Genomic DNA, 55,296 nt, shown 5'->3' on the forward strand with positions numbered 1-55,296 from the left:
GGTGCGGGGGCGGGTGCCGTTGCGCTGGGTGGTGCGGTCCGGGGTGCGTTCGAACGGGGCGGCACCGATGAACGCGGCCGCTTCCGCATCGATCAGCTCCTGATAGAGCGTTTCGGTCGCCAGCCGGATTCGGTCGGTGACGTCGGTGAGTTTCAGTTCCCCGAGGAGCTCGAGGAGGGCAGACTGGTCTAGAGCCATCGTGCGTTGTGTCTTTCTGTGAGTAGCTTTGATCGGTTCTCACTGACCATCGCACGATGGCTCACCACGTCAACGACGTGACACTCAGCACCGAGAACTACACCACCCCAGGGGACGCCACCCCAGCAGAGAGGAAACATCCTCGAACAACAAGGCCTAATAGCCCCCTCACCAGGCTCGTTCGCCGTGCGCGAACGACTGGCACTCTCTGTGGCCGAGTGCTAATCTGGGCTTAGTTGAGTCGATGTGACTCAACTCTTGGGACCAGAAGACACAAGGAGAGAACAATGGCCACGTACGACCCGTTCCGTGACCTCGACCGCCTCGCGTCGAGCCTCTTCGACACCCGCCGCGGCCCGCGTCGCATGCCGATGGACCTCTACCGCGACGGCGACCACTACGTCCTGTCCGCCGACCTGCCGGGCATCGACCCGGGTTCGGTCGACATCGACGTCGACGGCCAGCTGCTCACCATCCGCGCGGAGCGCACCCTCACCCAGGGCGAGGGCGTCAAGTGGATCACGCGCGAGCGTGAGGCCGCGAGCTTCCTGCGCCAGCTGAACCTCGGCCAGGGCATCGACACGGAGAGCATCGCCGCGAACTACAGCAACGGCGTGCTCACGGTGACGATCCCGGTGAGCGAGAAGGCCAAGCCCCGCAAGGTCGAGGTCGTCGCCGGCAACGAGGCGCCCACCATCCAGGCGCACGAGAGCTCGGAGGAGCCGCAGCCGATCGAGCAGTGATCGACGCGCACCCCGATACACCGCAGAACCGCCCCGTGTCCACAGGACCGGGGCGGTTCTGCGTGTCGCCCTAGAATCAGGGCACCCGCACACCGGACCTTCAGCAAGGACGCCGATGCCCGATCTCCGCCCTGTTCCCGAGCGCGAGCTCACCGCCGCCGTACCCCTCACCACGCCGGACGGTCGACGGCTCAATCCGGATGCCGTCGGCTGGGCGCGCAGCCCGCTCGTGGACACCTCGGGCATCGACGGCCGCCGTCGCTGGGGCCGGAACAAGCGCTGGGAGTACTGGAACGTCATGACCCCCACGCACATCGTGGGGCTGACGCTCTCCTCACTCGACTACGCGGCCGTGCACGAGATCTGGGTGTTCGAGCGGGGCACCGGCCGCGAATGGGGAAAGAGCGCGACCGTCATCCCGGCGAAGGAGGTCCAACTGCCGGCGAACCTCGGCGGCGGGCTCTCCCTCGCCGGCGCCCGCGACCTCGCGATCACCGCGACTCCGACGGGGGACGGGCAGACCTGGCGGCTGCACGGCGCCATCCCGGGCGTCACGTTCGACATCACGGTGACCCGCCCGGAACGCCACGACTGCCTCGCCGTCGTCGTGCCCTGGTCACCGCGACTGTTCCAGTACACGGTGAAGGATGTCGCGCTGCGCGCCGCCGGCACGATCACCGTCGACGGGGTCGCGCACCCGGTGCCCGCGGACTCCTGGGCCGTGCTCGACCACGGCCGCGGGCGATGGCCCTACGACATCCGGTGGAACTGGGGCGCCGGCGGCGGCATCTCCCACGGCCGGACGATCGGCATCCAGGTCGGCGGAAAGTGGACCGCCGGGACCGGATCGACCGAGAACGCCGTCGTGATCGACGGGGTCCTCCACAAGATCTCCCAGGAGCTCGAGTGGACATATGACCTCGCCGAGCCGCTGCGCCCGTGGCGCGTACGCGGCGGGGGACTCGAGGCGACGCTCACGCCCTTCCACGACAAGCGCTCGGCGACGAACCTCGGCGTCCTGTCCTCGCGCACGGACCAGTGCTTCGGGGTCTGGTCGGGGACGTTCGAGGGCATCCCGTTCGACGGCATCGAGGGCTTCGCCGAGGACGTCCACAACCGATGGTGAGGCCCCTAAGCTGACGGCATGGGCATCCGTCCGAGGTCAGGCGAGGAAGCCGTCGTCGTCCGAGACCTACGGGTGCGCCGCGGCGGCACACCGGTGTTCGAGGGTCTCGACGTCGCGATCCCGCGCGGACGCATCACCGGCCTGCTCGGGCCCTCGGGTTGCGGCAAGACGACGCTCATGCGCGCGATCGTCGGCGTTCAGAAGATCGACGGCGGCTCGGTCACGGTGTTCGGGGAGCCCGCCGGCGGCGTGAGCCTCCGCCGCCGCGTCGCGTATGACACGCAGGCCGCCTCGGTGTACGGCGACCTGACCGTGCGCCAGAACCTCTCCTATTTCGCGCGCCTGATCGGCGCCCCGCGAGGCGACGTCGATCGCGTCATCGAGCAGGTCGGGCTGCGGCCGCAGGCCGGGCAGACGGTGGCCTCCCTCAGCGGCGGCCAGGAGAACCGCGTCTCGCTCGCCGTGGCGATGCTCGGCTCGCCCGAGCTCATCGTGCTGGACGAGCCGACCGTCGGGCTCGATCCCGTGCTGCGCGCCGAGCTGTGGGCGGTGTTCCGCGCCCTCGCGGCCACCGGCGTCACGCTGGTCATCTCCAGCCACGTCATGGACGAGGCGCTGCGCTGCGACCGGCTGCTGCTCATGCGGGCCGGACGGCTCGTCGCCGACACGACGCCGGCGGCGCTCCTGGCCGACACGGGCGAGTCCGATCCCGACGCGGCCTTCCTCGCGCTCATCGAACGGGGCACCGCGGGATGAACGGCATCCGCACGTTCGCGACCGCGGGCCGGGTGCTGCGCCAGCTCAGCCACGACCCGCGGTCCATCGCGCTCATGCTCGTGGCCCCGAGCATGCTCGTGGGGCTGTTCGCCTGGCTCTTCAGCGACCAGGACGGGGTATTCGACACATTCGGCGGCCCGATCCTCGCGCTGTTCCCGTTCGTCGTGATGTTCCTGATCACCTCCATCACGACCCTGCGGGAACGCCGCAGCGGAACGCTCGAGCGGCTCATGACGACGCCGCTCGGCAAGGCGGACTTCATCGTCGGCTATGCGCTCGCGTTCGGGCTCATGGCGATGCTGCAGGCGGTCATCACGGTCGCGTTCGCCGTGCTCGTCTGCCGATTGGATGTCGAGGGCCCGCTGTGGCAGCTCGGGCTCGTCGCCGTCGTGGATGCGCTGCTCGGAACGGCGCTCGGGCTGCTCGCCAGCGCCTTCGCCCGCACCGAGTTCCAGGCGGTGCAGTTCATGCCGGTGCTCGTCTTCCCGCAGATCATCCTCGGCGGCCTCTTCATGCCGCGGGACCGGATGCCCGACGTCCTCCACGCCATCAGCGACTGGCTGCCGCTCAGCCACGCCATCGATGCGGTGGCCGCGGTGAGCGCCGGGGACGAGGGCTGGGATGTGGCGCGTCCGCTGCTGATCGTCACGGCGTTCGCGGTCGGCTCCCTCGTGCTGGCATCGCTCACGCTCCGCCGCCGAACCCCGTAGCCGACAGGGGACCGCGCCGTCAGCCTCGGGAGCGGAGCTTCGCGGTGAGCGTCCGCAGCTGGGCGAGCTCGTCGTCGCTCAGCACCGACATGCGCTGCGCGATCGACCGGCCATGCGCGGTCGCGATGCGGAGGAAGGCGGCCTTCCCCTGCTCCGTGGCGCTGACGAGCGCGCCGCGGCCGTCCAGCGGATCGGGGCATTTCACGAGCAGACCCCGAGCGACCATGCGGTCGACCAGCCGCGAGACGCTGGGCTGGCTGATGAGCATGTTCGCCGTCACGTCGCGGAGGCGGGCAGCGCCGTCGGCGCCGCGCGTCACGGTGAGGAGGACGTCGTACTCCGCCTGGGTCAGCTCGTCCTCGTCGAAGTCCGTGCTGATCTCCTGCAGGACCTCGTGCTGCGCGCGGAAGAGACTCTCCCACGCGGTGATGGCGAGGCGGCGGTCGGTCATGGCGTCCACTGTAACCCGCCCATAGGCTGAGTCGCATGGGCCGATATGCGCGCGCGATCATGGCGGTCCTGCTCGGGATGCTGGCATCCCTCGTCATGGCGTCGCCCGCGGCCGCGGACGTCGACGACTTCACTTTCGACAGCCTCACCGCCGACTACACGCTGTCGCGCGCGGAGGACGGGACGAGCCGGCTCACGGTGGTCGAGGAGTTCGTCGCGCGCTTCCCCGAGACCGATCAGAACCGCGGGATGCGGCGGATCATCCCGGACTCGTACAACGGGCAGCCCCTGCATCCGCAGCTGCTCTCCATCACCGACGCGACCGGGGCGGAGCGCCCGGCGGAGACGGATGCCGAAGACGGCATGTTCTCCATGACCTCGCGGGCGGATGACTTCGTGCACGGGGCGCAGACCTACGTCTTCACTTACACGCTCGAGAACGTCACCTGGACGTTCGGCGACACCGGGCAGGAGTTCTACTGGGACGTCAACGGCGTCGACTGGGCGCAGCCGTTCGGGGAGATCACGGCCAGACTGCACGTCGACGGCGACGTGGCGGACGCACTGACCGGTCGCGCCGCCTGCTACGCCGGCTCGCAGGGCGCTTCGACGGCCTGCGCGGACATCGATGTCGCGGCGACGCCCGACGGCGGCGCGATCGTGACGGCACGGGCGACGCAGGTCGCGCCGTACGAGACGCTCACCTTCGCGGTCGGATTCGCCGACGACACCTTCACACTGTTCGACTCGTCGTTCCTCGCGTCGCCGCTGGGCTGGGCGCAGGGTGTCGCGGGTGTCGGGCTGCTCGGCGCGGGTGCGCTGGCGCTGCGCTCGCGTCGGCGCTGGCTGCGGGACGAGCCGGGACGGCCGACGATCATCGCGGAGTACACGCCGCCGCCGGGAGTCGACGCGCTGGAGAGTGCTGTGCTGCTCGGCAAGCCCACGAAGGCGATCCCCGCGGAGGTGCTCGAGCAGGCCGTCGTCGGTTCCATCCGCATCCTCGAGGGAAGCCGGCGCGTCTTCGGCGGCACGCGCCTCACGGCGGAGCTCGTCGACCCGTCCCGTGCCGACGGCGACGGCAGGATGCTGCTGCGGGGGCTCTTCCCGTCCGGTCGTCCCGGCGAGCAGTACGAGTTCGGGCGCCAGGACACGCGGTTGTCGAAGGTCGCGCAGGCGATCCTCAAGGCGGCGGAGAGCGAGCTGAAGAACCGGGGGTTCCGCCGGGCGGTGCCCATCGGGGCGCGGGTCTGGCCGCTCCTGGCCACTGCCGGCGTGGCCGGCCTCGTGTTGCTCTTCGGCGTCCTCGCCTACGACGGCGGCGTGCAGTCGCCGTGGCCGTTCGTGCTCATCGTCCTCGCCGGCCTCGTCGCCGTCGCCGTCATCCTCATCGTCGCGCACAAGCCGCTCACGCGGGCCGGCGCCGAGGTGCGGGACCACCTCCAGGGACTCCGAGTCTTCATCGAGTGGGCGGAGGCGGACCGCATCCGGATGCTGCAGTCACCGGCCGGTGCGGAGCGCGTGCGGATCGACGTCGGCGACCCGCGGGAGATGCTGCGCCTCTACGAGACGCTCCTGCCCTACGCCGTCGTGTTCGGCCAGGAGAAGGAATGGTCGAAGCAGCTCGCGGTCCTTTACTCGGCGACGGGCGCGGCCGGCCCGGTCTGGTACTACGGGGCCGGATCGTTCGATGCCGGCTCGTTCTCGTCGGGCATCGGATCGCTCTCGGCCGCCGCGAGTTCCTCCTCGTCGACCTCGGGCGGATCCGGCGGCGGGGGTGGCGCCGCTGGCGGTGGCGGCGGTGGTGGCGGCGGCGGGGTCTGACCGGTCGCTGTGCATGTCGGCGGCACGAGCCGCAGGGAGCATCGACGGTCGTAGGCTCCACCCATGACGACGGAACGTGCGACGGGGCGCGCGGGGATCGCGGGCGCGGCGGCGGTCGTGCTGGCCGGCGGTGTCGGCGAGGTCGTAGCCGGGCTGGTCGGCGGCGGCAGCCCGGTCGCCGCGGTCGGCGGCTGGCTCATCGACCTCGCTCCGCCGTGGGCGAAGGACACCGCGATCGCGCTGTTCGGCACGAACGACAAGATCGCGCTCATCGTGGCGATCTGCATCGTGATCGTGTTGCTGGGTGCGGCCTGCGGCGCGCTGGAGACGCGACGCCCGCCGTGGGGTGCGGCGATCGTGGCGGTGTTCGGGATCGTGGGCGGCGTCATCGCGACGACGCGCTCGGATGCCGTCGTCGGCGCGTGGCTGCCGTCCGTGGTCGCGGGTGTCGTGGGCGGCGGCGTGCTCTGGTGGCTCGCGCGGATGGTGCGGGGATCGGCGACGCGCACGGAATCGCCGCCGCAGGCGAGCACTGACGCCGTTCCCGGCCGCGCCGACCGGCGGACGTTCCTGATGTGGTCCGGCGCGGCCGTCGTCGTGGGCCTCCTGGCCGCCGCCGGCGGCAACGCGCTGCGGGCCGGGCGGGCCGCGGCGACCGCGATCCGCGATGTCGTGCTGCCGCGGCCGGCCGTCGCAGCGCCGCCGGTGCCCGCCGGGGCCGAGCTGGACGTGCCGGGCCTCGCGTCCGTCATCACCCCGAACGACGGCTTCTACCGGATCGACACCGCACTGATCGTCCCGAGTGTCAACCCGGCCGAGTGGAGCATCCGCATCCACGGGCTCGTGGAGAACGAGGTGACGCTCACCTGGGACGAGCTGCTCGCGCTTCGGCTCGAGGAGAGCTATACGACGCTGGCGTGCGTCTCGAACGAGGTCGGCGGGAGCCTCATCGGCAATGCCCGGTGGCTCGGCTACCCGATCCGCGAGCTGCTCGCACGGGCGCGGCCGACGGCGGAGGCGGACATGGTGCTCTCGCGGTCGGTGGACGGGTTCACGGCATCCACGCCCCTGGAGGCGCTGACGGACGACCGCGCCGCGATCCTCGCGGTCGGCATGAACGGGGAGCCGTTGCCGCAGGAGCACGGGTTCCCGGTGCGGATGGTCGTGCCCGGCCTGTACGGGTACGTGTCGGCGACGAAGTGGGTCGTGGAGCTCGAGGTGACGCGCTTCGATCGGGCTCGCGCGTACTGGACGGATCGGGGCTGGTCGGAGCTCGGCCCGATCAAGCTGCAGTCGCGGATCGACGTGCCTCGCGGCGACCAGAGCATCGCGGCCGGGGAGACCGTCATCGCGGGTGTCGCGTGGCAGCAGCATGTCGGTGTGGCCGGGGTCGAGGTCCAGATCGACGACGGCGCGTGGCGGCAGGCGACTCTCGCGACGGCGATCTCGGACGACACCTGGGTGCAGTGGAGCCTCCCGTGGACCGCGACGGCCGGTCGGCACGTCGTGCGCTGCCGGGCGACGAGCGCGACGGGAGAGGTGCAGACGTCGGCGATCGCCCCCGTGGTCCCGGACGGTGCGACCGGATGGCACGAGCGGACCGTCACGGTCGACTGAGCGGGATGGCGCCCGCGGCAGGGTCGGGGGAGCCCGCTTCCGCAGGTGACACCCGTTCGATACAGCCTCAGAACGGCGGGGGATCGGGTTCCGGTGCGAACGCCACCGTCCGTGCCGGGGTATCGGGGTACACCCGGCCTGTCGGACTCGTCCACTCCAGCACGCCGCCGGGTCGCTGCCGCACCCGCCAGGCGGAGTGGTGCTTCAAGACATGATGCCGGCGGCACAGGTGCGCGAGGTTTCCCAGCTGCGTGGGTCCGTCGTGTTCGCGGGCGATCGTGTGATCGAGGTCGCAGCGCGTGGCCGGCTGACGGCATCCGGGGAAGCGGCAGTGCTCGTCGCGCACCTCCAGCAGCCGCCGCAGCTCGGCCGTGGGCCGGTACTTGTCGACGGCGACGACGCACTGGGTGACAGGGTCGAGCTGCACCCGGGTCCACGTCGAGGCGAGGCCCGCCAGTCGACGTGCCGTCGCCGGGGCGATCGGGCCGTGTCCGGCGAGTTCCGCCGGTTCGTCCGTTTCGCCCGCCAGCGTCGCGAGCGGCACGGTGATCTGGACGTGCGCGCGGATCGCATGGCTCTGCGGGATGGACCGGTTCGACGCTTCGCGTGAGCTGTGACCCGTCAGCAGCAGGTCGGCGAGGGCATCGGCGCGCACCTCGTCGAGGCTGCGCGTGTCGGCCGCGGCGTGGTCGGCGTCGAGCAGTGTCTCGTCGTCGAACAGCGCCTCGCCGCCGGTACTCGCAGTCCGCGCGTCGATGACCGAGCGGGCGATGTGGGTGAGCCGGTCGAGGATCGCGTGTGCGAGGGTGGCGGGCAGGACCGCGATGAGCTCCGCCATCCCGTCGTCCCCGTCCCGGAGAGCCACCCGTCGAGCCGCCCGGGCTTCCCGATGACGGTCATCGAGCGGCACCGGGTGCAGTCGCTGTGCGAGCATTCGCACGATGGGCCGAAGGCGTCCAGGAGCCTCGCGGCGTGCCACCTCCAGCGCCGCCTCTTCGTAGGCGGCGCGGACGGCGGGATCGGCGATCATCATGCCGGCCTCGACGATGACATTCGCATGGGCAGGATCGACCTCGCCCGTCTCCAGGGCGCGGAGCGTTGCGGGGAAGTCGGCCGTCAACTGCCAGGCGCGCCCGATCCGAGCCTGCACCCCGCGGTCGGACGCGCGGGTGGCGGCCGCGATCTGCGCGGCGAGGGAGCGGAGCGGGATGTCGCTCGAGGGGTGCGTCCTGTCTCCGCGGGCGGCCTGCTCGCGCGCCAGGTCTGCGGCGGCGGCGAGAAGCCGCGCCTCCTCGGCGTGCAGGGAAGCCATCCGTCGCCGGGTCAGCGCGATGCCGTCGATGATCGCCTCGGTGCGGGCGATGTCGTCGCCGGCTGGGGTGATCAGGTCTTCCTGCATGCCCCCATTGTGGTGAGGGCCTCCGACATCGGGAGCGGGAAAGAACCAGGTCAGCAGGCCAATTGTGGATAACCTCCACCGCACGCGTCCTGTGGAGTAGGCGCCAACAGCACGCGCCACCGGCCCGGTCGTCCAGGCAAGACTAAGGGCCGGTCGGAGAGGCTTCCGACCGGCCCTTGTCCCTTTTGCACCAAGAGTGTCCTGCAATCACATGCCGGCAGCTGCCACAGCAAACAACTACCGTGCGAGCACTCTATAACGAGAAGATAACGACGACAAGGGTTTGCCGTTATCTTCTCGTGATCAATTTCCCGAGGTCGCTGGACGAGTGATGCGGCGGTGCGCGTGGTCCACTGCGGACTCCGACGTCGCAGCCGCGCGTCCCGCCGGACTCCGCGCCCTGGCACCATGAGACGCATGGTGTTCACGATCCGCCGGCCCGGTCCGCGCGATGCCGCCGCGGTCGCCGACCGCCACGTCGCGACGTGGCGGGAGGCGTACACGCACCTGCTGCCAGACGGCTTCTTCACCGACGAGTACATCGAGCGTCGCCGGCGGATGTGGCGGGACCTCCTCGAGAACCCGCGCGCGGACACGACCGTCCGCATCGCCGAGAGCGACGGGTCGATCATCGGCCTCGCCTGGGCCGGCCCCGGCCTGCGCCTCGGCGCGGAGGCGCCCCCGCGGGACCGCCAGCTGTACGCCCTCTACGTCGCCGCGGCGCACCACGGCACCGGTGCAGGCCAGGCGCTGCTCGAGGAGGCCCTGGGTGACGCCCCGGCGATGCTCTGGGTTGCCGCGCAGAATCCGCGGGCGATCGCGTTCTACCGTCGCAACGGGTTCGAGTTCGACGGCGTCGAGCAGACCGACCCGGTCGCGCCGTCGATCACCGACGCGCGCATGCTCCGGTGACGGCGCACGCCGCGGAGACGACGGATGCCGCCGCCCGCAGTGCGGACGACGGCATCGTGGTCGTCGGAGCTCAGTACCAGCCGGTGGACTGGGAGTGGCCCCACGCGGCGCACGGCGAGCCGTAGCGGCCGGCGATGTAGCCGAGGCCCCACTTGATCTGCGTCGTCGCGTTGGTCTGCCAGTCCGAGCCCGCGCTGGCCATCTTGCTGCCGGGGAGGGACTGCGGGATACCGGTCGCGCCACTGGAGGCGTTGTACGCCTGGTAGTTCCAGCCCGACTCGCGGGTCCACAGCGAGTCGAGGCAGGAGAACTGGTCATCGCTCCAGCCGTAGGACCCGAGCATCTGCCGCGCCGCGGCCTTCGCGTCGGCCGCGCTCGTCGTGGGTGCGCCGGTCGGAGCGGCGGATGCCACGCCCCGCGACGACGCGGCGCGCTCGGCGGCCGCCTCGGCGGCGGCAGCGGCGGCGGCATCGGCCGCGGCCTTCTCCTCGGCCGCCTTCCGCGCAGCCTCTTCGGCCGCCTTCCGTGCGGCCTCTTCGGCGGCCTTCTTGGCCTCGGCCTTCTCGACCGCGCCCGTGAGGGCGGCGGCGGCGTCGCGGACGCGCTGCGTCGCGCTGCTCGTGTCGTCGGTGATGTCGGGCACCAGGAGCGTCGGGGTCACCTCGAGCTCGGTGAGCTGCTCGACGTAGCCGCGCAGCTCGCGCGTGTCGATGAAGGTCGACTCCACCTCGAGCGGCAGGGCCGAGGCGTCGGCGGTCGCCTTCGCCTCCGCGGCGGCGCGCAGCGCCGCGCGGCCGTCGGCCAGCGCGTCGAGCGCGTCCTGCGTGATGTCGCTGAGCGGCTGCGCGACGCTCGTGGTGACGGCGGCGCCGGAGCGCGCGGCGGTGCTGGCGCCGGTGTCGGCCTGGGCGGGAACGGAGCCGCTGATGCCGCCGGCGGCGGTGAGGCCGAGGATGAGGCCCACCGCGACGGTGGCGGGAGTCAGGGCACGACGGGACGGACGGAGTGAACTGAGGAGCATAGGGGAGTGGGTCTTCCGGGTTTGTCAGCGCCGGCGCGAGGCAACGGCGTGCGTCCTCGGGATGGACACAAGAACCTCCACTGTGCGGGGCGAGTCTGGACGAACGCCCGGTATCCCCTGGGTGAAACGTGCATGGCCCCCCGACGAGGAGGGCCAGACCAGAGGCATAATCCGCGCCGGCGGCCGCTCAGCCGGGGTCGTCCGCGAACCCCATCGGGCGGATCAGCACGCGCCGCCGATCGCGCATCCAGACGACCCCGAGCCGCCGATGCTCAGCCCGGGTCGCGAATCGGTAGCGGTACGAGACGGCCCGGATCCAGCGCGGCCGCGCGCCGTCGAACGGGTCGACCCGCAGCATCCGCAGCGTCGCGCGATCGGCCTCCAGCAGCCGCACGAGGAGACCTGTGAACCACTCGTCGAGCGAGCGACCGAGCGGCAGGAACCACATCAGCCAGTCCAGCCGGAGGTGGTAAGGCGCGAACTGGCGGGGGATGCGCGCCGGGTCGCCGGGCTTGCCCCGGAACTCGTACTCGTGCCACTCCGCCTCGTCGGGGTCGGCATCCGTCGTCGCCTCCACGACGATCTCGATGCGCTCCTTCGTGACCGTCCCGAATGCGCCGTAGGCGTTGGCGAGCTGCCACCGGTTGAAGCTCGCGTTCATCAGCTGGCGGCGCGCGACCAGATTCCGCAGCGCCGGCCAGCTCAGCACGACGTAGCCGACTCCGACCACGCCCGTCACGACGACCCACCACACCGGCACCCCGTTGAACGGCGGGTCGGATGCCGGCTCTCCCGCCCCCGGGAGCCCCACGGCCGAGAAGGCGAGCACGATCGTCGCCCCGTTCAGCCAGGCGAAGTTCCCGGTCAGGACCAGCCAGAGCTGCGTCGCGATGACGATAGCCGCGGCCGCTGCGCCGACGAGCTGCGGAACGGGCCCCGGCACCCATAGCGACAGAATCGGCGCGAACAGGAACCACGGCACGACGAGCTGCGCGACGTGGTTGCCCAGCACCTCCAGGCGGTGGAACCACGCGGGGAGCAGGTGCGCCTGGCGGCTCAGCGGCCCCGGCATCGGCTGCGTCTCGTGGTGGTACATGAGCGCCGTGAAGTCGCGCCATTCCCGGCCGCCGCGGATCTTGATCATCCCGGCGCCGAACTCCAGCCGGAACACGAGCCACCAGAACAGCACGATCACGACGGTGGTGGGCGGCTGGCTGTCGGAGCCCAGGAACGCGGCAAGGAAGGTGGCCTCGAGGAGGAGCATCTCCCACCCGAACCCGTAGAAGGTCTGCCCCAGCGACACGATCGACATGTACCCGAACCACAGGGCGAGGAAGACGAGCGCGGGCGCCCACGGCGGCCCCAGCTGCGGCACCCCCGCGACCAGGAGCGCAGAGCCGGCGATGCCGGTCACGCACAGCGCGGCCAGGCGGCGGTCGGTGTACCGGATCCAACGGAAGAGCGTCGGCCGCAGCACCCGCGCCCGCCGTTTCGAGGCCGCGGCCCACGCCAGCAGATCCGGCGCAGGCAGCAGGCCGTGTTCGCCGAGCAGCGGCCGGAACTGGTTCAGCGTCGAGAGGAAGGCGACCAGCAGCAGCGCCGCGATGCCCCGCTGCAGGACCTGCCGCGCCAGTTCGAAATCGACAGCCGCGAAGCCGTCCATGCCGTCACCCTACGCGCGCGCCCTGCACCGGGTCAGCCCAGCAGGGTGACGAGGACGTGCGAGGCCTCCTCGGCGAAGACCTCGTGGGGCACGTTCGCCGCGACATGGATCATCCCTCCGGCGCTCAGCTCGTGCGCCACTCCGCCGACGGTGAACCGCACACGGCCGGCGGGCACCGACACCAGGATCGGGCGCGGCGCCACGTGCTCGGCGAGCACGGCTCCGGCGTCGAAGGCGAGGTGCCGCACCCGTGCGCCGGATCCGTCGAACGCCTTCCGCGGGGTCACCCGCCCGTCCTGCACGGGGTTCGCGTCCGCCAACTCCGAGACGCCGGCGGCGATGAGGGTGTACTCCCGGCCTGTCGATTCGCTCATGTCCCGATGATGGCATCCAGCAGGTCAGGGGGACAGGTCGGGCGAATCCCGGATGCCGAACTCGTTGCGCAATGCGCTCCGTGCCGCATGCCACCCGGCAAGGCCGTGCACCCCCGGCCCGGGCGCGGCGGACGCCGTCGCGAGGTAGACGCCCGGGATCGGCGTCCGCCAGGGGTCGGGCGACAGGGTGGGCCGGCGCAGGATCTGCCGGAGGTCGGGCGAACCCGCGGCGATGTCCCCCGCCACGTAATTCGGGTTGTGGGCCTCCACTGCGACCGCGGTCCGCGAGCTCACCGCGACGATCGTGTCGCGGAAGCCCGGCGCGAAGCGCTCGATCTGCGCCGTGACCGCGTCCTCGCGGTCCGCAGCGCTTCCGGCGGGGACGTGCGTGTACGTCCACAGCGTGTGCGCGCCGGCGGGCGCGCGACTCGGGTCGAACACGGACTGCTGCGCCGCGAGCACGTACGGGTGCTCCGGATGCCGGCCGCGGTTGACGTCGTTCTCCGCGGCGGCCATCTCGGCACGCGTCCCGCCGACGTGGATCGTGCCGGCGCGCCGCACGTCGGCGTTCGCCCATGGCACCGGGGCATTCAGGGCGAAGTCGACCTTCGCGACCGCACCGCCGTACCGGAAGGCCCGCAGGCGGCGGCCGAACCGGGCCGGCATCCGCTCGCCCGCCATCCGCAGCAGGGCGCGCGGTGTCACGTCGAGCATCGCCACCCGCGCATCGTCGAGCTCGTCCAGCGACGTGACCTCGTGGTCGGTGATGAGCTCGCCGCCATGGGCGCGGAGGTCCTCGAGCATGGCGTCGATGATGGCCTGGCTTCCGCCGACCGGGATCGGCCAGCCCTGCGCGTGCGCGTAGGCGCCGAGGGCGAGGCCGGCACCGGCGCCGGCGAGGCTCGGCTGCGTCAGGATCGTGTGGGCGGCGACGCCCGTGAGCAGTGCCGGTGCGGCATCCTCGCGGAACCGGGCGTTCCACGCCGGGGTGCCCTGCTCGGCGACCCGCACCGCGAAGCGGAGCGCGGAGACCGGGTGGCGGGGGACCCGCACCAGGGTCGACCCGGTCAGGTCGGCCACGTGGGAGGCGTGTTCGACGAGCGGCCGCAGGAGGCGCTCGTACGCCTTCCCGTCCAGTCCGAGCCCGTCACGCGTGCGGGCGAGGTCGCGGAAGGCCACGGCCGCCCGTCCCCCGTCCAGCGGCTGCGCGAACGAGACATCGGGGGTGATGAAGCGCACACGGTCGCGGAGCCCGAAGGCCCGGAAGAACGCCGACTCGAAGGCGAGCGGATGCACCGCCGAGCACACGTCGTGCAGGTACCCGGGCAAGGTCAGCTCGCGCGTCGCGGCGCCCCCTCCGGCTCGCGAGGCGCGCTCGTACACGCGCACCGAGAGGCCCGCGCGCGCGAGCGTGACCGCCGCTGCCAGCCCGTTCGGTCCGGCTCCCACGACGACGGCGTCGCGGCGGCCGTGACCTGAACCCAGCACCATGCGACCTCCTCCGGCGTCGCGCGCCGGATGCCCGCGCGCCGTTGCGTCCCGTCCGTGGCGGGGACACGTCCCGTCAGGATAGGCGTCGACGCGGTGCGCAGACACCACCTTGCGGAGGTGGCCGCGCCGGGCTAGGGGGCATGCACCCCGATGCCCAGGTCGGTCCCCGCGGTCCGTGCCGGACGGCTACGCCGGCACGAGGGCGGCCACCGCGCTCACCTCGATGAGGGCACCGGGCACCGCGAGGCCCGCGACGAGCGCCGCCGTCACGAGCGGCGGCGCACCCTCCCGTGCGAGCGTCTGGGCGATCGCGCCGTACGCCGCACCGAGGTCGGCCGAGGCGTCGAGGAGGACGGTCCAGCCGATGACGTCGTCGAGGGAGGCCCCGGCCGCAGCGAGCGCCGTCCGGGCGTTCTCCACGGCCTGCACGGACTGCGCGGCGACATCGTCGGAGACGACGGTGCCGGTTTCGTCGACGCCGTTCTGGCCGCCGACGTAGATGGTCGTCGCGCCCGGCGGGACGACGGCGACGTGACTGAAAGCGGGACTCGCGACGAGTCCCGCGGGCTGCAGGAGTTCGATGTCCATGCCGCACATCCTGCCCCTCGGTCCCGACACGGTGACAGGCCGTGGAGTGAAGAGGGGAGAAAGTCTCCGGGGGGCCGGAAGGAAGTGTGGTCCGTCCACACGCTCACCCCGCTTATGCGAAATCGATGCGCGGTATAGAGTCGCCGACGTAAGGCCCCCCACAGAGAGCACGCCATCATGCCTGAGAGCCCCGCATCCGCCATCGTCGACGCCCTCGGCGGCGCCGGAAACGTCGCGAACCTCACCCATTGCGCCACCCGTCTGCGCTTCCAGCTGAACGACGGCACCTCCGTCGACAAGGCGAAGGTCGAGCAGATCCCGGGCGTCATGGGCGCCGTGCCGCAGGCCGGCGACCGTTTCCAGGTCGTCATCGGCGGAGGCGTGCAGACCGTCTACAACGACATCATGGCGTTGCCCGCCATGTCCGGCAGCACGGCCGCCGCGCCCGAATCGGCGGAGGCCATCAAGGCGCGTGAGCGCGCGAAGGGCCCGCGCGGCAAGGTCGCCTGGCTCGACTCGCTGTTCGAGTTCCTCTCGGACTCCTTCCGCCCCATCCTCGGTGCGCTGCTCGGCGCCTCCCTGTTCATCACCTTCATGGCGCTCATGGCGACGCTGGGTGTGATCCCCGCATGGAACGCCCCGGGCGTGACGCTCGAGCCGTCCTGGCAGTTCATCAACCTGATGTGGCAGTGCGTGTTCATCTTCCTGCCGCTCATGGTCGCCTACAACGCGTCGCAGAAGATCGGCGCCGACCCGTGGGTCGGCTTCGCGATCATGGCCGTCGTCATGCTCCCCGGTTTCACGGCCCTGGGCACCCAGGAGGGCGCCTCGCAGATCATCTTCCTGGGCTCCGAGATCACGACCATCCCGATCTTCGGCATCCCGCTCACGGTGTTCAACTACGCGTCGCAGGTCTTCCCGCCGCTGCTCATGGCGGCTGTCCTCGGCCCGCTCTACCGGCTGCTGAAGAAGATCATCCCGGAGAACCTGCACCTCATCTTCGTGCCGTTCCTCGCGATGCTCATCATGATCCCGCTCACCGCGTTCCTGCTGGGCCCCATCGGCGTGTACGTCGGTGCCGCGCTCGCGAACTTCCTCAGCGCCATCAACTCGTTCTCGCCGTTCATCTTCGCGATCATCATTCCGCTGGCCTACCCGTTCATGGTCCCGCTGGGTCTGCACTGGCCGATCAACGCGATCATGCTGCTCAACATCCAGACCCTCGGCTACGACTTCATCCAGGGCCCCATGGGCGCATGGAACTTCGCGTGCTTCGGTGCGACCGCCGGCGTCCTGCTCCTCGCGTGGCGGGAGAAGGACAAGCAAATGAAGCAGACCGCGACCGGCGCCCTGGCGGCGGGTCTCCTCGGCGGCATCTCCGAACCCTCGCTCTACGGCATCCACCTGCGGTTCAAGCGCATCTACCCGCGGATGCTCGTGGGCTGCCTCGTCGGCGGTCTCATCATCGGCATCGGCGGCGGCGTCCGCACCGAGGCGTTCGTCTTCACGTCGCTCCTGACCATCCCGGCCTTCGACAGCGTGCTGCTGTACGGCATCGCCGTGATCGCCGCCTTCGCGACCGCCATGACTCTCGTCGTCATCTCCGGCTATAAGGACAAGGAGGATGTCGCGGACGACGGCGCCCTTGTGGCGGCGCCCGCCGACGCAGCCTCCGTCGGCGCGGCAACGGCGGCCCCGCTGGTCGCCACCGGCGGCGCCGCGGCGGCACCGTCTTCCGTGGCCACCGCCACCGCGACGGCCGAGGTGGGCACGCTCCTGCAGCTCGCCTCCCCGCTCGACGGCACCGCCGTCGCGCTCTCCGAGGTCCCCGACCCGGTCTTCGGCGGCGGGATCATGGGCCCCGGTGTCGCGATCCAGCCCACCGGCGACACGGTCGTCTCGCCCGGCGTCGGCACCGTCGTCGCCGCGCAGCCCACCGGTCACGCGTTCGGCCTGCAGCTGGACAACGGCATCGAGGTGCTCATCCACGTCGGCATCGACACCGTCAACCTCAAGGGCGAAGGCTTCCAGGTCAAGGTCAAGAACGGCGACCGCGTCGAGGTCGGCACCCCGCTCGTCGTCTTCGACCGCAAGGTCATCGAGGATGCCGGCTACCCGCTCATCACCCCCGTGATCGTGCTGAACGCCGATGCCTTCGCCACGGTCGACCCCGTCGCGCTCGGGCCCGTCGCCTCCGGTGCGCCCCTCCTGGACGTCCAGACGAAGGCGTAGATGGAGGAACGCCCTGCGGTCTTCTTCTCCGGCCCCGCGCAGTTCCGCGCGTGGCTGGAGAAGAACCACGCCACGGCCACGGAGCTGTGGATGGGGATCTACCGCAAGGGCGACCCGAGACAGGGGATCACCTGGGACGAAGCCGTGCCCGAAGCGCTCTGCTTCGGATGGATCGACTCGGTGAGCCAGCGGATCGACGAGAGCTCGCGCAGGCAGCGCTGGACGCCACGGAAGCCGAACTCCAACTGGAGCGAGATCAACATCGCCCATGTGGAACGGCTCCTCGCGGAGGGGCGGATGCATCCCGCGGGGATCGCCGCGTACGAGCGGCGGTCGGCGTCGCGCACCGGCGTCTACTCGTACGAGCAGCGCGCGGAGATGACGGCGCGGCAGGAGGCGGCGATCGCGGCGAACCCCGCGGCGCAGGCGTTCTGGGAGGTCGCGACGGCGTCATACCGGCGCCTCGCGACGAACTGGGTGCAGAGCGCGAAGCGGGAACAGACCCGTGCCGACCGGCTTGCGACGCTCGTCGCGGACTCTGCGGCGGGGCGGCTCATCCCCTCGCAGCGCTACGGTGACCCGCCCGCATGGCTGACACGTGCCGCCGCGGCGGCTGCGGCGGCTGCGGCGGACTGACCGCAGCGCCGGCTCCGCGCCGCCTCCCCGCGGTCTCGCGTCGGCTCAGCGCCCGCGGTGCGCGAGGACGGCGTCCCACAGCGCATCCGCGACGGCGCGCTTGGATCCCGACACCTCGGTGACGACGTCGTCGGCGTCATCGATGACGACGACCGCGTTCTCCGCCGCCTCGAACCCCCGTGCCCAGTCGACGCGGTTCACGGCCAGCAGGTCCACGCCCTTCCGGGCGCGCTTCCGCCGCCCGCGATCGAGCAGCTCGGCGTCCTCGGTCGCTGTCTCGGCGGCGAACCCGACGATCGTCTGGCCCTCGCCGCGTGCGGCCACCAGCTCGGCGAGGATGTCGGGGTTCGCGACCAGGCGCAGGGTGGCCGTGCCGTCGCCGTCCTCCTTGCGGATCTTCTCGTCGGACACGGCATCCACTCGGAAGTCGGCGACCGCGGCCACCATGACGGCGACATCGGCGTCGGCGGCCGCGGCGTGCATCGCCGTGCGCAGGTCGCCGGCCGTCGAGACCCGTTCCAGCCCGATGCGTGGGTGGTGGGCGACCGCGCTCAGGACCCCGTCGTCGACGTGGGCGGCGACGAGCCGGACCTGCGCCCCGCGGTCGGCGGCGGCCAGCGCCACCTCGACCCCCTGGCGTCCGCTGGACCGGTTGCCGAGGAAGCGGACGGGGTCGATCGGCTCGCGGGTGCCGCCCGTGGACACCGCCACCGTGAGTCCGGCCAGGTCGGTCCGCGTCGGGACGAGGGCCAGCGCAGCGGCGAGGATCTCCTCGGGCTCGCTCATCCGCCCCGGCCCGCTGTCGCCACCGGTGAGCGGCCCGTCCGCCGGTCCCACGATGTGCACCCCGCGCCCCCGCAGCACGGCGATGTTGGCCGTCGTCGCGGGATGCTCCCACATCGCGGTGTGCATCGCGGGCGCCACCAGCACCGGCGCGGTCGTGGCGAGCAGCGTCACTCCGAGCAGGTTGTCCGCTATCCCCGCGGCCATCTTCGCCAGCGTGTTGGCGGTGGCCGGCGCCACGATCACGAGGTCGGCGCGCGTGCCGAGCGCGACGTGCCGCACCTCGGCGACGTCATCGTGCACCGACGTCGTGACAGGATGGCGGCTGACTGCCTCCCAGGTGGTCGTCCCGACGAAGCGCAGCGCGTCCTCCGTGGGAATGACGTGCACCTCGTGGCCGTTGGTGACGAGTGCGCGCACGAGATGGACCGTCTTGTAGGCGGCGATGCCGCCGCTGACACCCACGACAACGAACATGATCCGATCCTCGCAGGCGATCGGACGGAAGGGCGAGCGGATGTGCACCGTCATCATCCACGTTCCCGAGGATGCCGGTGCGCCCACGCGCCTGCTCGCCGTCCGGGATGAAGACCCGGGCCGTGCCTGGGATCCCCTCGGGCCGTGGTGGCCGGAGGCGCATCCCGGTGTCCTCGGCGTCCGCGACTCCCGTGCCGGCGGCGCGTGGCTCGCTGCGGACCCGGCCGCCGGGCGGGTCGCGGTCATCCTGAATCGCGCGGATGTCGATGTACCCGAAGGGGTGGAGCTGTCCTCGCGCGGGCACGTCGTGCTGGATGCCGTGGGCGGCACGGCACTCGACGACCCGCCGCACACGCACGGCTTCAACCTCGTGGAGGTCGACCAGGCGGGCGCCCGGGTGACGATGTGGGACGGTGCCACCGTCCGCCGGGTGCGCCTCGCCCCCGGGACGCACATGATCGCGCATGACGACGTCGACGACCCCGCCACCGCGCGCATCGCGGCGTGGCGGGAGGCGTTCGGCGAGCCCGGCGACGGTGAGCGCTGGTGGGCGCCGTGGCTCGCGACGCTCGAGCAGACCACGGCACTGGGGCCGACCGATGACCGGGCGATCATCCGCGACAACCGGCCGTTCGGCTACCCGACCCTCTCCCTCCTCGTCTGCGCCGCGTCCGTATCGGCGGACGGCGCCGAGGTCGTCTACGGCGAGCTCGACGAGCCGGGAGCCTGGAACACCCTGCAGCTGCGCTGATCGGCCCCGTCCGGGTCAGACGCGGTGCGCGCGGTAGTAGTCCAGCAGCGCCTTCGTCGAGGCATCCTGCGCCGCGACGGCATCCTCATCGCCTTCGATCGCCGGCGCGATCTGCAGCGCGAGCTGCTTGCCGAGCTCGACGCCCCACTGGTCGAACGAGTTGATGCCCCAGATGACGCCCTGCGTGAAGGTGATGTGCTCGTACAGCGCGACGAGCTCGCCCAGCACCCGCGGCGTGAGCGCGGGCGCGAAGATCGACGTCGTCGGCCGGTTGCCGGCGAACGTGCGCGCCGCGACGAGCGGGCCGGTCGTGCCCTCGGCCTCGACCTCCTCCGCCGTTTTGCCGAACGCGAGCGCCTTCGTCTGCGCGAGGAAGTTCGCGAGGAAGAGGCCGTGCACGTCGCGGCCGTCGTCGGCGAGCGGGTAGGCCGGGTTCACGAACGCGATGAAGTCCGCGGGGATGAGGCGCGTCCCCTGGTGGATGAGCTGGTAGAACGCGTGCTGGCCGTTTGTGCCGGGCTCGCCCCAGAAGACCTCGCCGGTGTCGGTCGTGACGGGCGAACCGTCCCAGCGCACCGACTTGCCGTTGGACTCCATCGTGAGCTGCTGCAGATACGCCGCGAAGCGGTGCAGCTGCTGTGCGTAGGGGAGCACGGCGTGCGACTGCGCACCGAGGAAGTTCGTGTACCAGACGTTGAGCAGCCCCATGAGAACAGGCACGTTCTCGGCGAGCGGGGTGGATGCCACGTGCTCGTCGACGGCGTGGAACCCGGCGAGGAGCTCCCGGAACGCATCCGGTCCCAGCGTGATGACGAGGGACAGGCCGATCGCCGAGTCGACGGAGTAGCGGCCGCCCACCCAGTCCCAGAAGCCGAACGCGTTGGCGGTGTCGATGCCGAATGCGGCGACCTTGTCCAGGGCCGTGGAGACCGCGACGAAGTGGTGGGCGACAGCATCCGTCTTCTGCTCGTCCGACCCGTCGATCGCGCCCGCGGACTGCAGACCCGCCCACAGCCAGTCGCGCGCGAGGCGCGCGTTGGTCAGGGTCTCGAGCGTCGTGAAGGTCTTGGACGCGACGATGAACAGCGTCGTCTCGGGGTCGAGATCCTTCGTCGTGTCGGCCAGATCGAACGGGTCGATGTTGGAGACGAAGCGCGCCTCGATGCCGGCGTCCGCGTACGGCAGGAGCGCCTCGTAGATCATGACGGGTCCGAGGTCGGAGCCGCCGATGCCGATGTTGACGACGGTCTCGACCTTCTTGCCGGTGACGCCGGTCCACTCGCCGGAGCGGACGCGCTCGGCGAACGCGCCCATCGCCCCGAGCACCTCCTGGACGTCGTGGTCGATGTCCTGGCCATCGACGTGCAGCGCGGGAGTCGCCCCCGCGGGGCGGCGCAGGGCGGTGTGCAGCACGGCGCGGTTCTCGGTCGTGTTGATCTTCTCGCCGGACAGCATCGCGGCGTAGCGCTCGGCGACGCCGGTCTGCTCGGCGAGGGCGACGAGGGAGGCGAGGATGCCGTCGTCCACGAGGTTCTTCGACAGGTCGACGCGCAGGTCGGCGAGGTCGAACGTGAGCCGTTCGACGCGGCCGGGGTCGGCGGCGAACCAGCCGCGCAGGTCGGGGGTGAACCCGCTCTTGTGGGCGGAGAGTTCGGCCCAGGCGTTCGTGGTGGTGGCGTCGATGGGAGTGGTCACCCGTCCACGGTAGTCCTCCGGGTGCGCGCGCACATGTGCCCGCGGCCGTGTGAATCGGGGTTGTGGGTCGAGTGCGGTCGGGGGTCGCTGGGTCGGGGCAGCGTCGGTGTCGCGCCTCGTCCGCGCTTCATCCGCGCCGAAGTGTGGGTGTGCGGACGTGTGACCCGCCATTCGGCGCGGGCGAATCCCGGTGCCCCGATTCGGCGCGGATGAGTTTCGCGCTGCGCCCGCGCGCCCGCGGTCAGCGGGCGCTGTGCGAAGGTGAGGGGATGGCGACGAGGCGACAGGCATGGGCGGAGGTCGACGCCGGCCTGCGCGCGGACGTCGAGGCTCTCCTGGGCGCGCCGGTCGTCGCGGCGGAGTCCCAGCCCGGCGGCTTCTCGCCGGGGAGCGCGGATCGGGTCCGTCTGGCCGACGGGCGGCGCGCGTTCGTGAAGACCGGGACGGATGCCGTCAACCCCGACGTCGTCGGCATCCATCGCCGGGAGGCCGCGATCAGCGCACTCCTGCCGCCGGAGATCCCGGCGCCGCGCTTCCTGGGTGTCGTGGATCACGGTGACCGCATCGCCCTCATCCTCGAGGACGTCGAGGCGCGGCATCCGCACACCCCCTGGGTGCGGGACGAGCTGGTCGCGGTACTCGGCGCGCTGGGCTCTGTGGCTGAGCGGCCCGTGCCCGCCGCCGAGGCGATCGTCGACATGGCCACCGTGGCAGGGCATTACGGGTCGGGATGGTCGAGGATCGATCGTGTGCCGTCCCTGCCGGCCACGCTCCCCGGCTGGGTCGCCGAGCGCCTGCCGTGGCTGCGTGACGAGGGGCTGCGGATGCCGGATGCCGTGGCCGGCGACCGTCTTGTGCACCACGACGTCCGCGCCGACAACGTCCTTCTCCGCCCGGACGGCTCGGTCGTGCTGATCGATTGGCCGTGGGCCGCGCGCGGCGCCGGCTGGCTCGACGCGCTGACCCTGCTCTTCAACGTGCGGTATCTCGACCCCGAGGCGGATGTCGAGGCCGTCGTCGCGGAGCATCCGGTCTTCGCGGGGATGCCGGCGCTCGATGCCGACCGGGTGCTCATCGGCATCGCCGGGCACTTCCTCGCCGTCTCGCAGGAGCCCGACGTGCCCGGCATCCCCACCCTGCGCGCCTTCCAGTACGACCAGGCCGTCGCGATCCTCGGCTGGCTGCAGGAGCGCCTGGGCTGAGGCCTGCCGCGCCGGGGCATGACCCGCGCCGAAGTGCGGGTGCGTGGGCGCGCGACCCACCATTCGGCGCGGATCACATCGGGCGGTGACGTTCGCCGGCGCCGAAGCGCGGGTGCGCCGCGGCCGGACCCGCCATTAGGCGCGGAAGAATCCCGGCGCGGTGTCCTTCACAGCGACGCGCAGCCGACCGCAGGGCCCTGGACCACGCGCGGAAAGGGGCGCCCCGGACGGATCTGGGGCGCCCCTGGGGCCGGGGTCAGCGGGCGCCGTGCAGCGTCACGCCGCCGGCCGACACGCTGACGTCGATGCGGCGATCCGCGCCGGGGTCGGTCGTCAGGTCGTGGGTGAAGTCGCCGGCCGAGACGTCCGAGGTGATGGCGTACCGGACGTCGGGAACCTCGAGGTCGATCCGTCCGGCGCTGACGTCGAGGTTCAGCTCGTCGACGTCGCCGTCCACCGAGCCGACGAGCTCGCCGGCGCTCACCTGCACCGTTCCGGCACGGACCTCGCGCAGGTCGACGGACACGCGCCCCGCCGAGACGTCGGCATCCAGCTGCTCGGCCGTGCCGCTCACGTCGATCGAGCCCGCGCCGAGGTCGAGCTCGAGCGTCCCGTAGGTGCCGTCGGCGCGGAGCGATCCCGCGCCCACGTCGAACGAGGCGTCGACGGCGGTCGTGGCGAGGCGCTCCGGCAGCGTGAGCACCGCGCGCTCCTCGCCGCGGAACCAGCCCCAGCCGCGGAACCAGCCGCGGTCGGACGACACGACGAGCGTGTCGCCCGTCCGCTCGAGGCGCCAGTCGCTCGTGCCGCTGCCGCCCGTGACCGAGAGTGAGGCCTCCGACCCGCCGTAGGCGATCCGGAACTCGGATGCCGCCACGTCGATGTCCAGGGCCGTGACGCCGGCGGCGTCGGCGCTGAGCGACTCGGTGCGCACCGCGGCGGAGCGGATGCCGCCGATGATCGACATGACGATCGTCCCGAGGATGAGGGCCGCGCCCAGGGCGATCGCGAGGATCGCGATGACCCGGGAGGAGCCGCGCGGCTCGGCCGGGGGCGGCGCCTGGGGTGCGGATGCGGGCGGGGGAGTGAGGGTGGTGCTCATCGGAGTGCTCCGTTCTGCGGCTGAGTGCCGCCGTGCTCGAGGTGGACCAGCGCCGCCAGGACGCGCCGGTTGCCGTGCTCGTCCTGTTCGAGGCCGAGCTTCGGGAAGAGGGAGGTGATGTGCTTTTCGACACTCGCCTCGGAGATGAACAGGGTCTGGGCGATCGCCTGGTTGCTCTTGCCCTCGGCGATCAGGGCGAGGACGGTGCGCTCGCGGTCGGTGAGCCGCGCCATCCGCTCGTCGCGGGCCCGCCGTGTCAGCAGCTGCGCCACGACCTCGGGGTCGAGGACGGTGGCCCCTGCCCCGATCCGCTCGATCGAGGCCAGGAAGTCCCGGACGTCCGCGACCCGGTCCTTCAGCAGGTAGCCGAGGGCCGCGCCCTGCCCCGTGATGAGGTCGCTCGCGTACCGCTCCTCCACGTACTGGCTGAGCACCAGCACCGGCAGTGCCGGGTGCTCGGCGCGCAGTGCGAGCGCGGCGCGGATGCCCTCGTCGGTGAACGTCGGCGGCAGCCGGACATCGAGGATGCAGAGCTCCGGGGCTGTCTCGCCCACGACGGCGACGAGATCGCGGGCGTCGGGAAGAGCCGCGACCACGGAGTGGCCGGCATCCTCCAGCACGCGCACGAGTCCTTCGCGCAGCAGGGCGGAGTCTTCGCAGATCAGGATGCGCACGGGACGCTCACCTCCAGGGACGTCGGGCCGCCGGCCGGGCTGTCGAGCCGGGCCGTGCCGCCGGCGGCGAGGATGCGGTTGGTGATGCCGTCGAGGCCGCCGCCGGGGAGGACCCGGGCGCTGCCGACGCCGTTGTCCTCGACGCGGGCCCACAGGGTCCCGTCGTCGCGACGCCGGACGACGACGCGGCAGTCGGTCGCCCGCGAATGCTTCGCGGCGTTGGTGAGCGACTCGGCGATCGCGAAGTACACGGCCGCCTCGGCCGTCGCGCTGCACCGTCCGTCGACGCGGACGTCGAGGTGCACGGGCACGTGCGACCGGGCGGCGAGGGCGGAGAGGGCGGCATCCAGTCCCCGGTCATCCAGCACGGACGCGTGGATGCCGCGGGCCAGCTGCCGGAGCTCGGTGATGGCGGCCTTCGTCGAGGTGTGCGCCTCGTCGATGAGCGCCTTCGCGGCGACGGGGTCGCTGTCGATCTTCTGCTGGGCGAGGCCCAGCGTCATCCCGACGGACACGAGCCGCGGCTGGACGCCGTCGTGCAGGTCGCGCTCGATGCGGGTGCGCTCCACCTCGCTGGCCCGGACGGCCCCGGCGCGCTGGACGCCGGCGGTGCGCGCCTGCTCGGCGAGCAGCGCCTCCCGCGAGGGCACGAGGATCGCGCGGGTGAGGACGGCGTGCAGCAGGGCGATGCCGAGCAGCAGCGCGGCGGAGACGATGATGCCGAGGATGCCGACGGGCAGCGCCCATTCGGCGCCGACGTCGATGCCGGTGGCGGGGATGCGGGCGGTGTCGGCCCCGGTGAGCGGGGCGAACAGCAGGACGACGCTGCCGACGAGCCACGCGACGGCCGGGAGGACGACGAGCCCCAGCACGGTGGAGATCGCGGCGCTCGCGACACCGCGCCACATCGGGCCGTCGATGAACTGCTGCCACAGTGTGCGCAGCCAGCCGCCGAATCCGGGGACGCCGCTGCGCCGCGCCCGGAGGGGCGGGAGTCCGTATCCGTACAGGCCGTCGACGCGCTCGTACTCGAGCCATCCGGTCGCCCACAGCAGGTAGACGAACGCGATGAGGAACAGCAGGCCGATGCCGGCGGCGACGAGGAGGCTCACGCCGAGGCTCAGGAAGGTGATCAGCACCGTGAACAGCGCGGTGCCGACGATGCCGAGGGCGGCGAGCTGCGCGAGCGCGCCGAGGTGGATGAGGGGGCGGATGCGCCGCGACCGCGCCGGCGCGGCCGGGGTCTGGGATGTCGCTGGGGTGGTCATGTCACCAAGGTAGGACGCGGCGTGCGCCGGCACAGCGGAGGCATCCGGAGACCTCGGTTCGGGATAACCCCCAGCCCGGGCCTGAGACGATGGAGGCGTGAGCACTCCCGACATCCGCCTCATCGCCGTCGACATGGACGGCACCCTCCTCGAGCCGGGCGGCGCGATCCCCGCGCCCCTGTGGGCGCTGCTCGACCGGCTGCACGATCGCGGGATCGCGTTCGCCCCCGCGAGCGGCCGCCAGCTCGCGACGCTGCAGCGGATGTTCGCGGGCGTGGATGCGGAGCTGGACTACATCGCCGAGAACGGCGCGTATGTCGTCCGCGGCGACGAGGAGATCAGCTCGGATGCGATGGACCCGGCCTTCACGGCATCCCTCATCACCCGGCTGCGCGCGCTCGCCGCGGCCGGCGCGAACCTGGGCGTCGTCGTGTGCGGCAAGCGCTCCGCCTACATCGAGGGCGCCGACGCGGAGTTCCGGGCCGAGACCGAGAAGTACTACGCCGCCCTCGAGGTCGTCGACGACCTGCTCGCGGTCGACGATCAGATCCTCAAGGTCGCCGTCTACGACGCCGACGGCGGCGAGACCCACACGGCTCCCGCGCTCGCCGACCTGCGGACCACGCACCAGGTCGTCGTCTCGGGCCTGCACTGGGTCGACATCATGAACCGGGGCGTGAACAAGGGTCTCGCACTGCAGAGCCTGCAGCGGGCGCTCGGCGTGACACCCGCGCAGACGGCCGCGTTCGGCGACTACCTCAACGACCTGGAACTCCTCCAGGCCGCGGACTGGTCGTACGCGATGGCCGAGGCGCACCCGGACATCGTGGCCGTGGCACGGCATCGCGCGCCCTCCAACGCCGACCACGGGGTGCTCACGGCCATCGAGGCGCTCATCGCCTGACGAGGCGTAGCGTGGGCGCATGGTCACGATTCCCACGGTCACCCTCAACGACGGCACCCCGTTCCCCCAGCTCGGGCTCGGCACCTACAAGCTGACCGGCCCGGAAGGCGTCGACGCCATCGCCGTCGCCGTCGAGAGCGGCTATCGGCTCCTCGACTCCGCCGTGAACTACCGGAACGAGACCGAGGTCGGCGAGGCGGTGCGACGCACCGGCATCCGCGACGACCTCATCGTCACGACGAAGGTCCCCGGTCGCGACCACGGCTTCGACGAGACGATCCGCAGCGCCCAGGGCTCCCTCCAGCGCCTCGGGCTGGACCGCATCGACCTCTACCTCATCCACTGGCCGAACCCCCGGATCGACAAGTACGTCTCCACCTATCGCGCGATGCTCGCGCTGCGCGACGAGGGCAAGGTCGGCTCGGTGGGCGTCTCGAACTTCACCGCTGCGATGCTGACGCGCCTCATCGACGAGACGGGGGTGACGCCGGCGGTCAACCAGGTCGAGCTGCACCCGTACTTCCCGCAGGCGCACCTGCGTGCCTTCCACGCCGAGCACGGCATCCGCACCGAGAGCTGGAGCCCGCTCGCGCGGCGCAGCGAACTGCTGACCGAGCCGGTCATCGCCGACATCGCCGCGGCACGCGGGGTGACCCCGACGCAGGTCGTGCTGCGCTGGCACACGCAGCTGGGCTCGACTCCGATCCCGAAGTCCGCCGACCCGGCGCGCCAGATCGAGAACGCCGACGTGTTCGGGTTCGAGCTCAGCGACGACGAGGTCGCCGCGATCAGCGGGCTGGAACGCGGCCGGCTGTGGGACGGCGACCCCGATACCCATGAGGAGATGTGAGCGGCCGCTAGCGTGGATGCCATGGCGACGACCCCCTTCCACTCCCTGGACGACTACCTCTCCCAGCCCCGCATCGAGGCGCTCGCGCTGTCGCCGGACGGCACGCGCGCCGTGCTGACGGTCGCGACGCTCGGCAAGGACAAGACCGCCTACGAGCGGTCGCTGTGGGAGGTCCCGGTCGATGGCGACGGCGTGCCCGTCCGCCTTACCCGCTCGGCGAAGGGTGAGACCGGGGCCGCGTTCACCGCTCGCGGCGACATCCTCTTCGTGTCGGCGCGCCCCGACACCGAAGCCGAGGAGGACGCCGAGCAGGCGCAGCTGTGGCTGCTGCCCGCCGCCGGCGGTGAGGCGCGCCCCGTCACCCGCCTCGCGGGCGGCGTCGCCGGCGTCACCGCGGCCGAAGGCGCCGACGTGCTCGTGCTGGGCGCCCCGCTCTTGCCTTCCGCCGACAGCATCGAAGCCGACGCCCGGCTGCGCGCCGCGCGGAAGAAGCTCAAGGTCTCCGCGATCCTGCACGACGCCTACCCCGTCAGGTACTGGGACCACGACCTCGGCCCGGCCGCGCCCGCGCTGCACACCCTCGACCTCACCGGCTTCGCCGACACGATCGCCGTGCTCGTGGACCAGCCCGAGGATGCCGCCCAGGGCGACGACCAGGATGCCGTGACGCCGTACCCGGAAAGCCTGCCGCGTCCCCGGACACTCGTCACCGGGCGCGGCGCGGAGGATGCCGGGACGGCGCTCACGCCGGACGGGAAGACACTCGTGGCGGCGCTGCGCACCGCCCAGGGCCGCGAGGGCCGGTACCGGCTCGTCGCGATCGACACCGCGAGCGGTGACCGGACGGTGCTGTTCGACGAGGCCGACACGTACTTCGAGCACCCCGTCATCAGCCACGACGGCGCGACGCTCGCCTTCGTCCGCGCGGCGATGGGCGACCCGTCCGCCCCGGCAGACCAGGAACTGTGGGTCGCGGGGATCGACGGCTCCGGGGCCCGTCGCATCGCGGACGGGTGGGACCGCTGGCCCACCAGCATCCGGTTCGACCGCGACGACACCGCGCTCATCGTCACGGCGGACCAGGACGGCCGCGGCCCCATCTTCCGGGTGCCCGTGGACGGCGGCCCCGTCGAGCAGCTCACCCGCGACGACTTCACCTACACCGACGTCGACGTCGTGGCATCCACCGGCGAGATCGTCGCGCTGCGGTCGAACTGGATGACGCCCCCGCACGCCGTCCGCGTCGCCCGCGACGGCACGGCGGTGCCCCTGGTCAGCCCCGTGGCCCTCCCCGCGGTGCCGGGCACCATGACCGACGTCGACGCGACGGCCGGCGACGGCGCGCGCGTGCGCGGCTGGCTCCTCCTGCCGCCGGGCGCGAGCGCCGAGAACCCGGCGCCGTTCCTGCTGTGGATCCACGGCGGACCGCTGAACAGCTGGAACGCGTGGAGCTGGCGCTGGAACCCGCAGCTGGCCGCCGCGCGCGGGTACGCCGTGCTGCTTCCCGACCCCGCACTGTCGACCGGCTACGGTCTCGAGTTCATCGCGCGCGGCTGGAACGCGTGGGGCGGCAAGCCCTACACCGACCTGATGACGATCACGGATGCCGTCGTCGCGCGGCCGGAGATCGACGAGACGCGCACGGCCGCGATGGGCGGATCGTTCGGCGGCTACATGGCGAACTGGGTCGCCGGGCACACCGACCGCTTCCGCGCCATCGTCACGCACGCGAGCCTGTGGGCCCTCGACCAGTTCAACGGCACGACGGACGACTCCTCCTACTGGCAGCGGATCTTCACCGCCGAGGGGATGGTCGAGAACTCGCCACACCGCTTCGTGAAGGACATCCGTACTCCGCTGCTCGTCATCCACGGCGACCGCGATTACCGCGTGCCGATCGGGGAGAGCCTGCGGCTGTGGTCGGAGCTCAACGAGCACTTCGCCGCCGAGGACGGGACGATCCCGCACCGGTTCCTCTACTACCCCGACGAGAACCACTGGGTGCTCAAGCCCCCGCACGCGAAGGTCTGGTACGAGACGGTGTTCGCGTTCCTCGCCCAGCACATCGACGGCGCGGAGTTCGAGCGCCCCGAGCTACTGGGCTGACAACCACTCGTCGAAGGTCTGCGTTCCGAGCACGGCGTCCGGGCCGGGCAGGTTGAGACCTGCCCGCATGCCCTTCATCTGCGCGCCCGGCAGCGCGATCGACGGGATCCAGCCGCGGCGGCCGTGCGCGTGCGACCACCACCGGCGCACCATGTCGTCGAGCGCTTCCTCGCGCGGGCCGGCGAGGTCCGGCGCGAGGCCGTGGGGCGGCTGGGTGGCCGTACGGGCGAGATGGATGCCGACCTCCGCCGCGGCGATCGGCTGCACCCGGCCCGTGGGCGCGAGGGGCAGCGGGCCGATCCTCGCGCGGCCGGCGATCTGTGCCGCGAACTCGTGGAACTGGGTCGCCCGGACGATCGTCGCCGGCGCGCCGCTTTCGATGAGGGCGCGTTCCTGCGCGACCTTGCCGGCGTAGTACCCGTGCGGGTTGCGGTCGATGCCGACGATGGACAGAAGCACGACGTGGGCGACCCCCGCCGCTCGCGCGGCGGAGCCGAGGTTGCCCGTCGCCGTGGCGAAGAACTCGGCGGCCTTCTCCGCGGACAGGGTGCTGACGTTCACGGCGTCGACGACGGCATCCACCCCGTCCAGCGCCCGCTCCAGGCCCGCTCTCGTCAGCAGGTCGATGCCGGCACTCCGGGTGACAGGGATCACCTCGTCGCCCTGCGCTTGGACGGCGGCGACGATATGCCGCCCGACGGTGCCGGTCGCGCCGGCGACGGCGATCCTCACCGTTCGACCTCCGTCATGCGTTCAGCGCCACCATCCAGTCGACGCCGAACCGGTCGGTCAGCATCCCGAACCGACCGCCCCACGGCGGCTCCTCGTAGGGCATCACGACGGTGCCGCCATCGGACAGTCCGTCCCACGCGCGCTGCAGGCGCTCGGCGTCGTCGCCGCTGAGCGAGACGGAGATCCCGGCCGGCGCCGTATACGGCATCCCGGTCGGGCTGTCCGCTGCCATCAGCGTCATGCCGTCCTCGGTCGTGAGCTGCCCGTGCATGATGAGATGCGTCTCCGACGGGTCGACGCCCATGTCGGGGTATGCACTGAAATCGTTGAGCGTAAGCTCGCCGCCCAGCACGGACTGGTAGAACTCCAGCGCCTCGCGCGCCGTGTTCTGGAACGAGATGTACGGGTTGAGGTCCATCGGCTGTCCTCTCCAGCGGTGATGCCGCCAGTGTGGCGCGCACCGCCGACATCCCGCAACGGGTGTCAGCGGCCCCGATGATCCTCCGGGTGCAGACGCGGCCCGCGGCGCGGTTCGCGCGCACCGCTGAGCTCGAGCAGCCGGATGACGCGCTGCCGCTGTCCGCGCCACGGCTCGAGGAGTTCGAGCATGCCGTCGTCGTCGACGCGGTGGCCCGTGAGGGCGTAGCCGACCTCGTGGGCCACGTGGTAGTCGCCGACGCTGACGGCATCCGGGTCGCCCCACGTGCGGATGCGGGTCTCCGCGCTCGTCCAGATGCCCACGCCGCGCAGGCTCATGAACAGCCGGTCGCGGGCGTCTCCGTCGTGCGCCGCGGCGGCGGCGCGTTCGATCGACGCGCGCCGCCGGGCCGCCTCCACGACGGTGCGCGACTGCGGGGGCTCGAGGCCCGCGCGATGCCATGCCCAGCTCGGGATGAGGTGCCACTGCGCCGGCGGGGCGAACATGGGCCTCGGCGTCGGGCCCGGTGCGCGTTCGCCGAACCAGGTGAGGATCGCCCGCCACGCGCCGAACGCCTGCAGCCCGGTGACCTTCTGCTCGAAGATCGAGCTCGCGAGCGCGTCGAAGACGAGGTCGGTGCCGCCGATGCGCAGGCCCGGGTGGCGCCGGTGCGTCTCCGCGACGAGCGGATGCCGCGACGCGTCGAACCCCTCCGGATCGTCGTCCGCTCCGCACAGGCGGGGGAGCTGCTCGAGGGTCCACGCCGCCCCGGGACCCCAGGCGGCTCCGCGGACGCGGCCGCGCTCGACGCGGATGGCGAGGGTCGCGATGCCCTGCGGGGTGCGGGTCGCGCGCCAGATGACGCCGGCATGGGTGGTCTGGCTCGGGTCGTGGGCGCCGCGCTGCTGGTAGCGGATCGCGCGGGCCGCGTCGATGGGCGTCCGCGGCCGGTATTCGGTCTCGATCGGGCGACCGTGGGCGATCGGCGGCGCCGCGCGCTGCGGCATCCGTCCCGTCGCGACCGTCGTCATGCTGCCCACCCTACGTCGCGCTCCTGACAGCCGCGGGGCCGACGCCACGCCCCGAGGTTCACCCGCGCCAAGATGCGGGTGCGGGCCGCTGTGACCCGCCATTCGGCGCGGATGAATCCTCGCCGCCCGATTCGCCCGCGCCGAAATGCGGGTGCATGAGGGCTGCACCCGCCATTCAGCGCGGATGAAGTCCAGGAGGGTGGGCGTGGGGCGACGGTGCGAGTGGCTCAGAAGCGGTCGGGGGACGGCGTGCCGTGGCCGTAGCGGATGACGACGTCGGCGTGCCGGTCGAAGCGGTAGCCGATGCCCCGCACGGTGCGCACGATGTCCTCGTACCGGCCGAGCTTGGAGCGCAGGCGCCGCACGTGCACGTCGATCGTGCGCTCACCGGGCGCCTCGTCGTCGCCGGCGTGGCTCCACAGCGACGACACGAGCTCGGTGCGCTCGATCGTCCGTCCCTCGCGGAGCACGAGGTACTGCAGCAGCTCGAACTCCTTGAAGGTGAGCGGTGCGGCCTCGCCGTCGATGTGCACGCGGCGGCGCGAGATGTCGATCGTGACGCCGCCGGGGACGTGGTCGTCGGCCGGCTCGTCCTGCTTCGTGCGGGCGACGGCGCTCGGCTCGTGCAGCGCGAGGCGCACGACGTCCACATCCCGTCCGCCGGCGCCGGCCGGGGCGAGGGCGACCGTGGCGTACGTCTCGGCGTGCGGGGCGAGCTCGCCGATCGTGCGGCGCAGCGCCTCGACGAGCACGGAGAGGCTGACGCCGTCGGCGGCCGCCTTGGCCTCGTCGATGCCGACGTACAGGGCGAAGCCACGGGGCGCGGTGCCGGCCGGCAGGGCCGCAGCCGGGGCGGGCGCGGCGGGCTTGGCAGGGGCGACATCCTCGACGGCGCGCAGGTGACGGGTAGGGCGGGTGAGGAGTGCGGTGTTCGACATGGCGAAGTCCTTCGGGGAGGGAACCCGGGGCGCGGTGCCCGTCACGGGTTCGAGTGTGTTGCGCGGTCGGCCGCAGATCGGCCGATGTGCGAGGCAGCCGGCTTCCGCGTCGTGGGCGGAGGGAGCCGGTGGCTCGGGGGCTGGCGCACCGCGTTCAGAAGCGGCGGGGCAGCCCGGCGGGGATCACCGTGTCAGCGACACATTCGGCAACACATGACAACACGCTGCGGCATCATGATGCCGGCAGTTCCGTTCGCCTCCAGGGCGGACAGAGTGCGTGCGTTGTCAGTCATAGGCTTGATTATGACGAAGCGTGTCCACATGTGTCAAACCGCACGGATGCCGTCGTCACAACGTGACGGAATGTGACAGATTGCTCAGTCGTGACTGAACCGCCCCTTCGCCGGGTCCGCATCGTCGGCACCTCGGGCTCCGGCAAGTCGCATCTGGCCGCCCAGCTCGCCACGATCCTCGGCGTCGCGCGCCTCGAACTCGATGCCGTGTTCTGGGATGCCGAGTGGACGTACCGCGACCTGGAAGAGGCGCACGCGCAGGTGCGCGCGTTCGCTGCCGAGAATCCGGACGGCTGGGTCGTGGACGGCAACTGGACGTCCCGGCTGCAGGGGCTGCTCGACCCCGGGACGCCTGGAGGCGCGGACGTCTACGTCTGGCTGGACCATCCGCGCCGCACCGTTATGCGCCGGGTCATCGGCAGAACGCTGCGCCGCGGCATCCTGCAGGAGGAGCTGTGGCACGGAAACCGGGAGCGTGTGCGCGATTGGGTGCGCTGGGAGCCGGAGCGCAACATCGTCCGCTGGGCGTGGACGAACCACCCTGTGACGCGGGAGCGGATGCTGCAGCGGATCGCGGACGGTGTCCCGGTGGTGCGGCTGCGCGGACAGCGAGAGGTCGACGCGTGGCTCAGCTCGCTGTCGGAGAAGCGGCGTAGCGTGGAGCCATGAGCTTCACGTTCGCGAACGAACCCGACGCCTCGCGGTACACGCTCCACAAGGGCGATGACCTCGTCAGTGTCCTGGACTACCGCGACGACGGTCGCACCGTCGCCATGACGCGGGCCTACACCGTGCCCACCTTCCGCGGCCACGGGTACGCCGGCGAACTCGTCGAGCGTGCCGTCGCCGACATCGAGCAGCGCGGCGACCGGGTCGTCAGCCCCGTGTGCTGGTACGTCGCCGACTGGTTCGCCGCGCACCCCGAGCGCGCCGGTCTCCTCGCCGCGCGCCGCGCGAGCTGACCCGCGCCTACTCCGCGGCTACTGCACAACACCGAGGGCGTCAACCCTCTGGCCGCCCGCCCGCCCGTGGGCGACGGTGGGGGCACGACCGATAAGGAGCGTGCCATGAACCAAGACAACCCCGAGGGCATGATCGACGGGAACCCCGCCGGCGGCTGGGAATCCGGCGACGTCGCCGACCAGGAGACGAGGGAGCAGAGCGACGCCGCGACGGGTGACGCCTCGCTCGCCGCTTCCGAGGCGGCGAACGACGCCGACCGGCAGGGAGGCGGCTCCGCCGGAGAGGGCATCCTCGCCCCCGACGGCGTGCAGATCTCCGACCAGTTCGTCGAGAGCGCCGAGATCCAGCAGGGCCTCGACCCCGACATGGTCACCGACGAGCAGGCCGACCGATGAGCGGCACGGCGAACGAGTTCGACGAGCCGGGCGGCAACTACCCGGATGCCGGAGGGCCGGACGCGAAAGCCCAGGCCAGCGACGCCGGCGTAGGCGGTGCCATCGCCGACGAGCACGACGACCGTGACGACGCCGCCTCCACCCCCGCCGGAACGCCGGATGCCTCGGCGGCGGGCACGCAGGACGCCCCCGCCATGGACACCCACACGGCGTCCGGGGACGACAAGCTCGACGGTCTTCTCGCCCAGGTGCGTTCCGACGGCCAGGGGCAGGATGCCGCGATGGTGGAGAAACTGCTGCGCAGCCGGCTCCCGGACACGGGCCTGCAGCTCGACGAGGGGCGCATCGCCGCCCTCGTGCGGGAGATCTCCGGCTGAGCGGCCGTCACTCCGAAACGAAGGCCAGGATGCGGTCGGCCGCGGGTCGCGCGTCGCGGATGAGCGTCTCGTGCCCGTGGTCGGCCAGCTCGGCCAGTTCGGCATCCGGGATGAGCGTCGCCACGCCCACGCACCACTCCTGCGGCGCGACGTAGTCCTCGGCCCCGCGCAGCACGAGGGTCCGCGCGGCGACGCGCGGATACACCTCCTCGGGACGGTGCACGAGCATGGCGGTCATCTTGCGGCGCAGGTGCGGGCCGGCGCGGAGGTACTCCCGGCCGCCGAGGAGGAAGACCCGCGGGCTCTCCACGAGGAGGTCCCGCGCCAGGCGCAGGAGCTGACGCGGCGCCGTCCGAGCGCGCGGATCCACGGTGGGGCCGGCGAGGACCAGCGCGCCGACGAGCTGCGGATGCCGGACGGCGAGCTCGACGGCCACCTGCGTGCCCATCGAGTGGCCGATGACGACGGCATCCGTCTCGCCGCGGTCGCGCAGCAGCGCGGCGACGAAGTCCGCCGTCCGCGCCATCGTCGGGGTCCGGGGCGGCTCCGGGGCCTCGCCGTAGCCGGGCTGGTCGATCATCCAGACCCGGCCGTGCGGTGCGAGGTGCGCGGCGAGGTCGGCGAAGACGCGACGCCCCATCCCGATCCCGTGCAGGAGGAGGAACACGCGCGGGCCCGCGCCGAGCTCCTCGAGGATCAGCTCGGCGCCGTCCACCGTGAAGGGTGACACGACGCCGTCCTCCTCGGGGACGCCGGCGAGCCGCTCCACGAGGTCATCCGCCGCCGCGGCGAACTCGGCCGCGGAGTCGGGCGGCGTCTTCGGTCCCTCGTCGCTCGCGCCCATCCCTCGAGCGTATCCGGGGGCTGTCGCCGCGCGGGACGCCGTCGTACCGTGGGGGCATGTGCCGCAACATCCACACCCTGCACAACTTCGAGCCGGCCGCGACCGGCGACGAGGTGCACGCCGCCGCCCTACAGTACGTCCGCAAGATCGCCGGGACGACGAAGCCGTCGAAGGCGAACCAGGCCGCGTTCGACCGTGCCGTCGCCGAGATCGCGCACGCGACCCATCACCTCCTCGAAGACCTCGTCGCCGTGACCCCGCCGAAGAACCGCGAGGAGGAGGCCGCGAAGGCGCGCTCCCGGGCCGAGAAGTCCGGACGGTACGCCCCGCGCGTCGCCTGATCCAGGGGAGCGCCGCCCGCTTCACCGGGGATGTCGGCGCTCGCTCGTAGCGTGGAGGCATGCGCATCCTGCACACCTCCGACTGGCACATCGGGCGGACCTTCCACGGTCACTCCACGCTCGATGCGCTGCGCGGCGTGCTCGAGGCGCTGACACAGCAGGTGCGTGACGAGAAGGTCGACGTCGTCATCGTCGCGGGCGACGTGTTCGACTCCGGCGCCCCCGCGGCCGCCTGCTACACCCTGCTCTCCGACACGCTGCGCGCGCTCGCCGACACCGGTGCGCAGGTCATCGTCACGAGCGGCAACCACGACTCCGCCGCACGGCTGGGCTTCCAGGCCGGGCTGCTGCGCGACGGCATCCACGTCCTCACCGATCCTGCCGCCATCGGCACGCCGATCACGGTGACGGATGCCGACGGCCCGGTGCACTTCTACGGCATCCCCTTCCTCGAGCCCGCGCTGCTGCGCCACCTGTGGCCCGCCGCCCGCTCGCAGGCCGACGTCCTCGGTCATGCCATGGAGCTCGTCCGCGCCGATCTCGCGCAGCGCGGCGAAGGCCGGTCGGTCGCGATCGCGCACTGCTTCGCCGCGAAGGTCGAGCCCACGCCGCAGCTCGAGCGCGACATCCAGCAGGGCGGGCTCGACGTCGTGCCGTGGTCGTGCTTCGACGGCGTCGACTACATGGCCCTCGGCCACATCCACGGGCGACAGGAGCTCGCGCCGCATGCGCGCTACTCCGGCGCACCTCTGCACTACAGCTTCGGCGAGGGCTCCAAGCCCCGCGGCAGCTGGCTCGTCGAGCTGGATGCGACCGGTCTCGCCGGCGTCACCTGGCTCGAACTGCCCGTCCCGCGCCGGCTCGCGACCCTTCGGGCGCCGCTCGAGGACATCCTCACCGACGCGCGCTTCGCCGCGCACGAGGACGATTGGGTGTCCGTGGAGTACACCGACGACCTCCCGCAGCGCGAGCCGCTGCGGCGGCTGCAGGCGCGGTTCCCGCACTGCGCCAAGGTCGTGCACGCCCCCGCGGCGGTCCGCGAGCGGGTCGGCGGCACCTACGTCGACCGGGTGCGCGCGGCGCGCAGCGACCGGGAGCTCGTCGACGCGTTCCTGCAGCACGTCCGCGACGGGCAGGGCGCCTCCGAGCGGGAGGCCGACCTGCTCGCGGACGTCCTCGACGAGCGCACCAAAGCGGAGGCGCTCGCGTGAAGCTGCACCGCCTCGAGCTCACCGGGTTCGGGCCGTTCCGCGAGACCCAGACCGTCGACTTCGACGCGTTTTCCGGCGACGGCGTCTTCCTCATCTCCGGACGCACGGGCGCCGGCAAATCCAGCATCCTCGACGGCGTGAGCTTCGCGCTGTACGGATCCGTGCCGCGGTACGACGGCGGCGAGCGCCGGCTGCGCAGCGACCACTGCGCGCTCGGCGATCCCACCGAGGTGCGCCTCGAGTTCACGGTCGGCGACACCCGGTGGCGCGTCGCCCGCGCCCCGGAGTACGACCGTCCCGCGAAGCGCGGCGGCGGCGTGACCACGGAACCGACCCGCGCGGAGCTCGAGGAGCTCGTGGACGACGTCTGGGTGGGACGCGCCGCAAAGCCGCGCGATGTCGCGCTGCTGCTCGACGGCATCCTGGGGCTGAACGCCCAGCAGTTCCAGCAGGTCATCCTGCTCGCCCAGAACCGGTTCTCCCGCTTCCTGCTGGCCTCTCCGAGCGAACGGCAGACGCTGCTGCGGACCCTCTTCGGCACGCGGCGCTTCGAGGAGTACAAGGACGATCTCGAGGAACGGCGACGCCAGGCGCAGCGACGTCTGGAGGGCGCCGGGGAGCGTGCAGGCACGCTCCTCGATCTCGCCGAGCGGCTCATCGACGAGCGAGGGCTCGGCGGCGGCGGCGACCGGCCCGACGGACTCGACCTCTCGGCCCGGCGGGAAGCCGCCGACCTCGCCCTGCAGCGCGCGGAGTACCAGGTCGAGCAGCAGACGACCGAGCGAGAGCGCACGGATGCCGCCGCGGCGGCCGCCGCAGACGCGCACGCGGCGCTCGTCGCCCGGGCGAAGACCCTCGGCGAACTCGTCGCGGCGCGGGCGGAGCTCACGCGACTGGAGGACGATGTGCCGCGCATGGCCGACGAGCGCGCGCGGCTCGAGCGTGCGCTCGCGGCCGAGGCGCTGCGCGCGACCCTCGCGGCGGCGACCCGCGCCGAAGCGGCGGCGGCGGTCGCGACAGCCGCGCGCGCCCAGGCGGATGCGGACTGGATCGCCGCCGGCGGCGACGTGGCCGATGACCTCGACGCCGTGCTCGAGGCGCTCACCGGTGACCTCGCCCTCTGGGGTGCGGCCGAAGAGGCCGAGCGTGACCTCGTCCGCGTCGAGGCCGACCTCGCAGCGCGGGAGGCGGAGGTCGCGTCGCGCGCGCAGGAGATCGCGACGCTCGACGAGCAGCGGGCGCTCGTGCCGGCCGAGCGGGACCGGCTGACCGCCCAGCGTCGGGCCGATGCGGCCGTCGCCGCGCGCCTGACCGATCTTCAGGACCGCCGGGACGCGCTGCACGCGCGGCTCGCGGCGGCGCAGGAGGCAGTCGGGCTCGCGGAGGCCGCCGCGCGCGCCGACCTCGAGTACGCGCGCCGCAGCGCCGAGTCCGGCAACGCGGCGGACGCCGTCACGCTCCTCCTGCAGCGCCGCCTGGCCGGCCACGCGGGGGAGCTCGCCGCCCAGCTCCTGGACGGCGAGCCGTGCAGCGTCTGCGGATCCCTCGAGCACCCGCATCCAGCGGCGGCAGCCACGGAGCCCGTCACCGACGACGACCTCACCACAGCGGAAGCGGCGCGCGATGCTGCCGCGGAGGCCGCGCGCACCGCGGGGGACGCCGCCCGGGCTGCCCGCGACCGCCTCGCCGACGCGAACGCCCGCGCCGGAGGCGGCGACGTCGACGAGCTCGCCGTGCAGCTCACCGCCGCCCAGGCAGATCTGCGGGCGGCCGAGGAGGCGCAGCACCGCGTCGCGCTCCTCGACGCCCAGCTGACCGAGCTCGACGACCTCGACGCTGCCGCGCGGGCGGAGCGCGCGGCGCTGGACGCGCGGCTGGCGGAGGATCGGGCCGCCGTCGCAGGGCTCCAAGCCACCGCCGACGCGCTCCGCGCCGACGTGCGCGCGGCCCGCGGTACCCACGACACCGTCGCCGCGCGCGTGGCCGAGGCCCGCGGCCGCCGAGACCTCGCGCGCGACTGCCTCGCCGCCCGCGAGCGGGCCGCAGAGCAGGAACGAGCCCTCGCGACCGCCGTGGCCGACCGCGACGCCGGCCTCGCCGACTCCGTGTTCGACTCGGCCGTCGCGGCCGCTGACGCGCTGCTCGACCCCGCCGAGCGAGCGGCGGTAGACGGGCGGCTCTCGGCGCACGCCGCGGCCCTGGCCGCGACCCGCGCGCGCCTCCTCGCCCTCGAGCTCGAGAGCATCGACCTCGTCGACCCGCCCGACCTGGCGGCATCCGAGGCTGCGGCGGCGGCCGCCGACATCGCGCGCGCCGCCGCGATCGCGGCCCAGCGGGACGCGCAGAACGCCGCCGACCGGCTCCGCGACCTCCTCGTGCAGACGGATGCCGCCTACGCCGACGTCGCCGCGATCGCCGACGAGACCGCGGCCATCACACGCCTCGCCGACACCGTCGCTGGCCGGGCGCCCAACACGATGAAGATGGACCTCGAGACCTTCGTGCTCGCGGCCGAGCTCGAGGAGATCGTCGCGGCGGCGACCCTCCGCCTCGCCGAGATGTCGGCGGGACGGTACTCGCTGCACCACTCGGACGCGCGACAGGCCCGCAACGCGGCGTCGGGGCTCGGCATCGAGGTGCTCGACGCGCACACCGGTCTCCGCCGCTCGCCGCAGTCCCTCTCCGGAGGCGAGACCTTCCTGGCATCCCTGGCCCTCGCGCTCGGCCTCGCCGAGGTCGTGACGAACCGCGCCGGCGGGCTTCGGCTCGACACCCTGTTCGTCGACGAGGGCTTCGGCTCACTCGACCCCGAGACCCTCGACCTCGCGATGCGCACGCTGGACGAGCTGCGCGCGGGCGGCCGGACCGTCGGCGTCATCAGTCACGTCGAGGCCATGAAGGAGCAGCTCCCCGCGCAGCTCGTCGTCACGGCGACCCCGGAGGGCCCGAGCGTCATCCGTCAGGACGTCGCCGTCCCGGGGTCGTACCCGACGCCATAGCCAGGCGCTCGGCGGCTGCCACGGCGGGCCACGGCGGGCGGTCCGCCCTGGGGCGGGTGGCCGAGGCCGCGCCGCGCCGTCACGCCGCGTTGTGCCGTCACACCGCGTTGATCCGCGCCGAATGGTGGGTGGAGGGCCTTCGGACCCGCATTTCGGCGCGGGCGAGGCCGGGGATGCTGCGAGGTGCGCCGGCACGACGGTGCTGCGCTACGGCCGGCGACGCCCGCGCGGGAGATTGATCCGCGCCGAATGGTGGGTCGAGGGGCCCCGCACCCGCACTTCGGCGCGGGCGAGTGCGTAGCCGCGCCCCCCGCGCCCGCCGCGGCGGATGAGCTCCGCCCTTCTCCTAGGCTGGGGGTATGACCCGCAGCAGCCTCTGGACGGTCGTCGGCGTCATCGTCGCCGTCGTCATCGCCTGGTTCCTCGTCGACGTGATCTTCAAGCTCGCGTGGCTCATCGCCAAGCTCGGCATGGTCGCGATCGTGGCGGTGGTGGTCTTCCTCGTCATCCGGATGCTGTTCCGCCGGAGCGAGGACTGAACACGCCCACGAGCCGCAGAACGTCGTCCCGCGCCAGGCGGGCTCAGACTCCGTAGAGCTCGCGCACGCGGTCGCGCAATTGCACGCTGCACGCGGCGACCGCGGCGCGCCAGTCGGTGATCGCGTCGTCCTGGGCGTTGTCCGACACCGCCTTGAGGACCCGGATGCGCACCCCGAACTGTCCGGCGACCCAGATGTAGGCGTAGGTCTCCATGTCGACGAGCGTGCCTCCGAGGGCACGGATCGCCGCGACCGTCGCCGCGTCGTCGACGAAATGGTCGCCCGTCGCGATGATCGCGCCGCCGGCGGCGCCGGTCGTCACCTGCGACGGCAGCGAGACGTGCTGACCGGCGATGCCGTCGATGTCCGACACGTCGTGCTGGATCGCGGCGGTCACCTCGTGGACACCCGTCGTCTCGCGGTCGACCGCTCCCGCCGTGCCGACGACGAGGACCTCGTCGTACGCGCCGGCATGGAGGGCGCGCGTGAGCGCGTGGGTGGCCTGCAGCTTGCCGGGACCGGTGACAAGGCGGTCGAATCCGTCGAGCGTATGCGGGAATGCGGACAGTTCGGACTCGAGGGCGGCGACCAGCAGTTTCACTCCGCCATTCTCCCAGGGGTTACGCACGGCCGGCGCGGCTCCCCCTCGGCGGCCCAGTTGGGCCAAGATGGGGGAAGGTCGGACGAGGGAGAGACATGACTCTGCAGACGGTTCTTCTGGACACTCCCGAGGGCATCTCGGCGCGGCTCGGGTGGGATCCGGGCACCACCGTGCACGACCGCCGCCGCATCATCGCGAAGGAGCTCGTCGCCACCCGGCTGCGGTGCGAGCCCAGCGACATCAAGATCGAGCGCGAGGCGCCCCGTGGCTTCGGCTACCACACGCGGCTCATCGCCTCCCGCGACGGGGCCGAACTCCCGATCGCGATCGTGACGGCGAGCTACCGCGCCGCGACCGTCGTCGCGATCTGCGATCCCGGGCTGCCGTTGGGCATCGACATCCGCGACCTGCACCCCGAGGACGCGGACGTGCGGCAGATGAAGAAGCACTCCCACCTCTTCGACGAGAACAACATGAGCGACCTCCTGCACCACTGGGTGTGCGTGCAGGCCGTCCTCGAGGCCGACGGTCGCGGTGTGCGGGTCGCCCCCGACCACGTGCGTCTGGATGCCGGCCGGCACCGCGGCTGGCTGCCCGACCGGACCATGAAGTACGGCCTCGTCGATGCGTCGCGGGACGGATGGGTCATCACGCTGGCCTACGGTCTGCTGCCCACCGCCTGACGCTCAGTCGACGAGGTCGGGCAGCGCCGCCTTCAGCTCGGCGAGCCAGGCGTTCGCGTTGCCGTCCGATGGGGCGCGCCAGTCGCCGCGCGGCGACAGCGACCCGGCGGCGGAGACCTTGGGTCCGTTGGGGATCGCGGAGCGCTTGAACTGGGCGAACCCGAAGTAGCGCTTCAGGAACACCTGCAGCCACCGCACGATCTCGGCGCGGTCGTACGCGTAGTGCTCGTCCGCGGGGAATCCCGGGGGCCAGGCTCCGGCATCCGCGTCGGACCAGGCGTGCTCCGCGAGGAACGCGATCTTCGACGGTCGCAGCCCGTAGCGCAGCACGTGGAACAGCGTGAAGTCGTGCAGCGCGTACGGGCCGACGGTGTCCTCGGTCGACTGCGTCTTCCCGTCCTCGCCGGCGGGCACGAGCTCGGGGCTGATCTCGGTGTCGAGCACCGACTGCAGCACCGCCTTCGCGGCATCCGTGAGCGACGTCCCCGACTCCTCGTCGGAGCTGTGCGCGATCACCCAGCGGATGACGTGCTGGATGAGCGTCTTGGGGACGCCGGCGTTGACGGCGTAGTGGCTCATGTGGTCGCCGACCCCGTAGGTCGCCCAGCCGAGCGCGAGCTCGGACAGGTCGGAGGTGCCGACGACGAAACCGCCGTTCTGGTTCGCGAGCCGGAACAGGAAATCGGTGCGGACGCCGGCCTGCACGTTCTCGAAGGTGACGTCGTAGACCGGTTCCCCATCGGCGAAGGCGTGGCCGATCCCTTCCAGGATCTGCGTCGCCGTCGGGCGGATGTCGATCGTCGAGATCGTCGCGCCGATGGCCTCCGCGAGGGCGATGGCGTTGGATTTCGTGTGCTCGCTCGTCGCGAATCCCGGCATCGTATAGGCGAGGATGTCGCTGCGCGGCCGCCCCATCCGGTCCATGGCGCGCGCCACCACGAGCAGCGCGTGCGTGGAGTCCAGGCCGCCGGAGACGCCGATGACCGGCTTCGGGGAGCCGATGGCCCGCATCCGCTGCTCGAGGCCCGACACCTGGATGTTGAACGCCTCGTAGCAGTCCTGGTCCAGGCGTCCCGGGTCGTCGGGCACGAACGGGAAGCGGTCGACGGGGCGGCGCAGCCCGATGTCGCCGGTCGGCGGGTCGAGCGTGAACGACACCGTGCGGAAGTCCGCGTCGATCGTCTCGGTGCGGATGCCGAGCGACCGGCGGTTGTCGTCGAACGTGCCCTGGCGGAGGCGATCCTGGCGGATGCGGTCGAGGTCGATGTCGGCCACCGCGCGGCGCGGACCGTCGGGGAAGCGCTCGGTCTCGGCCAGGAGGTTCCCGATCTCGTAGATCATCGTCTGGCCGTCCCACGACACGTCGTTGGTCGACTCGCCCTGCCCTGCGGCGGCGTAGACGTACGCCGACAGGCAGCGCATCGACTGCGACAGGCACAGCGTCTTGCGGTCTTCGGCGCGGGCGATCGTGATGGGGCTGCCGGACAGGTTCGCGAGCACCGTGGCGCCCGCCAGGGCGGCACGGGAGGACGGCGGCACCGGCACCCAGAAGTCCTCGCACACCTCGGCGTGCACGCGGAGGTCGGGCAGGTCGACGGCCTGGAAGATGAGGTCGGGACCGAACGGGGCCGACAGCTCGCCCCGGTCGAACCATTCGCCGCGCAGGTCGTCGCCGGCGGCGTACCAGCGGTGCTCGTAGAACTCGCGGTAGGTGGGCAGGTACGACTTCGGTGCGATGCCGATCACCTCGCCGCGGTGGATGACGACGGCGCAGTTGTAGAGCCGGTTGCCGTGGCGCAGCGGCGCCCCGACGATGAGCAGGGTGCGCAGGTCCTCGGACTCCCGGGCGATGCGCAGCAGCGCCGCCTCGACAGCCTCGAGCACCGGATCCTGCATGACGAGGTCCTCGATCGAGTAGCCGGTGAGACACAGCTCCGGGAACACGGCGACGGCGACACCGTCGTCATGGGATTCGCGCGCGGCGGTGAGGACGGCATCCGCGTTCGCCTGCGGGTCGGCGATGGCGACGGGGATCGTGCAGGCCGCGACCCGCGCGTACCCGTGCCGGTAGACGCTCTCGAACGGTGGTGTCGTGCTCATTTCCCCAGTCTGTCAGGTGCGGCCGGTCCCCGGCAGAGCCGCTGTCGGCGGCCGCGGCTAGTGTCGATTCCGGAAGGGGAACATGCGATACATCGAGGACGAAGGCCGGATCGTCTGGAGCGCGAGCGATCTCAAAGCCGCTGCCGAATGCGAATTCGCGTGGCTGCGGGCGATCGACGCGAAGCTCGGGCGGGTCGCTCCCGTCGAAGACCCCGAAGACCTGACGCTGGAGCGCGCCGGGCGGCTCGGCACGCAGCATGAGCTTCGGGTCCTCGCGGCCTACCGCGAGCGGTTCCCGGACGGCGTCATCGAGATCCCCGAGACGCGGTCGTCGGATGCCGAGGGCCTCGCCCGCGCCGTCGCGCTGACGGGGGAGGCGCTCGCCTCGGACGCGGCCGTCGTGTACCAGGCCGCGTTCGCGACGGAGGAGTTCGTCGGGTTCGCCGACTTCCTCGTTCGCGATGAGGACGGCAGCTGGATCGTGCAGGACACCAAGCTCGCGCGGCACGCCCGCGTGACCGCGCTCATGCAGCTCGCGGCATACGCCGACCAGCTCGATCGGCTGGGTGTGCCCCGGTCGGAACGCGTGGAGCTGCTGCTGGGCGACGGCACCGTCTCCACCCACGCCGTGCGCGACCTGCACCCCGTCTACGCCCTGCGCCGCGCACGGCTGCGCGCGCTCATCGCCGACCGTGACCTGGCCGCAGGCGCGGCCGGCGCGGCCATCGCGTGGGGCGATGACCGCGGCGCGCTGCGGGTCATCGCGTGCGGGCGGTGTGCGACGTGCGACCTCGAGGTCATCGCGCACCGCGACCTGCTCCTCGTCGCCGGGATGCGCCCGGTGCAGCGCGAGCGCCTCCGCGCGGCCGGCATCCGGACCATCGACGACCTGACCACGGCCGACGCGCCGCCGGCCCGCATGTCTGCGGATACGTTCGCGAACCTCCGCACCCAGGCGCGGCTGCAGGTGGCGAGCCCCGCGGGAGGCATCGTCGCGATCGCTCCCGCGGACCCGCCCACCCCACCTGAGGCGACGGACGGCGACAAGGCCCTGCCGCCCGTGCCCACGTTCGAGGTCGTCTTCCCGAAGGCCCTCGGCGCCCTCCCGCGCCCCGACCACGGCGACCTGTTCTTCGACTTCGAGGGCGACCCGCTCTACACCGAGGGGGGCACGCCGCAGTGGGGGATCGACTACCTCTTCGGCTGGGTCGACACCCGTGACGTGTACTCGTCGCTCTGGGCGCACAGCTTCGCCGACGAGCGCCGGGCGCTCGAGGACTTCCTCGACCTCGTGGCGCTGCGCCGCGCGCAGCATCCGGGGATGCACATCTACCACTACGCGCCCTACGAGCCCACCCACCTGCTGGCGATGGCGGCACGGCACGGCGTGCGCGAGCGCGACGTCGACCGGCTGCTCCGCGACGGCGTCTTCGTGGACCTGTATCCCGTCGTGCGGCGCGCGCTGCGCGTCGGGTCCCGGTCGTACTCGATCAAGAAGCTCGAGCCGCTCTACATGGGCGCCGACGTCCGCACGAGCGACGTGCAGCGCGGCGACGACTCGATCGTGAAGTACGTGGAGGCGCGCAGCCACGCCGAGGCCGGCGATGACACGTCCGCGCAGCGGATCCTCGACGACCTCGCCGATTACAACCGCTACGACTGCGTCTCCACCCGGCGGCTCCGCGACTGGCTCGTCGACCGGGCGCGGGGGGCGCAGCTGCGTCCGTCGCTCGAGCCGGACGCCGATGAGCGCGCGTACGAGCCGTCACCGCGCGCCGAGACCCTCAGCCGTCTCGCCGCCGCCGTCGACGACGAACAGCAGTCCGCGGCGCTCCGCCTCGGCTCCGCAGCCATCGACTACTACCCGCGGGAGGCGAAGACCTTCTGGGCGACGCATTTCCTGCGCCTGCGCGAGCCCGTGACGGTGTGGGAGGACACCCGCGACGTCGTCGTGATCGACCGGGACCGCTGCCGGATCCTGACCGACTGGCACCTGCCCGAGGGAGCGCGCGCGATCCGCCGCATCGTGGAGCTGCGCGGGGAGGTCGCCCCCGGCACGCGGCTGAGCGTGGATGCCAGCCCCTACGCCGTCTACGAGCTGCCGGCGCCGTTCCCCGTCGAGACGAACCCGCGGTGGATCCACACGGCCCGGTCCGTGCGGATCGTGGACGTGCTGGATGACGGTGTGATCGTGGAGGAGAACGCCATCCAGGGCTTCACGTGGGCCGAGCTCCCGGTCGCCCTGACGCCGGCGGCGCCGCCTCAGGCAGGCAGCCAGCAGGCCGCGATCGACGAGTGGGCCGACGGCGTCATCCAGGCGACGCCGGCGTTCCCGGCAGACCCCGCCACCGACCTTCTGCTGCGGCGCCCGCCGCGCACGGGCAGCGGCGCGCTCGCGCGCGGCGGAGGCGACGACGTGGCCGACATCGTGCGGACGCTCGCGGACCTCGACCGCAGCTATCTCGCGGTGCAGGGCCCGCCCGGAACCGGGAAGACCTACGTCGGCTCGCACGTCGTCGCGCGCCTCGTCCGCGAGCGGGGCTTCCGGGTCGGCGTCGTCGCCCAGTCCCACGCCGTCGTCGAGCACATGCTCGACCGGATTGTGGAGGCCGGCGTGCCCCGCGCGCAGGTCGCGAAGGCGCCGAAGGGACCGGCCACCGGGTCGGAGTCCTTCACCGTCATCGCCAAGAACGCCATGGCCGCCTACATCGCCGACCAGCCCGCGGGCTTCGTCGTCGGCGGGACGGCCTGGGACCTCAGCCACGGCGGGCGCATCGCGCGGCGCAGCCTCGACCTCCTCGTCATCGACGAGGCCGGCCAGTTCTCGCTCGCCTCGACGATCGCCGTCTCGGTCGCCGCGCAGCGGCTCCTGCTGCTGGGCGACCCGCAGCAGCTGCCGCAGGTGAGCCAGGGCACGCATCCCGAGCCCGTCGACACGTCGGCGCTCGGATGGGTGATGGATGGGGCCGCCGTCATCCCGCCCGACCGCGGCTACTTCCTCGCCCAGACCCGGCGCATGCGCCCCGAGGTCGCAGCCCCCGTGTCGCAGCTGTCCTACGAGGGCAAGCTCGCCGCCCACGAGTGCACCGCGGGGCGCCGGCTGGCCGGCGTCGCGCCCGGCGTCATCCCGGTCCCCCTCACCCACGTCGGGAACGCGACACAGTCGCCCGAGGAGGCGGAGGTCGTCGTCGGACTCGTGCGCGACCTCGTGGGAAGCGCATGGACGCCGGATGCGGATGCCGCACCCCGTCCGCTGACCGCGGCGGACATCATCATCGTGACGCCCTACAACGCCCAGCAGGTCCTCGTCGAGGAGGCGCTGGCCGCGGCCGGGTTCGCCGACGTCCCGGTGGGGACGGTCGACCGGTTCCAAGGCCAGGAGGCCGCGGTCGCCATCGTGTCCCTCGCCGCGTCGTCGGGCCGGGACGCACCGCGGGGGCTGGAGTTCCTGCTGCTGCAGAACCGCCTCAACGTCGGCGTCTCCCGTGCCATGCACACGGCGTACGTCGTCTACTCGACGGGGCTCCTGGACGACCTGCCTCGCACGCCGGACGGCGTCGCGCGGCTCAGTGCGTTCGCGCGTCTGGTCGGCGCGGCCTGACGGGCGGGCTCGCCTGCTTCCGCCTCGAGGGGGGTCAGACGGTGCCGTAGAGGCGGTCGCCGGCGTCGCCGAGTCCGGGCACGATGTACCCCTGCTCGTTGAGCCGCTCGTCGACGGCACCGAGCACGAGGGTCACATCGCGGTCGCCCACCTGCTTCTCGATGGCCGCGAGACCCTCCGGAGCGGCGAGGATGCAGATCGCGGTGACATCCTGCGCCCCGCGGGCGAAGAGGAAGTCGATGGCGGCGCCGAGCGAGCCTCCGGTGGCGAGCATGGGGTCGAGCACGAAGCACTGCCGGTCGCTGAGATCCGTCGGGAGGCGTTCGGCGTAGGTCGTCGGCTCGAACGTCTTCTCGTCCCGCGCCATCCCGAGGAAGCCCACTTCGGCCGTGGGGAGGAGCTTGACCATGCCCTCCAGCATCCCGAGCCCGGCACGCAGGATCGGGACGACGAGCGGACGCGGCTCGCTGATCTTGACGCCGATCGTCGTGGTGACGGGGGTCTGGATCTCGTGGTCCTCGACGCGGACCGAACGGGTCGCCTCGTAGGCCAGGAGGGTGACGAGTTCCTCGGTCAGCTGCCGGAAGACCGGCGACGAGGTGTGCGCGTCGCGCAGGACCGTGAGCTTGTGGGTGATGAGCGGGTGGTCGGCGACGTGGACACGCATGGGACCAGGTTACCGGGGCCTACTCTGATGCTGTGACTGTCTCGGCCCACGACTCCGCCGCGATGGACCGCGCCCTGCAGCTCGCCGCCGCGGCCGGCGCCGCCGGCGACGTACCGGTGGGGGCCGTCGTGACGGATGCCGACGGCACGGTCATCGGCGAAGGACGCAATCTCCGGGAGGCCACCGGCGACCCCACGGCGCACGCGGAGGTCGTCGCCCTGCGGCAGGCCGCCGCCGCGCGCGGGACGTGGAACCTCGACGGGTGCACGCTGACGGTGACGCTCGAGCCGTGCGTCATGTGCGCCGGCGCCGTGCTGCAGTCGCACGTCTCGCGCCTCGTGTTCGGCGCGTGGGACGACAAGGCCGGTGCGGCCGGGTCCCTGTACGACGTCGTGCGCGATCGGCGGCTGCCGGTGCGCGCGGAGGTCGTCAGCGGGGTCCGTGCGCACGACGCGGCGCGCCTGCTGCGCGAGTTCTTCGACGCGCGGCGCTGACGGCCGGCCGGTGGCCGGTCAGTCGCTCGAGGGCATGACGATCGTGTCGGTGGGCGGGGCGGGGACGCCGGCCTCGCGCCGCACGATGTCGGGCTCCAGGTAGATCACGCGCGCGGCGGGGACGGCATCCCGGATGCGCCGCTCGACCGTGTCGATGTCGAGAGCCACTTCGCCGAGCGCCTTGTCGTGCGGGAAGCCGAGCTTCGCGGCGACGAGCAGCTCGTCCGGGCCGAGGTAGAGGGTCTTCATGTGGATGAGGCGCTGGATCTCGCCGCCGGCCTCGATCGCCCGGACGATCGCCGCATGGTCGTCCGGGTTCGCGCCCTCGCCGACGAGCAGGCTCTTGGTCTCGATGCCGAGGGTGATGGCCACCAGGATGAGCAGCGTGCCGATCATGAGGGTGCCGATGGCGTCGAAGATCGGATTGTGCGTGATGGCGGTCATGCCCACGCCGAAGAGGGCGAAGACGAGGCCGGTCAGGGCCGCGATGTCCTCCAGCAGCACGACGGGCAGCTCCGGCGCCTTCGCATGCCGCACGAACGACACCCAGGACTGGCCCTCGCGGCGCACGTGGTTCGATTCGCGGATGGCGGTGCGCAGCGAGAAGCCCTCCAGCACGATCGCGATCAGCAGGACCCCGATCGGGATCCAGACGTTCTCCAGCTCGTGCGGGTGCGTCAGCTTGTCGACGCCTTCGTAGATGGAGAAGAGGCCGCCGACGGAGAACAGGATGATCGCCACGACGAAGGCGTAGACGTACCGCTCGCGACCGTAGCCGAACGGATGCTCCGCATCCGCCTCCTTGCGCGCCTTCCGGCCGCCGAGAAGCAGCAGGAGCTGGTTGCCGGAGTCGGCGACGGAGTGGATCGCTTCGGCGAGCATCGACGCCGAGCCGGAGAGGAACCAGGCGATGAACTTCGCGATCGCGATGCCCATGTTCGCCAGGAACGCCGCGATGATCGCCTTGCTGCCGCCGGATGCACTCATGACGACGAGTCTAGGGTTCAGTCGGAGGAGCTGATGATGATCGCCTCGGTGATGGGTGCCGGGGATGCCGGGTGGCCGATGTAGCCGATGACCTCCAGGAGGGCGCGGCGGAACTCGGCGGGCCGCTCCAGGTGGGGGGAGTGGCCGACGCCCTCCATCGTCACCTCGGTGACCTGCCCGCCGCCGGCGCGGTACGCGTCGAGCACGTCCCGCGTCTGCGACACCATCGGCTGCGCGGGAGCGATCTCCTCGCCGGGCCAGCCGGGGATGACGCCGATCTGCCCGAGATAGTTCAGGTCGTAGAACGAGGTGTCCGAGACGATGGCGTCGACGGTGCCGTGCACCCACAGGATCGGCGGCTTGACGGGCAGGTCCACGATTCCCGACACGTTGAAGTGCTTCGGGACCATGGTGTTGAGCACGCCCGTGTCGCCCGCGGCGAAACCCGGCCAGTTCTCGCTGTCGACCCCGTCGCCCGGGTAGTTGGCGACCGCGGTGGACGTGGTCAGCATCGACTCGACCCACACGTCCTCGTGCGGTGACGTGTAGCCGGGCGCGACGTAGCCGGACCGGAAGACGCTCCGCGGGGAGGTGGGGGCGTCATCGGTGCGGTCGCCGTCGGTGAGTCGCTGCACGAAGTCGGGGTTCGCTCCGCCCCCGCCGCACCCGGCGTCGTCGTCGGTGAGCCGGGTGCCGTCGCGGCGTGTGCCGCCGAAGCCGTACGGCGAGACCGGTGCCTGCAGGGTGAGCGAGCGGACGGGGTGGTCCAGCGCGTACTGCATGACGACGCCGCCGCCCATCGACCAGCCGACGAGGTGGGGCGCGTCGATGCCGAGCTCGGTGAGCGTCAGGTGGATGTCGTCGCTGAAGTCGCGGACGCCGCGCGTCGCGTCGATGGGGGCATGCTCGGTGCCCCCGAACCCCCGCAGATCGATCGCGATGACCCGGAGGTCGCCGGGCAAGTCCTGCATGAGCTCCTGCCAGAACAGGCTCGAGGAGACGTTGCCGTGGATCAGCACCACGGTGCGATCGGGCGGTGTGGCCGGGTCGTCGCCGTCCCGCTCCAGGATGTTGACGCTCAGTCGATCCGTGTCGACGAGTCGGGTGGTGATTCCGTCGAATGGCCTCATGAACCCGACTATAGACCCGCGCCCTTTTCATGTGAACGGGCTTTCAGGTCCTGCCGGCGGCGGGGCGCACCGGCTCCCTCGCGGGTGCGAGGATGGGGGCATGGCAGACGACACGCTCCCCTCGATCGCGATCCTCGGCGCCGGCTCGATGGGCGGTGCGATCCTGCAGGGGCTCGTCCGCTCCGGCGTGGCCGGGGCGCTGACGGCCACGAACCGCAGCGCCGCGAAGGCGACGGAACTCGCCGATCTCGCCGGAGTGACCTCCGTCGCGCTCGAGGACGACCCCGACGGGAACCGCTCGGCGGCGGCCGCGGCCGACATCATCCTCATCGGAGTGAAGCCCGCGATGGTGCCCGACCTGCTCCGCGAGATCGCCCCCGGCGTCCGCCCCGGCACCGTCGTCGTGAGCCTCGCCGCCGGCGTCACGCTGGCGACGTTCGCGTCCGTCCTCGGCGACGACGTCCCCGTCATCCGCTCCATGCCGAACACGCCCGCCGTCGTCGGCAAGGCCGTCACCGGCATCGCCGCCGGCCGCGCCGCGACGGCCGAGCACGTCGCCGTCATCCGGCGCCTCTTCGAGACGTGCGGCGCCGTCATCGAGCTCGCCGAGGAGCAGATCGACGCGCTGGGCACGATCTCCGGGTCGGGGCCGGCCTACGTGTTCCTCCTGATCGAGGAGCTCACCGCCGCGGCGCGCGCCAAGGGGTTCGAGGACGCGGACGCGCGCCTCATCGTGGAGCAGACGTTCATCGGCGCCGCGGCGCTCCTGGATGCCACGAAGGAGGACCCCGCGGAGCTACGGCGCCGGGTCACGAGCCCCAAGGGGACGACGGAACGGGCCATCGCGGTGCTGCAGGACGCGCACCTCGCGGACCTCTTCGGCGCGGCCACCGATGCGGCGCTCGCGCGGTCGCGCGAGCTCGCTGCCGGCGCCTGAGGCTGCTCAGCGGTCGAGCGCCGCGAACCGCTCGATGTCGGAGTTCGTTCCCGACACGATGATGAGGTCGTGGTTGGTGACGATCGTGTTCGCCTCGGCGTAGCGGAACGGCTTGCCGGGGCTCTTCACGCCGACGACCGTGACGTTGTACTTCGTGCGGACGCCGGATTCGTTGAGGCCGACTCCGCGGATGAACTTCGGCGGGTACATCTTGGCGAGGACGAAGTCGTCGTCGAAGCGGATGAAGTCCAGCATCCGGCCGCTCACGAGGTGCGCGACGCGCTCTCCGGCCTCCCGCTCCGGGTACACGACGTGATTGGCGCCCACCCGGGCGAGGATCTTGCCGTGCGACTGCGACACGGCCTTGGCCCAGATCTGCGGGATCTTCAGGTCGACGAGGTTCGCCGTGATGAGCACGGATGCTTCGATCGACGAGCCGGTCGCGACGATCGCGACCTGGAAGTCCTGCGCGCCGATCTGCTTCAGGGCCTCGATGTTGCGTGCATCGGTCTGCACGGCGTGGGTGACGCGCTCGGACCACTTCTGCACGAGTTCGAGGTTCGCGTCGATCGCGAGGACTTCGCGGTCGAGGCGGTCCAGCTCCCCTGCGCAGGCGGCGCCGAATCGGCCGAGGCCGATGACGAGAACGGGGGCATCGCCCCGGATCTGCTCAACCAACGATCGGCCTTTCCACCGGCAGCGAATAATGCTGCGTACGGGACGTCGCGGCCACCGCCGCGGCGAGAGTCACTGTACCAACGCGCCCCATGAACATCGTCAGCGCCAGGACGTAGACCGCCGAGTCCGGCAGTTCGGCGGTGATCCCCGTGGACAGCCCCACGGTCGCGAATCCCGAGATGACGTCGAAGAGCACCATCTCGACGGGAGCCTTCGTGAGCTGTGCGATCGTGATGGTCGACAGGGCGACGATCGTCGATCCCCAGGCCACGACGGACAGGGCCACGCGCTGGACGTCGCTGGGGATGCGGCGGCCGAACGCCTCGACGCTGGGGCGGCCCTTCGCCTCCGACCACACGGCGAGGGCGAGGACGGCGAGGGTCGTCACCTTGATGCCGCCCGCCGTCGAGGCCGAGCCGCCGCCGACGAACATGAGCATCGACGCCGCGACGAGGGACGAGCCGTTCAGCTCCCCGATGTCGATGATGGAGAAGCCGCCGGAGCGAGTCATGGCGGAGAGGAACAGTGCCTGGAACGTCGTGTCCCACGCGTCCAGGCTCCCGAAGGTCGCAGGGTTCTCGTACTCCAGCAGGACGAAGACGCCGGCTCCGACGAAGAACAGCAGCACCGTCGTGATGATCGTCAGCTTCGCGTGCAGCGACCAGCGGCGCACGTGCCACTGGTGCCGCCACAGCGTGAAGATCACCGGGAAGCCGATGGATCCGAGGAACACGCCGGCCATCAGCACCGTGAGCATGAAGTAGTTGTCGGCGAACGGCTCGAGCCCGCCCTCGTTCGGGGTGAAGCCCGTGTTCGTGAACGACATCGCCGCGTAGTACGGCGCCTCCCACAGCGCCGTCAGCGGGTCGACGCCGCCGAGGATCAGCGACGGGTAGAGGAGAACCGCGAGGATCGCCTCGATGACGAGGGTGGACAGGGCGACGGTCGACAGGAGCTGGCCGACTTCGCCGAGTCGCACCGTCTGACCCTCGTTGACCGGGCCGCCGTGCGCCCGCAGCGGGTTCGAATCGCCCGCCGCCATGAGCTTCGCGCGCAGTCCCAGGCGCTTGGAGATGACGAGGCCGAGGATGGACGCGAGGGTCAGCACACCGAGGGCGCCGACGTTGACGCCCACGTACACGAGGACGTGGCCGACGGGGGACCAGTGCGTCCCCATGTCGACGGTGGACAGGCCCGTGACGCAGATCGTCGAGACGGCGGTGAACAGCGCATCCGCGAGCGGCGTGGGATTCCCGTCGGCGGCGGCGATCGGCAGGGAGAACAGCGCAGTGAAGACCAGGACGAGCGCCGAGAAGATGAGGACGGCGAAGCGGGACGGGGACGAGGTGGCGGCATGGCGCGCGCGCTGCCAGGCGCCGCGCTGCCCCTGACCGAACACGCGCCCGAGGCGCGCACCGACGGAATCGCCCGCCATGTGACGCCCCTCTCGTGAAGAATCGTTGTCATGGTACTCCGGCGCGGCCGAGGGCTAACCTAAGGGCATGGCGGACATCTTCGACGTGATCGCCGACGGTACCCGTCGGGACATCCTGCAGCTGCTGCTCGAGCGTTCCCGGTCCGGTGAACGTGGAACGAGCGTGTCGCAGATCGTCGCCGCCCTGGGCGTGAGTCAGCCCACCGTCTCCAAGCACCTCAAGGTGCTGCGTGAGGCCGAGCTCGTCTCGGTGCGCGAAGTCGGCCAGCACCGCTACTACAGCCTGTCGCCCGCACCGCTGGATGTGCTCGACGACTGGCTGATCCCCTTCCTCGAAGAGGACGGGCCGGAGACGGCGCCACTGCCGGACTCGGCGGCCCACGCCGCCGACATCGTCGGCCGTGCCGCGGCATCCGCGAAGCACGCCTTCGAGAGCGCACTCAAGAAGCTGCCCGGTCGCTGAACAACAGGAGTCACACCGGTTTACACGCGTCGTATCCTGCCCCTAAGATCGACCTAGGATTCGCCGACACACCACTGGGGACAAGGGGACACGATGGCCGAGCTGTCGGACGTGCGCTTTCTGACCGTCGCCGAAGTGGCGGATCTCATGCGCGTGTCGAAGATGACGGTCTACCGTCTCGTCCATGCCGGAGAACTGCCCGCCGTGCGGTTCGGCCGGAGCTATCGCGTACCCCAGACGGCGGTCACCGAGGCACTGCAACGGCCCATCGCCGATGTCGGCTAGAATGACCTGAGGCATTTTTCCGCATTGCCCGTACCCGGACGCGAACGTATCGCGTCCAGACCCCAGACATAGTGAGGTTTTCCGTGGGTTCTGTCATCAAGAAGCGCCGCAAGCGCATGGCGAAGAAGAAGCACCGCAAGCTGCTTCGCAAGACTCGCCACCAGCGCCGCAACAAGAAGTAAAGCGGCCACCACACCGAGCGCCTGCCCTTCGTGGCGGGCGCTTCGTGTTTCCGGCGCGCCCGCCCGGTGACCGGTGCCAGGATGGATCTGTGACCACGCTCACCCTCATCTCCAAGCCCGACTGCCATCTGTGCGATGTCGCCCGTGAGATCGTCGAGACCGTTGTGGCAGAGCTCCCCGAAGGTCAGGTCGAGATCGAGGAGCAGTCGATCGCCGACGACCCGGCGCTGTACGCGCAGTGGTGGGAGAAGATTCCGGTCGTCCTCGTGGACGGCCGCCTGCACGCGCACTGGCGGCTGTCTGCCGACCGCCTGCGCACCGCCCTGACCGAGGAGCACCAATGATCCGCCACGTCGTCGCCTTCCGTCTGTCGGCATCGGATGCCGGCACCCGCGCCGAGCA

General features: G+C 71.9%; 56 protein-coding genes (1 of these 56 only partly in view). 31 read left to right on the forward strand and 25 right to left on the reverse strand.

Translation table 11 applies throughout. The features are described from left to right. On the reverse strand, positions 1-198 hold a 198-nt coding region (locus BR85_RS00160), incomplete at its 3' end, for a transposase (RefSeq protein ID WP_036275342.1). Positions 199-485: 287 nt separating this feature from the next. Here BR85_RS00160 and BR85_RS00165 point away from each other — a divergent pair. The 4 genes from BR85_RS00165 (at position 486) to BR85_RS00180 (ending at position 3,554) form a co-directional block, all read left to right on the forward strand. Continuing rightward, a complete protein-coding gene (locus BR85_RS00165; protein WP_028497034.1) occupies positions 486-941 on the forward strand; it encodes an Hsp20/alpha crystallin family protein in 456 nt (151 codons plus the stop codon). A gap of 115 nt (positions 942-1,056) precedes the next feature. Further along, positions 1,057-2,067 carry a DUF2804 domain-containing protein gene (locus tag BR85_RS00170; protein ID WP_028497033.1) on the forward strand — a complete coding sequence of 337 codons (1,011 nt, stop codon included), beginning with the start codon at positions 1,057-1,059 and terminating at the stop codon, positions 2,065-2,067. A gap of 18 nt (positions 2,068-2,085) precedes the next feature. Then, complete coding sequence (locus BR85_RS00175; protein WP_028497032.1) at positions 2,086-2,823, forward strand: ABC transporter ATP-binding protein; 738 nt, start codon at positions 2,086-2,088, stop codon at positions 2,821-2,823. Continuing rightward, positions 2,820-3,554 carry an ABC transporter permease gene (locus BR85_RS00180; protein ID WP_028497031.1) on the forward strand — a complete coding sequence of 245 codons (735 nt, stop codon included), beginning with the start codon at positions 2,820-2,822 and terminating at the stop codon, positions 3,552-3,554. The genes BR85_RS00175 and BR85_RS00180 overlap by 4 nt, the downstream gene beginning before the upstream one ends. A 19-nt stretch (positions 3,555-3,573) precedes the next feature. Here the strand turns inward: BR85_RS00180 and BR85_RS00185 are convergent, their stop codons facing one another. Further along, complete coding sequence (locus BR85_RS00185; RefSeq protein ID WP_028497030.1) at positions 3,574-4,005, reverse strand: MarR family winged helix-turn-helix transcriptional regulator; 432 nt, start codon at positions 4,003-4,005, stop codon at positions 3,574-3,576. A gap of 35 nt (positions 4,006-4,040) precedes the next feature. Between BR85_RS00185 and BR85_RS00190 the strand changes: the two genes are divergently transcribed. Both BR85_RS00190 and BR85_RS00195 read left to right on the forward strand, forming a co-directional pair. After that, positions 4,041-5,825: a DUF2207 domain-containing protein gene (locus tag BR85_RS00190; protein ID WP_036273040.1), complete on the forward strand. Its 1,785-nt coding sequence runs from the start codon at positions 4,041-4,043 to the stop codon at positions 5,823-5,825. Positions 5,826-5,888: 63 nt separating this feature from the next. Then, positions 5,889-7,442: a molybdopterin-dependent oxidoreductase gene (locus tag BR85_RS00195; protein ID WP_028497028.1), complete on the forward strand. Its 1,554-nt coding sequence runs from the start codon at positions 5,889-5,891 to the stop codon at positions 7,440-7,442. 67 nt (positions 7,443-7,509) lie between these two features. Here BR85_RS00195 and BR85_RS00200 read toward each other — a convergent pair whose 3' ends face one another. Then, the gene (locus tag BR85_RS00200) at positions 7,510-8,841 is read right to left on the reverse strand and encodes an HNH endonuclease signature motif containing protein (RefSeq protein ID WP_028497027.1); all 1,332 of its coding nucleotides are present in this window, start codon (positions 8,839-8,841) and stop codon (positions 7,510-7,512) included. Between the two features lie 417 nt (positions 8,842-9,258). On the opposite strand from BR85_RS00200, the gene BR85_RS00205 reads away from it, so the two are divergent. Next, entirely contained in the window at positions 9,259-9,753 is a 495-nt protein-coding gene (locus BR85_RS00205) for a GNAT family N-acetyltransferase (protein WP_028497026.1), read from the forward strand. 70 nt (positions 9,754-9,823) lie between these two features. On the opposite strand, the gene BR85_RS00210 is transcribed toward BR85_RS00205, so the two are convergent. From BR85_RS00210 to BR85_RS00230, 5 genes are all read right to left on the reverse strand, one after another. Beyond that, positions 9,824-10,774 carry an aggregation-promoting factor C-terminal-like domain-containing protein gene (locus BR85_RS00210; protein WP_028497025.1) on the reverse strand — a complete coding sequence of 317 codons (951 nt, stop codon included), beginning with the start codon at positions 10,772-10,774 and terminating at the stop codon, positions 9,824-9,826. 187 nt (positions 10,775-10,961) lie between these two features. Next, positions 10,962-12,437, reverse strand: coding sequence for a lipase maturation factor family protein (locus tag BR85_RS00215; RefSeq protein ID WP_028497024.1), 1,476 nt, complete (start codon positions 12,435-12,437; stop codon positions 10,962-10,964). Positions 12,438-12,469: 32 nt separating this feature from the next. Further along, on the reverse strand, positions 12,470-12,811 hold the full coding sequence (locus tag BR85_RS00220) for a cupin domain-containing protein (protein ID WP_028497023.1): 342 nt from the start codon (positions 12,809-12,811) through the stop codon (positions 12,470-12,472). Between the two features lie 24 nt (positions 12,812-12,835). After that, positions 12,836-14,302: a phytoene desaturase family protein gene (locus tag BR85_RS00225; RefSeq protein WP_036273036.1), complete on the reverse strand. Its 1,467-nt coding sequence runs from the start codon at positions 14,300-14,302 to the stop codon at positions 12,836-12,838. Positions 14,303-14,488: 186 nt separating this feature from the next. After that, the gene (locus BR85_RS00230; protein ID WP_028497021.1) at positions 14,489-14,890 is read right to left on the reverse strand and encodes a RidA family protein; all 402 of its coding nucleotides are present in this window, start codon (positions 14,888-14,890) and stop codon (positions 14,489-14,491) included. A 177-nt stretch (positions 14,891-15,067) separates the two neighbouring features. Here BR85_RS00230 and BR85_RS00235 point away from each other — a divergent pair, with 177 nt between their 5' ends. Both BR85_RS00235 and BR85_RS00240 read left to right on the forward strand, forming a co-directional pair. Further along, positions 15,068-17,122 (forward strand): glucose PTS transporter subunit IIA, encoded by a 2,055-nt coding sequence (locus BR85_RS00235; protein WP_028497020.1) that lies wholly within the window; start codon positions 15,068-15,070, stop codon positions 17,120-17,122. After that, complete coding sequence (locus tag BR85_RS00240) at positions 17,123-17,758, forward strand: YdeI/OmpD-associated family protein (protein ID WP_028497019.1); 636 nt, start codon at positions 17,123-17,125, stop codon at positions 17,756-17,758. A gap of 45 nt (positions 17,759-17,803) precedes the next feature. Here BR85_RS00240 and coaBC read toward each other — a convergent pair whose 3' ends face one another. Further along, positions 17,804-19,018 carry a bifunctional phosphopantothenoylcysteine decarboxylase/phosphopantothenate--cysteine ligase CoaBC gene (gene coaBC / locus BR85_RS00245; protein ID WP_028497018.1) on the reverse strand — a complete coding sequence of 405 codons (1,215 nt, stop codon included), beginning with the start codon at positions 19,016-19,018 and terminating at the stop codon, positions 17,804-17,806. A 40-nt stretch (positions 19,019-19,058) separates the two neighbouring features. On the opposite strand from coaBC, the gene BR85_RS00250 reads away from it, so the two are divergent. Next, positions 19,059-19,769, forward strand: coding sequence for an NRDE family protein (locus tag BR85_RS00250; RefSeq protein WP_028497017.1), 711 nt, complete (start codon positions 19,059-19,061; stop codon positions 19,767-19,769). Between the two features lie 15 nt (positions 19,770-19,784). Here the strand turns inward: BR85_RS00250 and pgi are convergent, their stop codons facing one another. Then, positions 19,785-21,464: a glucose-6-phosphate isomerase gene (pgi, locus tag BR85_RS00255; protein ID WP_028497016.1), complete on the reverse strand. Its 1,680-nt coding sequence runs from the start codon at positions 21,462-21,464 to the stop codon at positions 19,785-19,787. A 269-nt stretch (positions 21,465-21,733) separates the two neighbouring features. On the opposite strand from pgi, the gene BR85_RS00260 reads away from it, so the two are divergent. After that, positions 21,734-22,666 (forward strand): protein kinase family protein, encoded by a 933-nt coding sequence (locus BR85_RS00260; RefSeq protein ID WP_028497015.1) that lies wholly within the window; start codon positions 21,734-21,736, stop codon positions 22,664-22,666. A 256-nt stretch (positions 22,667-22,922) separates the two neighbouring features. On the opposite strand, the gene BR85_RS00265 is transcribed toward BR85_RS00260, so the two are convergent. Genes BR85_RS00265 through BR85_RS00275 form a run of 3 tightly spaced genes read right to left on the reverse strand, consistent with a single transcriptional unit; the run spans position 22,923 to position 25,710 of the window. Next, positions 22,923-23,768: a DUF4097 family beta strand repeat-containing protein gene (locus BR85_RS00265; protein WP_028497014.1), complete on the reverse strand. Its 846-nt coding sequence runs from the start codon at positions 23,766-23,768 to the stop codon at positions 22,923-22,925. After that, entirely contained in the window at positions 23,765-24,442 is a 678-nt protein-coding gene (locus BR85_RS00270; protein ID WP_028497013.1) for a LuxR C-terminal-related transcriptional regulator, read from the reverse strand. The genes BR85_RS00265 and BR85_RS00270 overlap by 4 nt, the downstream gene beginning before the upstream one ends. Then, positions 24,430-25,710 (reverse strand): sensor histidine kinase, encoded by a 1,281-nt coding sequence (locus tag BR85_RS00275; RefSeq protein WP_028497012.1) that lies wholly within the window; start codon positions 25,708-25,710, stop codon positions 24,430-24,432. Before BR85_RS00275 ends, BR85_RS00270 begins: the two co-directional genes overlap by 13 nt. A gap of 97 nt (positions 25,711-25,807) precedes the next feature. On the opposite strand from BR85_RS00275, the gene BR85_RS00280 reads away from it, so the two are divergent. From BR85_RS00280 to BR85_RS00290, 3 genes are read left to right on the forward strand one after another with little or no spacing between them, the layout of a single operon-like run. Beyond that, positions 25,808-26,614, forward strand: a complete 807-nt coding sequence (locus BR85_RS00280) for a Cof-type HAD-IIB family hydrolase (RefSeq protein WP_028497011.1) — start codon at positions 25,808-25,810, stop codon at positions 26,612-26,614. 19 nt (positions 26,615-26,633) lie between these two features. Continuing rightward, on the forward strand, positions 26,634-27,464 hold the full coding sequence (locus BR85_RS00285) for an aldo/keto reductase (protein ID WP_028497010.1): 831 nt from the start codon (positions 26,634-26,636) through the stop codon (positions 27,462-27,464). 21 nt (positions 27,465-27,485) lie between these two features. Beyond that, a complete protein-coding gene (locus BR85_RS00290; RefSeq protein WP_028497009.1) occupies positions 27,486-29,570 on the forward strand; it encodes a S9 family peptidase in 2,085 nt (694 codons plus the stop codon). Here the strand turns inward: BR85_RS00290 and BR85_RS00295 are convergent. The 4 genes from BR85_RS00295 to BR85_RS00310 form a co-directional block, all read right to left on the reverse strand. Further along, positions 29,559-30,302: an SDR family oxidoreductase gene (locus BR85_RS00295; protein WP_028497008.1), complete on the reverse strand. Its 744-nt coding sequence runs from the start codon at positions 30,300-30,302 to the stop codon at positions 29,559-29,561. The genes BR85_RS00290 and BR85_RS00295 overlap by 12 nt on opposite strands. Before the next feature lie 13 nt (positions 30,303-30,315). Continuing rightward, a complete protein-coding gene (locus BR85_RS00300) occupies positions 30,316-30,720 on the reverse strand; it encodes a VOC family protein (RefSeq protein WP_028497007.1) in 405 nt (134 codons plus the stop codon). A gap of 65 nt (positions 30,721-30,785) precedes the next feature. Continuing rightward, positions 30,786-31,751 (reverse strand): DNA-3-methyladenine glycosylase family protein, encoded by a 966-nt coding sequence (locus BR85_RS00305; protein ID WP_231478721.1) that lies wholly within the window; start codon positions 31,749-31,751, stop codon positions 30,786-30,788. A gap of 227 nt (positions 31,752-31,978) precedes the next feature. Beyond that, positions 31,979-32,689 carry a winged helix-turn-helix domain-containing protein gene (locus BR85_RS00310; RefSeq protein ID WP_028497005.1) on the reverse strand — a complete coding sequence of 237 codons (711 nt, stop codon included), beginning with the start codon at positions 32,687-32,689 and terminating at the stop codon, positions 31,979-31,981. Positions 32,690-33,072: 383 nt separating this feature from the next. Between BR85_RS00310 and BR85_RS00315 the strand changes: the two genes are divergently transcribed. The 4 genes from BR85_RS00315 to BR85_RS14785 all read left to right on the forward strand — a co-directional run bounded on the left by BR85_RS00315 (position 33,073) and on the right by BR85_RS14785 (position 34,717). Continuing rightward, on the forward strand, positions 33,073-33,651 hold the full coding sequence (locus BR85_RS00315; protein WP_028497004.1) for a P-loop NTPase family protein: 579 nt from the start codon (positions 33,073-33,075) through the stop codon (positions 33,649-33,651). Beyond that, entirely contained in the window at positions 33,648-33,944 is a 297-nt protein-coding gene (locus BR85_RS00320; protein WP_028497003.1) for a GNAT family N-acetyltransferase, read from the forward strand. Before BR85_RS00315 ends, BR85_RS00320 begins: the two co-directional genes overlap by 4 nt. Before the next feature lie 105 nt (positions 33,945-34,049). After that, positions 34,050-34,340 (forward strand): hypothetical protein, encoded by a 291-nt coding sequence (locus tag BR85_RS00325; RefSeq protein WP_028497002.1) that lies wholly within the window; start codon positions 34,050-34,052, stop codon positions 34,338-34,340. Continuing rightward, the gene (locus tag BR85_RS14785; RefSeq protein ID WP_051526378.1) at positions 34,337-34,717 is read left to right on the forward strand and encodes a hypothetical protein; all 381 of its coding nucleotides are present in this window, start codon (positions 34,337-34,339) and stop codon (positions 34,715-34,717) included. The genes BR85_RS00325 and BR85_RS14785 overlap by 4 nt, the downstream gene beginning before the upstream one ends. A gap of 7 nt (positions 34,718-34,724) precedes the next feature. On the opposite strand, the gene BR85_RS00335 is transcribed toward BR85_RS14785, so the two are convergent. Next, entirely contained in the window at positions 34,725-35,561 is an 837-nt protein-coding gene (locus tag BR85_RS00335; protein WP_051526377.1) for an alpha/beta fold hydrolase, read from the reverse strand. A gap of 56 nt (positions 35,562-35,617) precedes the next feature. Here BR85_RS00335 and BR85_RS00340 point away from each other — a divergent pair, with 56 nt between their 5' ends. The 4 genes from BR85_RS00340 to BR85_RS00355 all read left to right on the forward strand — a co-directional run bounded on the left by BR85_RS00340 (position 35,618) and on the right by BR85_RS00355 (position 40,651). Continuing rightward, the gene (locus BR85_RS00340) at positions 35,618-35,902 is read left to right on the forward strand and encodes a DUF2277 domain-containing protein (protein WP_028497001.1); all 285 of its coding nucleotides are present in this window, start codon (positions 35,618-35,620) and stop codon (positions 35,900-35,902) included. 59 nt (positions 35,903-35,961) lie between these two features. Further along, entirely contained in the window at positions 35,962-37,113 is a 1,152-nt protein-coding gene (locus BR85_RS00345; protein WP_028497000.1) for an exonuclease SbcCD subunit D, read from the forward strand. Further along, a complete protein-coding gene (locus tag BR85_RS00350) occupies positions 37,110-40,112 on the forward strand; it encodes an AAA family ATPase (protein WP_028496999.1) in 3,003 nt (1,000 codons plus the stop codon). The genes BR85_RS00345 and BR85_RS00350 overlap by 4 nt, the downstream gene beginning before the upstream one ends. 359 nt (positions 40,113-40,471) lie before the next feature. Beyond that, positions 40,472-40,651, forward strand: coding sequence for a hypothetical protein (locus tag BR85_RS00355; protein ID WP_028496998.1), 180 nt, complete (start codon positions 40,472-40,474; stop codon positions 40,649-40,651). 43 nt (positions 40,652-40,694) lie between these two features. Here the strand turns inward: BR85_RS00355 and BR85_RS00360 are convergent, their stop codons facing one another. Further along, a complete protein-coding gene (locus BR85_RS00360; RefSeq protein WP_028496997.1) occupies positions 40,695-41,252 on the reverse strand; it encodes a phosphorylase family protein in 558 nt (185 codons plus the stop codon). 95 nt (positions 41,253-41,347) lie between these two features. On the opposite strand from BR85_RS00360, the gene BR85_RS00365 reads away from it, so the two are divergent. Beyond that, a complete protein-coding gene (locus BR85_RS00365) occupies positions 41,348-41,935 on the forward strand; it encodes a hypothetical protein (protein ID WP_028496996.1) in 588 nt (195 codons plus the stop codon). A 3-nt stretch (positions 41,936-41,938) separates the two neighbouring features. On the opposite strand, the gene BR85_RS00370 is transcribed toward BR85_RS00365, so the two are convergent. After that, positions 41,939-44,035 (reverse strand): NAD(+) synthase, encoded by a 2,097-nt coding sequence (locus tag BR85_RS00370; protein WP_028496995.1) that lies wholly within the window; start codon positions 44,033-44,035, stop codon positions 41,939-41,941. Positions 44,036-44,117: 82 nt separating this feature from the next. Here BR85_RS00370 and BR85_RS00375 point away from each other — a divergent pair, with 82 nt between their 5' ends. Further along, a complete protein-coding gene (locus tag BR85_RS00375) occupies positions 44,118-47,636 on the forward strand; it encodes a TM0106 family RecB-like putative nuclease (protein WP_028496994.1) in 3,519 nt (1,172 codons plus the stop codon). Positions 47,637-47,670: 34 nt separating this feature from the next. Here BR85_RS00375 and upp read toward each other — a convergent pair whose 3' ends face one another. Continuing rightward, positions 47,671-48,303, reverse strand: coding sequence for a uracil phosphoribosyltransferase (gene upp, locus BR85_RS00380; RefSeq protein ID WP_028496993.1), 633 nt, complete (start codon positions 48,301-48,303; stop codon positions 47,671-47,673). 62 nt (positions 48,304-48,365) lie between these two features. Between upp and BR85_RS00385 the strand changes: the two genes are divergently transcribed. Continuing rightward, complete coding sequence (locus BR85_RS00385) at positions 48,366-48,797, forward strand: nucleoside deaminase (protein WP_028496992.1); 432 nt, start codon at positions 48,366-48,368, stop codon at positions 48,795-48,797. Positions 48,798-48,815: 18 nt separating this feature from the next. Here the strand turns inward: BR85_RS00385 and BR85_RS00390 are convergent, their stop codons facing one another. Together BR85_RS00390 and BR85_RS00395 are read right to left on the reverse strand one after the other, a co-directional pair. Next, complete coding sequence (locus BR85_RS00390) at positions 48,816-49,784, reverse strand: cation diffusion facilitator family transporter (protein WP_028496991.1); 969 nt, start codon at positions 49,782-49,784, stop codon at positions 48,816-48,818. A gap of 17 nt (positions 49,785-49,801) precedes the next feature. Then, positions 49,802-50,914, reverse strand: coding sequence for an alpha/beta fold hydrolase (locus tag BR85_RS00395; protein WP_028496990.1), 1,113 nt, complete (start codon positions 50,912-50,914; stop codon positions 49,802-49,804). Between the two features lie 100 nt (positions 50,915-51,014). On the opposite strand from BR85_RS00395, the gene proC reads away from it, so the two are divergent. Then, complete coding sequence (gene proC / locus BR85_RS00400; RefSeq protein WP_028496989.1) at positions 51,015-51,851, forward strand: pyrroline-5-carboxylate reductase; 837 nt, start codon at positions 51,015-51,017, stop codon at positions 51,849-51,851. Between the two features lie 6 nt (positions 51,852-51,857). On the opposite strand, the gene BR85_RS00405 is transcribed toward proC, so the two are convergent. Beyond that, the gene (locus BR85_RS00405; protein ID WP_028496988.1) at positions 51,858-52,529 is read right to left on the reverse strand and encodes a potassium channel family protein; all 672 of its coding nucleotides are present in this window, start codon (positions 52,527-52,529) and stop codon (positions 51,858-51,860) included. Then, positions 52,522-53,964 (reverse strand): TrkH family potassium uptake protein, encoded by a 1,443-nt coding sequence (locus tag BR85_RS00410; RefSeq protein WP_028496987.1) that lies wholly within the window; start codon positions 53,962-53,964, stop codon positions 52,522-52,524. Before BR85_RS00410 ends, BR85_RS00405 begins: the two co-directional genes overlap by 8 nt. A gap of 67 nt (positions 53,965-54,031) precedes the next feature. Between BR85_RS00410 and BR85_RS00415 the strand changes: the two genes are divergently transcribed. The 5 genes from BR85_RS00415 to BR85_RS00430 all read left to right on the forward strand — a co-directional run. Beyond that, positions 54,032-54,427: an ArsR/SmtB family transcription factor gene (locus tag BR85_RS00415; protein ID WP_028496986.1), complete on the forward strand. Its 396-nt coding sequence runs from the start codon at positions 54,032-54,034 to the stop codon at positions 54,425-54,427. Positions 54,428-54,520: 93 nt separating this feature from the next. Further along, entirely contained in the window at positions 54,521-54,712 is a 192-nt protein-coding gene (locus BR85_RS00420; RefSeq protein WP_028496985.1) for a helix-turn-helix domain-containing protein, read from the forward strand. An 83-nt stretch (positions 54,713-54,795) separates the two neighbouring features. Further along, positions 54,796-54,894: a 30S ribosomal protein bS22 gene (locus BR85_RS15075; protein ID WP_003792170.1), complete on the forward strand. Its 99-nt coding sequence runs from the start codon at positions 54,796-54,798 to the stop codon at positions 54,892-54,894. An 89-nt stretch (positions 54,895-54,983) separates the two neighbouring features. Further along, on the forward strand, positions 54,984-55,238 hold the full coding sequence (locus BR85_RS00425; RefSeq protein ID WP_028496984.1) for a glutaredoxin family protein: 255 nt from the start codon (positions 54,984-54,986) through the stop codon (positions 55,236-55,238). Then, positions 55,235-55,296: the 5' end (the start) of a Dabb family protein gene (locus BR85_RS00430; protein WP_028496983.1), read on the forward strand. It continues 238 nt past the right edge of the window; the window shows 62 of its 300 coding nt (coding positions 1-62); the start codon lies at positions 55,235-55,237; its stop codon lies off the right edge, out of view. The genes BR85_RS00425 and BR85_RS00430 overlap by 4 nt, the downstream gene beginning before the upstream one ends.

Origin of the sequence: Microbacterium sp. UNCCL10, assembly GCF_000746195.1 — a bacterium.
In the GTDB taxonomy this organism is placed as follows: domain Bacteria; phylum Actinomycetota; class Actinomycetes; order Actinomycetales; family Microbacteriaceae; genus Microbacterium; species Microbacterium saccharophilum.

Coding starts and splice junctions, on each gene's coding strand:
- BR85_RS00185 (WP_028497030.1), bottom strand. CDS start 4,005: ATGACCGACCGCCGCCTCGCCATCACCGCGTGGGAGAGTCTCTTCCGC.
- BR85_RS00190 (WP_036273040.1), top strand. CDS start 4,041: ATGGGCCGATATGCGCGCGCGATCATGGCGGTCCTGCTCGGGATGCTG.
- BR85_RS00165 (WP_028497034.1), top strand. CDS start 486: ATGGCCACGTACGACCCGTTCCGTGACCTCGACCGCCTCGCGTCGAGC.
- BR85_RS00175 (WP_028497032.1), top strand. CDS start 2,086: ATGGGCATCCGTCCGAGGTCAGGCGAGGAAGCCGTCGTCGTCCGAGAC.
- BR85_RS00345 (WP_028497000.1), top strand. CDS start 35,962: ATGCGCATCCTGCACACCTCCGACTGGCACATCGGGCGGACCTTCCAC.
- BR85_RS00235 (WP_028497020.1), top strand. CDS start 15,068: ATGCCTGAGAGCCCCGCATCCGCCATCGTCGACGCCCTCGGCGGCGCC.
- BR85_RS00205 (WP_028497026.1), top strand. CDS start 9,259: ATGGTGTTCACGATCCGCCGGCCCGGTCCGCGCGATGCCGCCGCGGTC.
- BR85_RS00285 (WP_028497010.1), top strand. CDS start 26,634: ATGGTCACGATTCCCACGGTCACCCTCAACGACGGCACCCCGTTCCCC.
- BR85_RS00200 (WP_028497027.1), bottom strand. CDS start 8,841: ATGCAGGAAGACCTGATCACCCCAGCCGGCGACGACATCGCCCGCACC.
- BR85_RS00320 (WP_028497003.1), top strand. CDS start 33,648: ATGAGCTTCACGTTCGCGAACGAACCCGACGCCTCGCGGTACACGCTC.
- BR85_RS00310 (WP_028497005.1), bottom strand. CDS start 32,689: ATGTCGAACACCGCACTCCTCACCCGCCCTACCCGTCACCTGCGCGCC.
- BR85_RS00415 (WP_028496986.1), top strand. CDS start 54,032: ATGGCGGACATCTTCGACGTGATCGCCGACGGTACCCGTCGGGACATC.
- BR85_RS00305 (WP_231478721.1), bottom strand. CDS start 31,751: ATGACGACGGTCGCGACGGGACGGATGCCGCAGCGCGCGGCGCCGCCG.
- BR85_RS00225 (WP_036273036.1), bottom strand. CDS start 14,302: ATGGTGCTGGGTTCAGGTCACGGCCGCCGCGACGCCGTCGTCGTGGGA.
- BR85_RS00335 (WP_051526377.1), bottom strand. CDS start 35,561: ATGGGCGCGAGCGACGAGGGACCGAAGACGCCGCCCGACTCCGCGGCC.
- BR85_RS14785 (WP_051526378.1), top strand. CDS start 34,337: ATGAGCGGCACGGCGAACGAGTTCGACGAGCCGGGCGGCAACTACCCG.
- BR85_RS00180 (WP_028497031.1), top strand. CDS start 2,820: ATGAACGGCATCCGCACGTTCGCGACCGCGGGCCGGGTGCTGCGCCAG.
- proC (WP_028496989.1), top strand. CDS start 51,015: ATGGCAGACGACACGCTCCCCTCGATCGCGATCCTCGGCGCCGGCTCG.
- BR85_RS00170 (WP_028497033.1), top strand. CDS start 1,057: ATGCCCGATCTCCGCCCTGTTCCCGAGCGCGAGCTCACCGCCGCCGTA.
- BR85_RS00210 (WP_028497025.1), bottom strand. CDS start 10,774: ATGCTCCTCAGTTCACTCCGTCCGTCCCGTCGTGCCCTGACTCCCGCC.
- coaBC (WP_028497018.1), bottom strand. CDS start 19,018: ATGTTCGTTGTCGTGGGTGTCAGCGGCGGCATCGCCGCCTACAAGACG.
- BR85_RS00300 (WP_028497007.1), bottom strand. CDS start 30,720: ATGGACCTCAACCCGTACATCTCGTTCCAGAACACGGCGCGCGAGGCG.
- BR85_RS00355 (WP_028496998.1), top strand. CDS start 40,472: ATGACCCGCAGCAGCCTCTGGACGGTCGTCGGCGTCATCGTCGCCGTC.
- BR85_RS00410 (WP_028496987.1), bottom strand. CDS start 53,964: ATGGCGGGCGATTCCGTCGGTGCGCGCCTCGGGCGCGTGTTCGGTCAG.
- BR85_RS00290 (WP_028497009.1), top strand. CDS start 27,486: ATGGCGACGACCCCCTTCCACTCCCTGGACGACTACCTCTCCCAGCCC.
- BR85_RS00215 (WP_028497024.1), bottom strand. CDS start 12,437: ATGGACGGCTTCGCGGCTGTCGATTTCGAACTGGCGCGGCAGGTCCTG.
- BR85_RS00275 (WP_028497012.1), bottom strand. CDS start 25,710: ATGACCACCCCAGCGACATCCCAGACCCCGGCCGCGCCGGCGCGGTCG.
- BR85_RS00240 (WP_028497019.1), top strand. CDS start 17,123: ATGGAGGAACGCCCTGCGGTCTTCTTCTCCGGCCCCGCGCAGTTCCGC.
- BR85_RS00390 (WP_028496991.1), bottom strand. CDS start 49,784: ATGAGTGCATCCGGCGGCAGCAAGGCGATCATCGCGGCGTTCCTGGCG.
- BR85_RS00220 (WP_028497023.1), bottom strand. CDS start 12,811: ATGAGCGAATCGACAGGCCGGGAGTACACCCTCATCGCCGCCGGCGTC.
- upp (WP_028496993.1), bottom strand. CDS start 48,303: ATGCGTGTCCACGTCGCCGACCACCCGCTCATCACCCACAAGCTCACG.
- BR85_RS00195 (WP_028497028.1), top strand. CDS start 5,889: ATGACGACGGAACGTGCGACGGGGCGCGCGGGGATCGCGGGCGCGGCG.
- BR85_RS00420 (WP_028496985.1), top strand. CDS start 54,521: ATGGCCGAGCTGTCGGACGTGCGCTTTCTGACCGTCGCCGAAGTGGCG.
- BR85_RS00260 (WP_028497015.1), top strand. CDS start 21,734: ATGGCGACGAGGCGACAGGCATGGGCGGAGGTCGACGCCGGCCTGCGC.
- BR85_RS00325 (WP_028497002.1), top strand. CDS start 34,050: ATGAACCAAGACAACCCCGAGGGCATGATCGACGGGAACCCCGCCGGC.
- BR85_RS00365 (WP_028496996.1), top strand. CDS start 41,348: ATGACTCTGCAGACGGTTCTTCTGGACACTCCCGAGGGCATCTCGGCG.
- BR85_RS00250 (WP_028497017.1), top strand. CDS start 19,059: ATGTGCACCGTCATCATCCACGTTCCCGAGGATGCCGGTGCGCCCACG.
- BR85_RS00395 (WP_028496990.1), bottom strand. CDS start 50,914: ATGAGGCCATTCGACGGAATCACCACCCGACTCGTCGACACGGATCGA.
- BR85_RS00230 (WP_028497021.1), bottom strand. CDS start 14,890: ATGGACATCGAACTCCTGCAGCCCGCGGGACTCGTCGCGAGTCCCGCT.
- BR85_RS00340 (WP_028497001.1), top strand. CDS start 35,618: ATGTGCCGCAACATCCACACCCTGCACAACTTCGAGCCGGCCGCGACC.
- BR85_RS00375 (WP_028496994.1), top strand. CDS start 44,118: ATGCGATACATCGAGGACGAAGGCCGGATCGTCTGGAGCGCGAGCGAT.
- BR85_RS00385 (WP_028496992.1), top strand. CDS start 48,366: ATGGACCGCGCCCTGCAGCTCGCCGCCGCGGCCGGCGCCGCCGGCGAC.
- BR85_RS00265 (WP_028497014.1), bottom strand. CDS start 23,768: ATGAGCACCACCCTCACTCCCCCGCCCGCATCCGCACCCCAGGCGCCG.
- BR85_RS00370 (WP_028496995.1), bottom strand. CDS start 44,035: ATGAGCACGACACCACCGTTCGAGAGCGTCTACCGGCACGGGTACGCG.